The following is a 56,051-nucleotide window of genomic DNA, read 5'->3' as shown; positions in this document are numbered from 1 at the left end:
CCCGCGCAAGAACGGGGAGAGTGCCGACGGCCTGGCCGTCAAGGAGGGCTCCGGCACGGGCAACGTGGTGCGCGGCGCCCGGCTGTGGAACAACGTCGACGACGGGTTCGACGCCTGGGAGTTCGCCTCCCCGGTGACGATCGAGAACACGGTGGCGTACGGCAACGGATTCAACCGCTGGAACTTCCCCGACTTCGCGGGCGACGGCAACGGCTTCAAGCTCGGCGGCGGCAGCCCTGCCCCGGCGGTGGGCCACACCGTACGCAACAGTGTCTCCTTCAAGAACGCGAAGCACGGCTTGACCGACAACGGCAACCCCGGCTCTCTGGCCCTGAGCCGCAATTCCACGTACGGCAACGCCGGTACGGGTTTCGACGCCGACGTCTCGGGCGGGACCGCCCGGCTCACCGGCAACCTCTCCGTCGCGGACCAGCGCGCGGCAGCAGTCGGGGCGAAGACGGTCGCCAGCGGCAACTCCTGGAACATCGGCGGCACATGGAACGCCTCCTCGGTGCTGAGCACCGACCCGGGTCCGCTCACCGGCCCCCGGGCGGCGGACGGCTCGCTGCCGAAGGCGCCGGCGTTCCTCGTCCCACGGTCCGACGCCGCCGTAGGCGCCCGTTTCTGATCCGGCGCGTTTGAGACAGCCCGGCCGGACAAACGGTCCGGACTATTCGCTGGGGATGTGAACGAGCCATGACCACAAGTCAATTGACCATCACAGTTGATGACTCAAGCACGGCACTGACATACTCCCCGTGGCCGTCCCCGCGATTCCGGACAGCGAGTTTCCCGGTTTCACGAGCCCCCCCCACAGAGCCCGCACCCCCTCACCGTGTCCGGCGTCCCTCCACCCTGCTCGAAAGCCGGACGCGACACTTCCCCGACGGGGTCGAGTGCGGGGCACGAAGCAGCGAAGAAGGTGCGCCTGTGCCCGAATTCCCACCCCGGCGGGAAGACACTCCCACATTTCCGCTTCCGCACATCGAACACACACCGCCGTCTCGTATATCCGACCATCCCGAATTCCACTCACTGCGTCGCACGCAGCGCCGGTTCGGCATCCGGGCGACGATCCTCTCCGCCGGCGGATTCCTGCTGTATGTACTCCTGTCGAGTTTTGTTCCGGGGGTGATGAACCAGCCGCTGTTCGGCCACCTCACGATCGGACTCACCCTCGGCCTCGGGCAGTTCGTCATCATGGGCGTGACCGCCTGGTGCTATGTCCGGCACATGCGCGGCCGGGTCGATCCGCTCGCTCGCGGCCTCAGGTCCCGTCAGTACGAGAACGACAACCGCCACGCCCGTTCGGCCACGGCGCCGCAGCGGGCCGGCCAGCCCCTCCAGCACGGCACGAGGGGGTTCCGCACGTGGTGACGACCGCCGCCGCCATCGACGACAGCAGCCTGCAGCTGACCTTCGTCCTGTTTCTGACCGTGGTCGTGATCACCCTGTTCACGGCGCTGCTGACGGCCCCTCAGCGCGACGAGATCAGCGAGTTCTACCTCGGCAACCGCACCATGTCGCCGTTGCGCAACGGCCTGGCCATGTGCGGCGACTACCTGTCCGCCGCCACCCTGCTGGGCAGCACCGGACTGGTCGCCCTGACCGGCTACGACGGCCTGATGTACCTCGGCGGCACCACCGTCGCCTGGATGATGGTGCTGCTGCTGATCGCCGAACCCCTGCACCGCACAGGGAAGTTCACGCTGGGCGACACGGTGGCGCTGCGCCTGCCCCGGCAGCAGCGGCCGGTACGGGTCGCCCTCGCGGTCTGCATCCTGGCCATCACGACGCTCTACCTGGTGGCCCAACTCGTCGGCAGCGTCGCGCTGTTGACGCAGTTCACCGGAGCGCCGAGCGCCACCACCCGCACCCTGTGCGTGGCCGTGATCGGTACGTTCGTGATCCTCTACGCCTCCCTCGGCGGTATGCCCGGTGCCACGGTCATCCAGATCATCAAGGCCGTGATGCTGGTGGTGGGCGTGCTGTTCACCGCAGGCCTGGTGCTGCACCACTTCGACTGGAACCCCAACGCGCTGCTGGAGCGGGCGGCCGAACGCAGCGGCACGGGCCTGCAGTTCCTGGAACCGGGCCTGCGCTACGGCGGGACCGTCAGCAACAAGCTGGACTTCTTCAGCCTCGAACTGGCCATCGTCCTCGGCCTCGCCGCCCTCCCGCACGTGCTGATGCGGCTGCTCGCCCCGCGCAGGAGCGGCGTGCTGCGCTCCTCCGTCCTGTGGGCCGTCGGCCTGGTCGGCGCGGTCTGCTTCGGGGCCGGCATCCTCGGCCTCGGCGCCACCGCGCTCCTCGGCCGGGACACCATCGAGAACACGGACCGCACCGGCAACGCCTCCGTCCTGCTGCTAGCCCACGAACTGGGCGGCAGTGTGCTCACCGCGCTGCTGACCTGCCTGGCCTATCTGACCCTGCTCGCCGTGGCGGTGGGCCTCACCCTGGCCGCGGCCTCGTCCCTCGCGCACGACCTGTACAGCGAGGTGATCCGCAAGGGCCAGGCCAGTGAGACGGAGGAACTGACCGTGGCCCGGCTGTCCGGCGCGGTCATCGGCATCCTCGGCATCCTGCTGGCCCTCGTCGCCTGGGGGGCAATGCCGCGACGCTCGCGTTCCTCGCCTTCGCCATCGCGGCGTCCGCGATCCTGCCGACGATCATCTACACCCTCTTCTGGCGGCGCTTCACCGCGAAGGGAGCGCTGCTCAGCCTCTACGGCGGCCTGGCCACCTCCGTTCTGCTCGCCGTGTTCTCCCCCGTCGTCTCCTCCGCCCCGGCCTCCTTCTACCCCGACGTCGACTTCGCGTGGTTCCCGCTCCAGAACCCGGGCATCGTCTCCATCCCCGCGGGCTTCCTGCTGGGCTGGCTCGGCACGGTGACGGACAAGGGCCCGGCCGAGGATGCCGCCGCGCACGAGGAGTTCGAGGTGCGGATGCTGGTGGGCGCCGACGACTGACGCACACCAGGGGCACCGGCGGCCGGACACCGGGGACGCACATTGTTAATGGGATCCATTTTCATGTAGCGTCCTCGGTGCCCGTCCACCGAGGAGGAGTCCCCATGGCAGTCCCGAAGCGGAAGATGTCCCGCAGCAACACCCGCCACCGCCGCGCCCAGTGGAAGGCGACCACCCCGACACTGGTCCCGGTCACCGTCGACGGCGCCCGCCACCTCGTACCGCAGAACCTGGTCAAGGCCTACGAGCGCGGGCTGCTGCGTCCCGAGGGCTGACCTCCCGGCCGGGCGCCGGGAATGCCGGGGCCGCTCAGACGTTGAACCCCGTGTGAGTTCCCTGATCGCCTCCACCCGCTTCTCCGTCCTCGACCGCTCCCGCACCCGCGAGGGCCACACCCACCCCGAGGCGCTGCGGGACACCGTGCGGCTGGCCGGGGAGCTGGAGCGGCTCGGGTACCACCGGGTGTGGGTGTCGGAGCATCACGGCGTTCCCGGGGTCGCCGGGTCCGCGCCGACCGTGCTGGCCGCCGCCGTCGCCGCCGCGACCCGGACGATCCGGGTGGGTACCGGCGGGGTGATGCTGCCCAATCACCGGCCGCTGATCGTGGCCGAGCAGTTCGGGGTGCTGGAGTCGCTGTTCCCCGGGCGGATCGACATGGGCCTGGGCCGGTCCGTCGGCTTCACGGACGGGGTGCGCAGGGCCCTGGGCCGTGACAAGGACGACGCCGAGGACTTCGAGGCCCAGCTGCGGGAACTGCTCGGCTGGTTCCGGGGCGCCTCCCCCACCGGAGTCCATGCCCGGCCCTCCGAAGGACTGACCGTGCCGCCGTTCGTCCTGGCCATGGGCGAGGGCGCCGGGATCGCCGCCCGCGCGGGCCTGCCCATGGTCATCGGCGATCTCAGGAACCGGGAGAAGATGCGGCGCGGCATCGACCACTACCGCGACCACTTCCGCCCCTCCGCCTGGGCGCCGGAGCCGTACGTCGTCATCTCGGGCACGATCGCCGTGGCCGCCACTCCCGAGGAGGCCCGGCGGCTGCTCGTCCCGGAGGCCTGGGCGATGGCGTACTCCCGTACCCACGGCACCTTCCCTCCCCTGCCGCCCGCCGAGCGCGTCGAGGCGCTCACCATGACGGCCAAGGAGCGCGGCTTCTACGAGTCCGGGCTCACCGGCCATGTCGCCGGCACCGAGGAGCAGGTCGCCGACGAGCTGGAGACGGTACTGAAGGAGACCGGGGCGCAGGAGGTCCTGGTCACCACCAGCACGTACGACCGCGAGGCCCTGCTGGACTCCTACCGGCGGCTGGCCGCGATCACCTCCGGTTAGAGTCCTGCTCATGCACGCCCCCCACACCCCCCACGACCCTTACGTCCGTGTCCGCGGCGCCCGCGAGCACAACCTCCAGGGCGTCGACGTCGACATCCCCCGGGACGTGCTGGCCGTGTTCACCGGCGTGTCGGGCTCGGGGAAGTCGTCCCTGGCGTTCGGCACGATCTACGCGGAGGCCCAGCGGCGCTACTTCGAGTCGGTCGCCCCGTACGCGCGCCGGCTGATCCACCAGGTCGGCGCGCCGAAGGTCGGGGAGATCACCGGTCTGCCGCCGGCCGTCTCGCTCCAGCAGCGCCGCGCCGCCCCCACCTCGCGCTCCTCCGTCGGCACCGTCACCAACCTCTCGAACTCCCTGCGCATGCTGTTCTCCCGGGCCGGCACCTACCCGCCGGGCGCCGTGCGCCTCGACTCCGACGCGTTCTCGCCCAACACGGCGGCCGGGGCCTGCCCGGAGTGCCACGGGCTCGGGCAAGTGCACCGTACGAGTGAGGAGTTGCTGGTCCCCGACCCGTCGCTGTCGATCCGCGAGGGCGCGATCGCCGCGTGGCCGGGCGCCTGGCAGGGCAAGAACCTGCGGGACATCCTCGACGCGCTCGGCCACGACGTGGAGCGGCCGTGGCGGGAGCTGCCCGCCGCGGACCGGGAGTGGATCCTGTTCACGGACGAGCAGCCGGTGGTCACCGTGCACCCGGTGCGGGACGCGGACCGCATCCAGCGGCCGTACCAGGGCACGTACATGAGCGCCCGGCGGTACGTGATGAAGACCTTCTCGGACTCCAAGAGCCCGACCCTGCGGACGAAGGCCGAACGGTTCCTGGCCAGTGCGCCCTGCCCGGCCTGCGGCGGGAGCCGGCTGCGTCCCGAGTCGCTCGCCGTGACGTTCGGCGGCCGGACCATCGCCGAGCTGGCGGCGCTGCCGCTGGTGGAGCTGGCCGCCGGTCTCGACGCGACATCGGAGACCGCCCGGGTCCTCACCGCCGACCTGACGTCCCGGATCGCACCGGTCGTCGAGCTGGGCCTCGGCTACCTCAGCCTCGACCGGCCCACCCCCACCCTCTCCACCGGCGAACTGCAGCGCCTGCGCCTCGCCACTCAGCTGCGCTCGGGCCTGTTCGGCGTCGTCTACGTCCTCGACGAGCCGTCGGCCGGGCTGCACCCGGCGGACACCGAGGCGCTGCTCACGGTGCTGGAGCGGCTGAAGACGGCAGGGAACTCGGTGTTCGTGGTGGAGCACCACCTCGATGTCGTACGCGGCGCCGACTGGCTGGTGGACGTGGGCCCCGACGCGGGCGAGCACGGCGGGCGGGTGCTGCACAGCGGCCCGGTGGCGGAGCTGGCCGCCGTCGAGGAGTCGGCGACGGCACGCTACCTGTTCGACCGCTCCCCCGCTCCGGCCCGGGAGATCCGCGAACCGGGCGGCTGGCTGACAACCGGCCCGGTCACCCGGCACAACCTGCGCGGCGTGACCGCGGACTTCCCGCTCGGCGTGTTCACCGCGGTCACCGGGGTGTCCGGCTCCGGCAAGTCCACGCTCATCGGCGAGATCACCGAGGACGCGGCTGGCACGGCGGGGGTGGGCCGGCTGGTCTCGGTCGACCAGAAGCCGATCGGGCGCACCCCGCGCTCGAACCTCGCGACCTACACCGGACTCTTCGACGTGGTGCGCAAGGTGTTCGCGGCCACCGACGGGGCGCGCGAACGGGGCTTCGGAGTCGGCCGGTTCTCCTTCAACGTGGCGGGCGGACGCTGTGAGACCTGCCAGGGCGAGGGCTTCGTCAGCGTGGAGCTGCTGTTCCTGCCGAGCACGTACGCGCCCTGCCCGGACTGCGGCGGGGCCCGGTACAACCCCGAGACGCGGGAAGTGACGTACCGGGGGCGGGACATCGCGCAGGTGCTGGACCTGACGGTGGAGAGCGCGGCGGAGTTCTTCGCGGACACCCCGGCCGTGGCCCGCAGCCTCGGCACCCTGCTGGACGTGGGCCTCGGCTATCTGCGCCTCGGCCAGCCCGCGACCGAACTCTCCGGCGGCGAGGCGCAGCGCATCAAGCTGGCGAGCGAGTTGCAGCGCGGCCGGCGCGGCCACACGCTCTACCTCCTCGACGAGCCGACCACCGGTCTCCACCCGGCCGACGTGGACGTGCTGATGCGCCAGTTGCACGGCCTGGTCGACGCCGGGAACACCGTGATCGTCGTCGAGCACGACATGTCCGTCGTCGCGCGCGCGGACTGGGTGATCGACCTCGGCCCGGGCGGCGGCGACGCGGGCGGCCGGATCGTGGCGGCCGGCCCGCCCGCGGAGGTGGCCCGAGCACAGCCGAGCGCCACGGCACGCTATCTGGGCCGGGCGCTCGGCCGGGAGCGGCCGTAGCCCGTCAGCGGGCGGCGAGCAGACCGGCGACGAGGTCCCGGGGCAGTCCGTGGGTGTCGTGGAGGTAGTCGTAGTCCTCCTCGCTGAGCGGTCTCCGGTACTCGGGCCGGGACAGCAGACGGCTTCCCCGTTCGAGGAGCCTGCCGAACCGCTGTTCCTCGTCGAGGACGACCTCCCTGACGAGGTCCCGGCCGACGGACTGGCGGAAGTGGTCGACGGTGTGCTCGATCAGCTCCGGGGGCAGGTCGGCGAGAGTGCGGGAGGCATCGCCACGCCCGAGCGTGGTGAGGAGACGGCGGATCAGCCGGCGCAGGACGTAGCCGCGGCCGGTGTTCGACGGCCGTACACCGTCGCCGAGCACGACGATGCCGGCGCGCAGGTGGTCGCTGACCAGGCGGGTGGCCGGGCCGTCCAGGTCCCACAGCGAGGGCACGGTCCGCATCCACGGTTCGAAGAGGTCCGTGTCGTAGACCGACCGGCGCCCTTGCAGGACGGCGACGAGGCGTTCCAGGCCCATGCCCGTGTCGACTCCGGGCTGCCGCAGGGGGACGAGAGTGCCGTCGGCCTGACGCTCGTAGCGCATGTGGACGTGGTTCCAGAGTTCCGTCCAGCGGGCGTCGGTGCCCGGGCTGCCCTGGGGCGGGGTGCCGGGCTCGCCGGTCCAGACGAAGATCTCCGAGTCGGGGCCGCACGGGCCGGCCGGGCCGTTGGACCACCAGTTCTCCTCCCCGGCCCGTTCCACCGGCAGCCCCAGCTCCTCCCAGACGCGCAACGATTCGGTGTCGGGGCCGACCTGGTCGGATCCACCGAAGACCGTGACGTGCAGGCGTTCTCGCGGGATGCCGAATCCGTCGCGCAGTAGTTCGTACCCCCAGCGGAGGGACTGGGCGTGGTCGTAGTCGCCCAGTGACCAGGAGCCGAGCATCTCGAACACCGTCAGATGCGTGGTGTCGCCGATCTCGTCCAGGTCGGTGGTGCGCAGACAGCGCTGGAGGTTGACCAGCCGCCGCCCCTGGGGATGCGGGCGGCCCATCAGATACGGCGTGAGGGGCTGCATGCCGGCCGTCGTGAACAGCACCGGGTCCGAGGGCGGGGGCAGCAGCGTCCTGCCCGTGATCAGCCGGTGCCCGCGCTCACGGAAGAAGTCGTTGAACGTCTGTACGGTCCGGTCGGTGTCCATGGCGGTCTCCTTGAGGTCGGGGGGACCGGAGCGAACCGCGCGAGGGGGGCCGGAGGGTACGGAAGTACGGGGGTCCTGGCGGTCCGTTTCCGGCCGCCGGGAAGGTATGACGAGGTCAGGCGTCGGCAGCCGGTGAGCTGGTCGCTCGCGCGGCTGCGGCTTCGGTGCGCTTGATGACCTCCATGGATCCGACGGTAACAGCGGGCGCGGGGGCCGTCGCGGGGTTTTTCGTGGCGCCGTACGGCCGGGTCACCAGCGCGGCGTGGGTCCAGGGCGGCTCGGCGGGCCCGGTCGGCTGGGCGGCGCGGGCGAGCGAGCGCCGGTCGGGGTGGGCGCCCGGGGGTATGACGTCCTGGACGTCCACGTCGGCCACCAGTCCGCGTGCCGACACCACACGCCAGACCGAGGCCGGCAGCGTGTCGTCACCGACGAAGGCGGGCGCGGTGCTCGTGGGCCCGCCGGCGACCCGGTACCGCAGGTGCACCGGCTGGACGGCGGCCCCCGCGTCCAGGGCGGCCTGGAAGACGGCTCGGCGGAAGACCCCCTGGGAGCGGCCGCACCAGGTGCTGCCCTCGGGGAAGACCCCGACGGCCCGGCCGTCGCGCAGCACCTCGGCGATCCGGGCGACGGTGCCCGGCAGGGCCCGCAGCCGGTCCCTGTCGATGAACAGGACGCCGCCGCGCGCGACCAGGGGCCCGGCGACGGGCCACCGCCGCACCTCGGTCTTGGCCAGCATCCGGGCGGGGCGTACGGCGGCGAGCAGCGGGATGTCCAGCCAGGAGATGTGGTTGGCGACCAGCAGCAGGGGGCCGGTGGGGGCGGCGGCGCCGGTGATGCGGACCTGGACCCCTGCGGCCCGCACGATCCACCGGCACCACCGCCGGACCAGGGACGCCGGCAGCCGTGCGCCGAACGGCGTCAGCGCGATCCCGGCGAGGACGAGCAGGACAACCGCGGTGAGCCGCAGCACGGCCCACGGCACGGCCCTCGCCACCGGCTCGACACAGGTCCGGGGCGTACAGGGCGCGAGGGGCAGCCAGGCGCTCATCACGCCGGCACGAGGGAGAGGAAGTGCCGCAGGTAGCGCGAGTTGACCCGGCTCATCGGCAGCAGCACGTACAGGTCGGCGACGCCGAAGTCCGGGTCGTGGGCCGGTTCGCCGCACACCCAGGCGCCGAGGCGCAGGTAGCCGCGGAGCAGGGCGGGCAGTTCGACGCGGGCGGCGGGCGCGGGACCCGGGACCCACGGCAGCAGCGGCTGGACGCGGTACTCCAGCGGCGACAGGTGCTTGTCGCTCACCCGGTCCCAGGTGGCGGAGGCGAGGGCGCCGCCGTCGGCCAGCGGGATGGAGCAGCAGCCGGCGAGCCACTCGTGGCCGCGGTCGACCATGTAGCGGGCGATGCCGGCCCAGATGAGGCTGATGACCGCGCCGTCGCGGTGGTCGGGGTGCACGCAGGAGCGGCCGACCTCGACGAGTTCAGGCCGGATCCCGCCGAGGGACGTCAGATCGAACTCGCTCTCGGAGTACAGCCGCCCGGCGACCGCCGCGCGCTCCGGCGGCAGCAGCCGGTAGGTGCCGACGACCTGGCCGGTCGTCTCCTCACGGACGAGCAGGTGGTCGCAGTACGCGTCGAACGAGTCGACGTCGAGGCCCGGCTGCGGGCCGTTCAGCAGGGCGCCCAGCTCCCCCGCGAAGACGTCGTGCCGAAGCCGCTGCGCGGCACGCACGTCCTCTTCGTTCCGGGCGAGGGAGACGGTGTAGCGGGTGGGGGCCGTGGGCTGCGCGGGGCGGTCGACGGTCAGTACGCCGGTCATGGCTCTCTCCTGGTCACGGGCCGGAGGCGGCGAGCGGTGCCGCCGCCCACTGTTGTGCCCATGCCGCCTGACCACCGAGTAACCACTGCCAGGATCGCGGATGCCAGGAGATTGAATGCCAGAAGTGCGTGCCCCTCAGGGGCGCGGGGAACTGCGCGCCCGGCCACAGAAGCCCGCACCCGGAATCTACCGCTTGCCCACCCTCCGAGTGGCCCGCAGCCACTCCTTGTTCATGCTGGTGATGGACATGAGGGGAATTCCCTTGGGACAGGCGGTGGCGCACTCCCCGGTGAGGGTGCAGCCGCCGAAGCCCTCCTCGTCCATCTGCTCCACCATGTCCAGCACCCGCGTCTCCCGCTCGGGCGCCCCCTGCGGCAGCACATTCAGATGGTTGACCTTGGCGGACGTGAACAGCATCGCCGCCCCGTTGGGACAGGCCGCCACACACGCCCCGCAGCCGATGCACTCCGCGTGCTCGAACGCGAGGTCGGCGTCCGGCTTCGGCACCGGCGTGGCATGCGCCTCCGGGGCCGCACCCGTCGGCGCGGTGATGTAGCCGCCGGCCTGGATGATCCGGTCGAAGGCGGACCGGTCCACGACCAGGTCCTTGATGACCGGGAAGGCGGACGCCCGCCACGGCTCGATGTCGATCGTGTCGCCGTCCTCGAAGGACCGCATGTGCAACTGGCAGGTCGTGGTGCGTTCCGGCCCGTGCGCGTCCCCGTTGATCACGAGCGAACAGGCACCGCAGATGCCCTCGCGGCAGTCGTGGTCGAAGGCCACGGGGTCCTCACCCCGCAGGATGAGCTCCTCGTTGAGCGTGTCGAGCATCTCGAGGAAGGACATGTCGGGCGAGATGTCGTCCACCTCGTACGTGGACATCGTGCCGTCGGCGTCGGCGTTCCGCTGCCGCCAGACGCGCAGGGTGAGCTTCATGCGTAGCTCCGCTGAGTGGGGTGGACGTACTCGAAGGCCAGGTCTTCCCTGTGCAGGGCCGGAGCCTCGCCGGTGCCGGTGAACTCCCAGGCGGCCGCGTACCCGAACTCCTCGTCCTTGCGGGCGGCCTCGCCGTCGGGCGTCTGGGACTCCTCGCGGAAGTGGCCGCCGCAGGACTCGGCGCGGTGCAGCGCGTCGAGGCACATCAGCTCGGCCAGCTCCAGGTAGTCGACGACGCGGTTGGCCTTCTCCAGCGACTGGTTGAACTCCTCGCCGGTGCCGGGCACCTTGACGCGCCGCCAGAACTCCTCGCGGATCTGCGGGATGCGCTCCAGTGCCTTGCGCAGTCCGGCATCGGTGCGGGCCATGCCGCAGAACTCCCACATGAGTTCGCCGACCTCGCGGTGGAAGGAGTCGGGGGTGCGGTCGCCGTCGACGGACAGCAGCAGGTGGAGCCGGTCCTGGGTCTCGGCGAGCACCTCCTGGACGTCAGGGTGTTCGTCGGTCACCGCGTCGTGGTGCGGGTTGCGGGCCAGGTAGTCGTTGATGGTCGCCGGGAGGACGAAGTAGCCGTCGGCCAGGCCCTGCATCAGCGCGGAGGCGCCGAGCCGGTTGGCCCCGTGGTCGGAGAAGTTGGCCTCGCCGATCGCGAACAGTCCGGGGACGGTGGTCTGGAGGTCGTAGTCCACCCACAGGCCGCCCATCGTGTAGTGCACGGCGGGGTAGATCCGCATCGGCACCCGGTACGGATCCTCGTCGGTGATCCGCTGGTACATGTCGAAGAGGTTGCCGTACCTGGCCTCGACGGCCTTGCGGCCCATCCGGGCGATCGCGTCGGCGAAGTCCAGGTAGACGCCCTGGCCGCCGGGCCCGACGCCCCTGCCCTCGTCGCAGACGTTCTTCGCGGCACGGGAGGCGATGTCACGCGGCACGAGGTTGCCGAAGGACGGATAGATGCGCTCCAGGTAGTAGTCGCGCTCGTCCTCGGGGATCTCGGCCGGTGGCCGCTGGTCGCCCTTCGCCCTCGGCACCCAGATACGCCCGTCGTTGCGCAGCGACTCGCTCATCAGCGTCAGCTTGGACTGGTGGTCGCCGGTGCGCGGGATGCAGGTGGGGTGGATCTGGGTGAAGCAGGGGTTGGCGAAGAGGGCGCCGCGCCGGTGGGCCCGCCAGACGGCGGTGGCGTTGGAGTTCATGGCGTTCGTCGACAGGTAGAAGACGTTGCCGTAGCCGCCGGAGGCCAGCACGACGGCATCGGCGAAGTACGTGTCGATCCTGCCCGTGATCAGGTCGCGGGCCACGATCCCGCGCGCCCGCCCGTCGACCACGATCAGGTCGAGCATCTCGGTCCGCGGACGCATCTCGATGTTGCCCGCCGCGATCTGCCGGCTGAGGGCCTGGTAGGCGCCGAGGAGGAGCTGCTGGCCCGTCTGGCCGCGGGCGTAGAACGTGCGGGAGACCTGTACCCCGCCGAAGGACCGGGTGTCGAGCAGCCCGCCGTACTCGCGGGCGAAGGGCACGCCCTGGGCCACGCACTGGTCGATGATCTCGACGGAGATCTGCGCGAGCCGGTGGACGTTGGACTCGCGCGCCCGGAAGTCGCCGCCCTTGACGGTGTCGTAGAACAGCCGGTGGATGGAGTCGCCGTCGTTGCGGTAGTTCTTCGCGGCGTTGATGCCGCCCTGCGCGGCGATGGAGTGGGCGCGGCGCGGGGAGTCCTGGTAGCAGAACTGGACGACGTGGTAGCCCTGTTCGGCGAGGGTGGCCCCGGCGGAGCCGCCGGCGAGGCCGGTGCCGACGACGATGACGGTGTGTTTGCGCCGGTTGGCGGGGTTGACGAGTCTGGCTTCGAACCGGCGCTTGTCCCAGCGCTCGTGGATCGGACCGGACGGGGCCTTGGTGTCGACGACCGGCTCACCGGTCGCGTAGTCGGCGTAGGAAGTCATCTTCAGCTCACCACTCCGGTCATGACGCCCACGGGTACGGCGATGAATCCGGCCGTGAGCAGCAGCGCGAGTACGTTGGCGACGGTCTTCAGGGCACGGTCGCGGCTGCGGCTGCCGGCGCCGAGGGTCTGGGCGGCGCTCCAGAAGCCGTGCCGGATGTGCAGGCCGAGCGCGAGCATCGCGACGATGTAGACGACGTTGCCGTACCAGGTGGAGAACGTGTCCACGACGTTCTGGTACGGACGGCCCTCCTGGAAGCCGCCGGGGTGCACGGTGCCGGTCGTCAGGTCCAGGACGTGCCAGACGATGAACAGCCCGAGGATGATGCCGCCCCAGCGCATGGTGCGCGTGGCGTAGGAGGCCCGCGGCTTCTTGTGCACGTACTTGCTCGGGCGCGCCTTGATGTCGCGGCGGCTGAGCTGGTACGCCGAGGTGGCGTGGGCGACGACGGCGACGAGGAGCACGACACGGATCAGCCAGAGTGTCCACTCGTAGTGCATGAACGGCTCACCGACGGTGCGCAGCCAGTGGCCGTAGGCGTTGAACTCGCCCGCGCCGAAGTAGATCTTCAGATTCCCGATCATGTGGGCGACCAGGTACAGCAGCATGATCAGCCCGCTGACCGCCATCACGGTCTTCTTGCCGAGGGTGGAGTCCCACACGGTGCGTGCCATGGACGGCCGTTTGTCCGTCCGCGTTGCCAGAGCCATGTCCAGCACGCTACGGACGCGCGGCCGATCGGTCCAAGACATGGTCCGGCTTGATTCCATAGGCCGGGGCTATCGTACGGGTATGCAGTTCCAGCAGCTCCAGTACTTCGTGGCCGTCGCCGAGACCCGGCACTTCACCCGGGCCGCCGATCTGGTCCATGTCGCGCAGCCGTCGTTGTCGCAGCAGATCAAGGCGCTGGAACGGGAGCTGGGAGCGGATCTGTTCCGGCGCGCCCGCGGCAACATCACACTCACGGACGCCGGAGAGGCGCTGCTGCCCCTGGCCCGGCGGATCCTGGCCGACGCGGACACGGCCCGGCACGAGGTGCAGGAGCTGGCGCAGCTGCGGCGGGGGCGGGTGCGGCTGGGGGCGACGCCGAGTGTGTGCACGGGTCTGCTGCCGGATGTGCTGCGCGCCTTCCATGATCGCTACCCGGGGATCCGGCTGCTGATCGAGGAGAGCGGCTCTCATGATCTGGTGCGGGAGCTGGCGCGTGGCGCCCTGGATCTGGCGCTGGTCGTGCTGCCTCTGCCGACGCCGTCGCCGGCGCTGACCACGGTGGAGCTGCTGCGGGAGGATCTTGTGGTCGTCTCGTCCCCTGATGCACCGAGGCCCGGGCAGGGCAAGCGGACCGTGCACGTCGCGGACCTGGAGGGTGAGCGCCTGGTGATGTTCCGGCACGGGTACGACCTGCGGGAGCTGACCGTGGCGGCGTGCCGGGCCGAGGGGTTCGAGCCCGACTTCGCCGTGGAGGGCGGGGAGATGGACGCCGTGCTGGGGTTTGTGCGGGCCGGGCTGGGGGTTGCCGTGGTGCCGCGGATGGTGGCGGCCAGGGCCGGGCGCGGGCTGCGGGTCACTCCGCTGGCCCGGCCCGGGCTGTATCGCACGATTGCGCTGGCTCACCGTAGTGATGTGGCTCCGCCTCGGGCCGCTCGGGAGTTGCAGCGGATGCTGCTTGAGCGGTGAGGCGGTCTGGCCCGGAGTGCCTTTCGGGGTGAGCGCCGTGGGGGTGTGCGGGAGCGTCGTGGTTGTTCGCGCAGTTCCCCGCGCCCCCAAAACGGGCAGTTCCCGCGCCCCTGGGGCGCTGCTCCCTAGCCCGTTGCGTCCACCAGGGCCAGTTGGTGCAGGCGCTCCGGGGGGCCCGGGCGGGCGTAGTACCAGCCCTGGGCCGTGTCGCAGCCCATCATGCGGAGTTGCTCGGCCTGGGCGCCTGTTTCCACGCCCTCGACCGTGACCGCGAGGTCCAGGCTGTGGGCCAGGGAGACGATTCCCTCGACGATCTTGAGGTCGACGGGGTCGGCCGGGAACTGCTGCATGCTCTGGGTGAAGGAGCGGTCCAGCTTCAGGATGCTGACCGGCAGTCGGCGCAGGTTGGCGAGGTTGGAGTAGCCCGTGCCGAAGTCGTCCAGGGCGATGTCGACGCCCATCTCCGCCAGCCGGCGCAACGGCTTCAGCAGATCGTCGTCCGCCCCGATCAGCGCGGACTCGGTGACCTCCAGGCAGAGCGCGTCCGGTTCGATGCCGGTGCGTTCCAGGATGTCGACGGTGTCCTGGACCAGACCGGGGTGGGTCAGCTGGCAGGGCGAGAGGTTGACGTTGATCCGCAGCGGGCCCACGGCCTCAGCGCCGCCCTGCAGTTCCCGCCACTCGCGGGCCTGCCGTACGGACTGTTCCAGGACCCAGCGGCCCAGCGGCACGATCAGCCCGGTGTGCTCGGCGAGCGGGATGAAGCGGTCCGGGCCGAGCACGCCGTGCTGCGGGTGCAGCCAGCGCACCAGGGCCTCGGCTCCCCGGACGCTGCCGTCGCCGAGGTGGACCAGCGGCTGGTACTCGATGAAGAACTCGCCCCGCTCCAGCGCGGTCGGCAGGGCGGTGGTCAGTCCGTGCCGGGTGATGGCGCGGGCGTCGGCCTCGGGGTCGGCGAGTTCGTAGCGGTTGCCGCCCGCCGACTTGGCCCGGTACATGGTGATGTCGGCGCTGCGCAGCACCTCCGCCGGGCTGCGCTCCCCGGCCGGGCCCTCGACGATGCCGATGCTGCCGCGCACGGTCAGCTCCCGGCCGTCGACGCTGACCGGCGCGAGCAGCGCGTTCATGATGCGGTCGGCGAGTTCGTCGACCTCGTGCTCGGTGTCGGCGCCGGTGGTCAGTGCCACGAACTCGTCGCCGCCGAGCCGCGCGACCATCTCGCCGGGCGCGGTGGCGCAGGACTGCAGCCGGTCGGCGATCTCCACCAGCAGCCGGTCGCCGGCCGCGTGGCCGAGGCTGTCGTTGATGGTCTTGAAGCCGTCGAGGTCGAGGTAGCAGAGCCCGAACCGCTGGCCTTCCCCGGCGCCCAGTGCCTTCTCCAGGCGCTCGAAGAAGAAGGTGCGGTTCGGCAGTCCGGTCAGCGCGTCGTGCGTGGCCTCGTAGCGCAGCCTCAGGTTGAGCAGCCGCCGCTCGGTGGTGTCCTCCATGAGGGCGAGCTGGTACTGCGGTTCGCCGTCGGCGTCGCGCAGCAGGGAGACCGTCAGATTGGTCCACAGGACCGTTCCGTCGGGGCGGTAGAACGCCTTCTCCAGGTGGTAGTGCTCGCGCTCGCCGCGTACGAGTTCGTCGTAGAGCCGCCAGGTCTGGGGCGCGTCGTCGGGGTGGGTCCACTCTCTGACGTTGCGGCTGCGCAAGGCGTGCTCGGAGATCCCGAACATACGCAGCAGCGCGCCGTTGACCTGCAGGATGTTGCCCTCCAGGTCGGCCATGCCAATGCCTATGGCCGCGCCCTCGAAGACCGCCCGGAACCGGGCCTCGCTCGCGTGCAGGGCCTGCGCCACCACGCCCTGCGCCTGGAGGGCGGCCTCGGCGATGGCCTCCTGCTCGGCCAGCGTCCGCTCGCGCAGCGCCCGGGCGAAGCCGGCGGACATCGCGTGCTGCAGTCGGGCGCAGCGCGCCCGCAGGTCCTCCTGGTCGCCGTCGCCGCCGCAGTACAGGACCAGGTAGGCGTCCACGCAGTCCAGCGTGTGGCTGAGCGCCTCGGGGTCGGTGCAGTGCGCGTCCACGAGGGCGGCGCCCACGGCCTTGCCCTCGTCGGAGTCGAAGGCCCGGGCCCGCAGCGCCTCGCTCAGCCGGCGGGCCAGCGGCAGCAGTTGCTCCTCGAACTCCTGGCGGGTCGACGACGTCGAGGTCACCGGGAAGACCGCCCGGCTCCAGATCGTCGCGAATCTGCGCAGTCTGTCCTCCGGCCCGTCCGGTTCCGCGATCACGCCGTACGCCCCACGCCCGCGAAGCCGGAGAACGCGTACGGATCCTCGTCCTCCGGTGTGGTGTCGGGCCGCCAGCGTGGCATCGCCACCAGTCCGGGTTCCACCATGTCGTACCCCTCGAAGAACCGCGCGATCTCCTCGCGCGAGCGCATGATCAGCGGGTTGCGGATCTCCTCGTACACGTCCACCGCGCCCCCGGCCCGCTCCGGCGGCAGCGGGATCCCCTCGTAGGAGGCGTGGGTGAGCACGAGCAGGCTGCCGGGCGCGAGCGCCTCCCGCAGCTCGGTCACCGCTCCGTACGGGTCGTCCTCGTCTTCCACGAAGTGAAGTATGGCAACGAGGAGCAGGGCCACTGGCTGATTCAGGTCGATCAGCCGCTCCACCTCGGGGCTGCTCAGGATGTCCTGGGGCTTGCGGAGATCCGCGGCGACGACTCCCGCGCCGTCGTTGCCCTCCAGGACCGCCTGGCTGTGTGCCACGGCCACCGGGTCGTGGTCGACGTACACCACGCGCGCGCCGGGGCGGGCGGCCTGGGCCACCTCGTGCACATTGCCGAAGGTGGGGATTCCGGAGCCGATGTCCAGGAACTGGGTGATGCCCTGGTCGGCCGCGTAGCGCACGGCGCGGCGCATGAACGCGCGGTTCGCCTGCATGATCTTGGGCAGTCCCGGCAGGAACTCCATGGCCCTGCGGGCCGCTTCCCGGTCGACCTCGAAGTTGTGCGATCCGCCCAGATAGAAGTCGTACATCCGGGAAACGCTGGGCACCGAGATGTCGATGCTCCGTGGGGCCCAGGCGGGACGCTCCATCTATCTCTCCAAGGCGTAGGCGATCCGGTGTTCGAGCAGAGGCTACTGATCGCCCGCCAATGGAGCGACCCGAAACGGAAATTGACCATCCGTTCCCGGTCACTGCCTGCGGCACGTGCCGAATTGATACCCGCCCGCATGCCCTTCGAACATATGACGAACAGTGTTCGAGGCATTCCGGAGAGTTCCGGTCCGGAAGGGGAAGAGTGCTGCGAATTCGATGAGTTCAGGTGAAGCACGGCAAAACGGTCCGCCCCTCCGTGAGTCACGGAGGGGCGGACCGGGTCGGCTCCGTCGGGTGACGCGAGGGTCAACCCTGGGGAGGTTTCTCTGCTATTCCGACGCGCCGACCAGCTTTCCGTCGGGGCGCACGGCGAACCAGGTGCCGCCGACACCCTGGCCGTTGGTGTCGCCCGCGGCCTTGTCGCCGGCGAAGGTGTAGATCGGCGAGCAGTTGATCGTCTGCTGCTTGCCCTTGCCGTCGGTCCGGTCGAAGATCATGTAGCCCTTCTCCTGGATGCCCTTGGTGTCGGCGAAGTCGACGGGCTCCACGAGCGGCCACTTCTTCAGGCACTCGCCGGTGCAGTTGGAGACCGGCTTGGGCCAGGCCTTGTCCTTCTTGAACCGGTAGACGGTCATGCCGTTCTTGTCGACGACGATCTCGCCGAGCTTGGGGTCCTCACGGGTGGACAGGCCGGCCTCCACCACGCCTTCGCCGCCGCCTGCGGCGCCCGCACCGCCCGCACCGCCCTCCTGCGCCTTCTTGCCGTCGGGGGCCAGCGCGTACCACTTGCCGCCCACACCCTGGCCCTTGACGTCACCGGCGTTGACGTCCTTGGCGTAGCGGTAGGCCGGCCAGCCGCCGACGGTCAGCTGCTTGGTGCCGTCGGCCCGGGTGACCGAGCCGAGCAGCGCCTTGTCGATGCCCTCGCCGGCCTCGGCGTCGTCCGCGGGGACCGGCGGCCAGGTCTTGGCGCAGTCGCCGTCGCAGTTCGACTTGGGCGGCTGCTCGGTGTCCTGGTCGAACCGGTACAGGGTGAGTCCGAGGCTGTCGGTCACCACCTTGCCGATCTCGTCGGCGGTGGAGACGGACAGCTTGCCCGCGGGGTTGGACGGGCTGGAAGCGCTCGGCACGGCGGCCGGGCTGCTCGCGGTGCCGCCCGCACCGGCGGTCCCGGAGCCGGCGCCGATGCTTCCGTAGTCCCCGGGCGCCGCCGTGGCACCCACGTTCTGACTGGCCGCCGGAGGGCTGTCCTGACCGCACGCCGTCGTCAGCGCCAGGACCGCCGCGGCGCTCGCCACGAGTGAGGCGCTCCGCCAGGAGGTCTTCATCGTCAACTCCCCATAATCGCAAGGGTGTTGCAGCGCCCTGCTGCGCCGCCGCACGGCCATGAATACGCACGGGAGCAGCGATTGTGTTCAACGGCCGGCCAAATTTCTTTCCGGAACCTGTGAGGAGCGCCGCCCGCGACCCGTGACGGGCGGCGGCCTTCGTCGCACAGACACGCGTGTCGAGCACACCGCGGGCGAGCGCCGGTCAAACCGACGGCACCCGGATATCCCTCTTTCGGGGCAATCCCCTTGCGCTCCGGCACGTCCCGGCGGAACAAGGCTCATGATCTTCGTCGTGTATGGACCCCTCTCGATTCAACCCGCCGTCGCCGTACGGGCCTTGGCGGTGGCGGCGCTGACCTGGGCGCTCGTCGGCGCACCGGGTTCAGAGGCGGTGGCCACCGCCTGCGCGTACGCCTCGACAGGGCCGGACGGCACGAAGGCGGTGGCGTACGCCGGGAGCAAGACCTGGCCGACCAAGCCGCCGTGCCCGACCCCCACACCGACGCCCACGCCCACTCCGACCCCGACGCCCACGCCGCCGAAGCCGACTCCGAGTCCGTCGCCGGACCCGACACCGACTCCGAGTCCGACGCCGACCCCGAGTCCGACGCCGAGTCCGAGTCCGAGTCCGAGTCGAACTCCGTCCCCGGACCCGACGTCACCGCCGCCGAGGCCGGCGCCCGAGCCGACCCGCAGGCCCGTGCCACTGCCGCCCTCTTCCCCGGCACCGGCACCGGCTCCCGCACCAGAACCGTCGGCCACACCGACGCCGCGTCCGTCCGCTTCCCCCGTGCACTACCCGCGGTATCGCGCCGCGCCGCCCCGGCCACGGCGGACGGGCAACGCGATGTCGCCGCTCACCTTCGTCCTGCTCGTCACGGTTCCCGCGGTGGTCGCCGTCGCCGCGCTGCGCGCGCGCTGATCCCTGAAGCCCTGGAGGTACCTCTTGCCGGAATGGCTTGTTCTCACCCTCGCGATGCTGGCCGCCTGCGCCGTGGTGGTCATCATCACCCTCGTACGCCACCGCACGGCGTCCGACGACGAGGACCCCAGTGAGACCCCGGACGTCATCGAGTACATGACGATGTGGATCGGCGTGGTGTACGCCATCGTCCTGGGCCTTGCGATCGCCGGTGTCTGGGAGGGGCGCAGCGCGGCCCAGGACCACGTCCAGGCCGAGGCCACGGCGCTGCACGAGATCTCGGAGCGGGTCCGGGTCTACCCGCCCGACGTACGCGACCGGATCCGGGGCGACATCGAGGCCTATGTGGGACACGTCGTCACCACCGAGTGGGACACCATGGCCGACGAGGGCCGGGTCACCGAGCGCGGCCACCGGCTCTTCGAGCGCGTCCGCCAGGACGTCACCGACTACGAGCCGAAGACGGACTTCCAGGCCCAGGCCTATCAGCCGCTCCTCGACCAGGTGACCGCGGCCAACCAGGCCCGGATCGCCCGGGCGGAGTCGACCGGGGAGACCATGCCGGGCGTGGTGTGGTTCGGGCTGATCGCGGGAGCCGTCGTCACCATCGGGATGATCTTCGCCCTGCAGATCCGCAGAACGACACGTGAAATGGTCCTCGCCGGGCTGTTCTCGGCGCTGATCGCCTTCCTGCTGTTCCTGATCTGGGACTTCGACTCGCCGTACAGCAGAGGCGTGACCGCGTCGGCGGACCCGTTCCTCAACCTCTTCCCGGGCGCCGGGGACTGACGGCGCCCGCACCACGGATCCGGGCCGGGGGCGCGCGACACGCCGTGGCCGTCCCCCGGCCGCCGTAGCGCGGTTCCCCCGGGCGGCCCACACGCATGCCCCATTCGCGCTACTGCGATCGCGCCACGGCGCACCCCTTCCTAGCGTTTCGGGCATCGAGGTGCATGTCTGACGTGAGCGGAACAGGTCCGCGGCTGCTCCTCGGGGACCCGGAGGTCACCATGCGCGCGATACGCGTCGCTTCGGCCGTACTGCTGGGCGCCGGCGCCCTCGCCTCCTGCATGCCGACCGCCTACGCGGCGGTACGGACCGATTTCGGCTTCGCTGTCGAGCCCTCCACCGTCGCGGCGGGCGAAAGGGTCACGCTGCGGGTGGTCCGCAACGCGGCGTGCCGGGGAGAGGCGGTGGTCTCCTCGCCGGTCTTCGACCTGGTGGCCATCCCGCCCAGGGAGTCGTCGGCGCGGGCCGTGGTCGACTGGGACGCCAAGCCCGGCGCCGTGTACGACGTGGAGTTCATCTGTGACGAGTCGAGCGGCACCGCGCGCCTGACCATCGCCGGCGGCCGTCCGACCCATCACCCCACGCACCAGCCGACGCACCACTCCCCGCACCACCCGGGGGAGCACCACCGCCACCCGTCGAAGGGCGCGCACGCGGGAGAGGGCGGCACCCTCGCGGGCTTCGACCTCAAGGAGATCGGCCTCGGCGCCGCGCTGATCGCCGGCGCGCTGGGGACGACGTACCACCTCGCACGCCGCCGCACCGACGAGGAGACCGGCTGACCGGCCCGGCGCGGATGCCGCCCGCGGGTCCTGGCTTCGCCCCGGGCCCTCAACGGATCCGGGGCGAAGAGGTCAGACGCGCCGCTCGGCCCGGCGGCGCATCCAGAACACGCCGCCGCCGACGGCCGCCGCCGTCACGAGGCCGCCGCCGATGGCCAGGTCGGTCGGTGTCGCACCGGTGGTGCTGCTGCCGCCGATGCCGCCGCGGACACCGCCGATGACGGTGAAGGCCTGCGGCTTGGTCAGGGTCCGGCTGTCGCACCTGACCGTGATGTCGTACGGACCCGGGCGGGCGTTGCTGTTGATCGTGGCGGTGCCCCTCGCCGTCTCGTTGGCGCCGCGGATGGGCGAGAGCCTGGTCGGCGAGAACGCGCTGGAGGTCGCGATGCCGCCGTTGCGGCAGCCGTCGACCGTGATGGTCAGCTGACCGCCGCGGGCGATCACGCTGGGCAGGGCGACGATGTTGCTCGGTCTGTCCCACGCGACGGCCGCGGGGGCGGAGAGCCCGAGGGCTGCGACCGCCGCGCCGGCGACCGCCAGGGCACGAGTGTTACGCATGTGAACCTCCGCGGAAGACGCCCCGGGACCCGTCCCCGGTCGATCGGCGAGAAAGCGCCTCCCAGAAAGACAGTCAGTTGCCTTGCCCGGAGTCGCATTTCGGGAATGGTCCGTCCTGGTGAGAGCGGATAGCGCGGGAAATCCACGCAATCGGATATCACCGCAGGTCACGGACCGTCAGAAATTTCCTCGGGGCGGCAACTCGGATGGCGCACCTGAAAGGGCCGGGCCATCCCTTGCGGGCCGGGGCCACCCGTTCGCCCCCGCCCCGTCGCCGGTTTCGTGCACGGCACTTAGCGTTCTGGTATGCGCGAAAGACACGGCGACGGCCGCGTCGAGAGGGGATGGCGAATGTCTGCGTCCGAGCTGGCCCTGGCGGAAGAGGAGGCGCGGCCGAAGAAGCGCGCCCCTTGGGGTGTGATAGCGCTGGTTCTGCTGACCGGCCTCGCCCTCATCCGGAACGGTTCGGGTGAGTTCGACGAGGGTCCGCCGCAACCGGCCACGGCGGCCTCGACGGACAGCAGGGTGCCCGGCGCCGCCTTCGCCGGGACCGTGCAGCCCCTGCCCTACTCCCTCCCGGACCGGGTCAGGATCCCGGCGATCCAGGTCGACACACCGATCATTCCCGTGGGCCTGGACGCGGACGGCTGGGTCGGCGCGCCCCCGCCGGAGGACCCGAACCTGGCGGGCTGGTTCACCGGGGCGGTCACCCCCGGGGAGAAGGGCACGGCGGTCGTCGTCGGCCATGTCGACAACCAGTTGGGCCCTGCCGTGTTCTACGCGCTCGGCGCCCTGAAGAAGGGAAACCGTGTCGAGGTCGCCCGGCAGGACGGAAAGACCGTCGTGTTCGAGATCTACGGCATCGAGGTGTTCGAGAAGAACAACTTCCCGGGCGACCGTGTGTACGCGTCCAAGGGCGCGGCGGAACTGCGGGTCATCACCTGCGGCGGCGGTTTCTCCCAGCAGAACGGCTACGCGGGCAATGTCGTGGCCTTCGCCCGCGCGGTCGAGGTGCGCTGAGCTTTCCCGGCCGGGCGGGCGAAAGCCTGACGGTGCCTTTCACTCGTAATGCCGCCGGGGGACGGAGATCTGGTAGCCGGCGTCCAGCAGTTCGGGCAGATAGCGTCGCAGGGCCCGGACGCTCTGCGAGCGGTCGCCCCCGGCGTCGTGGGAGAGCACCACGACGCCGGGGGCGGCGCCGTTCTCCACCCGGCGGATGATGGACCGGGTGCCGGGGGTGGTCCAGTCGAGGGTGTCGACCGTCCAGGCGAGGGGTTCCATGCCGAGTTCGGCGCCGAGCCGGAACGTGGTGCGGTTCCAGGCGCCGTAGGGGGCCCGGAACCACTCGGGGCGCTCCCCGTAGGCATCCTCGATGACGTCGCAGGTGCGTTCCATCTCGGCGCGGATCTCCCCGCGGGTGAGGCGGGTGAGCAGCGGGTGGGACCAGGTGTGGTTCCCGACGGCATGGCCCTCTTCGGCCATCCGGGCCAGCAGTTCCCTGTTGTCGGCGGCCATCCCGCCGCACACGAAGAACATCGCGCGCACGTCGTACTTGGCGAGGATGTCGAGGACCGCCGGGGTGTAGCGGGGGTCGGGGCCGTCGTCGAAGGTCAGCACCATGTGGCGGCCGCGTCCGGAGAAGCGCAGCAGCGGTGCGCGGCGGACCAGGGTCCGGCGGGGCGCGGCGTGCGGCGGGCCGTATCCGGTGAGGGGCTGGAGCCGGTACGCGGAGGAGCTGAGCGGGCGGCGGGCCTGGGGCCCGGCGGCCGGGACGGTCCCGGCGGGGTCGCCCCCGGTGATCCCCGCGACCACACCGGCCGTGGCGGCGGCGCCCGCGGCGCCGATGCCGGCGAGCAACACCCGGCGACGGGTGAGCAACTGATCCTTCTTCATGACTCATGAGTCGCCCGGCGGGAGACCGGCGCACCTGAGCAACACCGGTGCGGCGGCGCGGTTTCACCCGGACGGCTCACGCAGACGGGTCAGCGGCGGCGCACCAGGGGGAACGGCAGGGTCTCCCGGATCGTCAGGCCGGTGAGGAACATGACCAGCCGGTCGACACCGATGCCGAGGCCGCCGGTGGGCGGCATGGCGTATTCGAGGGCGTCGAGGAAGTCCTCGTCGAGTTCCATCGCCTCGGGATCGCCGCCCGCGGCGAGCAGGGACTGGGCGGTGAGACGGCGGCGCTGCTCGACGGGGTCGGTCAGCTCCGAGTAGGCGGTGCCCAGTTCGGTGCCGAAGGCGACGAGGTCCCAGCGTTCGGCGAGGCGCGGGTCGGTGCGGTGCTGCCGGGTGAGCGGGGAGACGTCGGTCGGGAAGTCCTTGTAGAAGGTGGGCAGCTGGGTCCGTTCCTCGACGAGCCGCTCGTACATCTCCAGGACGACGTCGCCGGGGCCGTCGTCGGCGGTGTACGGCACGCCCACGCGGTCGCACAGCCGGAGCAGCTCGGGCAGGTCGGTACCGGGGTGGATGTCCTCTCCGAGGGCCTCGCTGATGGCGCCGTGGACGGTCTTGACGGGCCACTGCCCGGAGATGTCGTACTCCTTGCCGTCCTTGTGGGCCACGGGGGCGCCGAAGGCGGCGGTCGCGGCGCCCTGGACGAGTTCGCGGACGAGGTCGAGCATCACGTCGTAGTCGGCGAAGGCCTGGTAGGCCTCCAGCATCGTGAACTCGGGGTTGTGCTTGTAGGAGACGCCCTCGTTGCGGAAGGTGCGGCCCAGTTCGAAGACCTTCTCCAGGCCGCCGACGCACAGCCGCTTGAGGTACAGCTCGGGGGCGATGCGCAGATACAGGTCGAGGTCGTAGGCGTTGATGTGGGTGGTGAAGGGGCGGGCGTTGGCGCCGCCGTGGATCTGCTGGAGCATCGGCGTCTCGACCTCGAGGTAGCCGCGTTCCAGGAGGCCCTGACGCAGGGCCTGGACGGCGGTGGAGCGGGCGCGGATCACCTCGCGGGCGTCGGGGCTGGCGACCAGGTCGAGATAGCGGCGGCGGACCTTGGCCTCGGGGTCGGCGAGACCCCGGCGCTTGTCGGGCAGGGGGCGCAGGCACTTGCCGGTGAGCTGCCACTCGGTGACGAACACGGTCGGCTCGCCCCGGTCGCTGACGCCCGCCCGGCCGGTGGCGGTGATGTGGTCGCCGATGTCGGTGTCGGCGGTGAACCGGTCGAGGGCGTCGCCGGAGCGGTCGCGGGTGAGGGCGAGCTGGTGGTCGCCCGACCAGTCGCGCAGGACGACGAAGACGATGCCGCCGAAGTCGCGGACCAGCATGACCCGGCCGGCGACGGTGACCTGTTCGCCCTTGGCGACCTCGGCGAGGGTGTGGGTGCGGGCCGGGATGCCCACGGGGTAGGGGTCGGTGCCGGCGGCGCGCAGCCGGTCGAGCTTGCGGTGCCGGACCCGGACCTGGTCGGACAGGCCAGAGAGGGGGTCGGCGGGCCCGGTCCCGTCCCCTCCGGCGAGGCCGAGCGCCGCCAACGACGGCAGCCCCTCGGTGGTGACGGGCCGCTGTCCGCCCTTCGGGTGCCCTCTTCCCCACAACTTGCGCATGGACGGTACGGAGACGAAGCCCTCGGCGATGCCGGAGGCGAGACCGACCTTGGCGAGGGAGGCGGCCTCGGCGTAGCAGAGGAAACGGGGGTACCACTCGGGGCGGTACTTGGCGTTGGACCGGTACAGGGCCTCCAGTTGCCACCACTTGGAGAAGAACAGCAGCAGGCGGCGCCAGAGGCGGAGCACCGGTCCGGCGCCGATGCGGGCGCCCTCCTCGAACACGGAGCGGAACACGGCGAAGTTCAGCGAGACCTTGCGCACGCCGAGTTTCGGTGCGGCGTGGCACAGTTCGGCGACCATGAACTCCATGACGCCGTTGGGGGCGGTGCGGTCACGGCGCATCAGGTCGAGGGAGACGCCGTCCTTGCCCCAGGGCACGAAGGACTGGATCGCGAGGAGCCGGCCGTCCTTGTCGTGGGCCTCGACGAGGAGGCAGTCGCCGTCGGCCGGGTCGCCGAGCCGGTCCAGGGCCATGGAGAAGCCGCGTTCGGTCTCGGTGTCGCGCCAGGCGTCGGCCCGTTCGACGATCTGCCGCATCTCCTCCTCGCTCAGGGTGGAGTGGCGGCGGACGCGGCAGCCGGCGCCGGTGCGGCGGACCCGGTTGACGGCCTGGCGGGTGACGCGCATGTCGCGGCCGTCGAGGTCGAAGTCGAGGACGTGCAGGATCGCCTCGTCGCCGAGCTGGAGCGCGCCGAGTCCGGCGCGCACGAAGGCCCTGGCGCCCTCTTCGGAGGCGCCCATCACGGCCGGAATCCAGGCGTAGCGGCGTGCCACGTCCTGCCAGACGGCGATCGCGTGCGGCCAGGCCTCCCGGTCGCCGACCGGGTCGCCGCTGGCCAGGCAGACCCCGGCCTCGACGCGGTAGGTGACGGCGGCCTTGCCGCTGGGGGAGAAGACGACGGCCTTGTCGCGGCGGGTGGCGAAGTAGCCGAGGGAGTCCTGGTCGCCGTAGCGGCCGAGGAGGGCGCGGATGCGGGCCTCCTCGTCGTCGTGCAGGGCGGCTTCCAGGCGCTGGGAGCGGAAGAGGGTGGCGGCGGCGTTCAGCAGGGCGAGCGCGCCGAACAGGCCGAGCAGGAAGTACAGGGCGTGCGGCGGGCGGCCGTCGAAGCTGCCCGCGGGCACCAGGCCGCCCAGGACCCGGTTCGCGGCCCAGGCAAGTCGCTGGTTGCCGGGCAGGGTGCCGGGGAAGGCCGCGACCAGGGCCCAGCCGGCCAGGATCGCCACGACGAGACCGGCCACCAGGACGGCGAGGGCGCGGCGTACGGCGGCGCGGCGGGAGGCGGCGTAGAACTCCCCGCGGGCGACGATCAGCAGGGCGAGGGCGAGGCCGCACACCACGAAGGACGGGACGGACTCGGCGAACTGGCCGACGGCCATGCCGAGGATGTCGGACAGGACCAGCAGGCCCAGGTAGACGACGACCAGCCACCAGGCGATCTTCTTGCGGGCGCCGGTCGCGGCGGCGAGCAGGAACAGGAAGACCGCGTAGGCGAGGTTGGCGCTGACGGGGACGAGCAGCAGGTCCAGGAAGCGGACGAGCGGGCGCAGTCCGGTGCGCAGCGGCGGGATGAGCGCCAGCAGGGCGCAGAGCAGGCCGAGGACTGCGAAGAAGACCGCGAAGCCCTCGGGTACCCGGCCCAGGAGGCCGTGGCCCCGGCCGCGGGGCCGGCGTATCGGGCCCCCGGTGTCCTTCTCGGCCGTCCCTGCGTCCGCGATGGCACTCATGCTTTCGACTCTAGGAACACCCGCCTCTTCTCGCCCGTCGAGCGCTCCCGGCCGATGGCCGCGGCGGGGGGCTCCGATAGCCTCGCGGCGTGACGGAACAGCACGCCCATCAGTTCGAGCGGGGCACGGACGGGCCGAAGGTGATCCTCGTCGGAGTGGACGGCTCCGACTCCTCCCTGCGGGCCGCGGCCTACGCCTCCGGCCTGGCCCGGCGGCAGCACGCGCTGCTCGCCGTGGTGTACGTGCAGCCGGTGCTGGCTGCGGGGGCGGCGCTCGGGGCGCCGGTGGCGGAGACGACCGACGAGATAGCCGAGGACCTGGTCGCGCAGATCCGGGACGCGGCCGAGCGGCTCAAGGGGATCTTCGAGGTCCGCTGGGAGTTCCACACGTTCCCGGGCGACCCGTACAACGGCCTGGTGCAGGCGGCCGACGAACTCAAGGCGGACGCCGTGGTCGTGGGCGCGTCCGAGCAGGCGGGGCACCGGATCGTCGGCTCGGTGGCGGTGCGGCTGGTGAAGGCCGGGCGGTGGCCGGTGACGGTGGTGCCGTAGCGGGACCTGCCGGGGGCGCGGTGTTCGCGGTCTACTCCCCCATCTCCAGTCCGTCCTTGGCCGCGCCCCTGCCGAGGACGATGTCCCGGATGCGGTCGCGGACGGCCTGGCCGTCGGCGCCCTGGGCGATGGCGCGGTTGAGGTTCACGACCCGGCCTGCGTCGACGTCGAACAGCTGCGGGACGAACTCGGCCTTCGTCACCTCCCAGCGGCCGCCCGGCCGGGCGGGCGGAGCGAAGGTGAAGCGGCCGAGGGTGGACTGGTTGCCGCGCGGGTCCTTGGCGCCCTGGTGGTTGGTCATCTCGCCGGCGATCTGGTCGCCCATGCCGTAGATCACCCAGGTGCCGTTGACCTTCTCGTACGCCTGCGGGACGTGCGCGTGGGTGCCGAGGATCAGGTCGATGTCGGGGCGTCCGGCGCTGCGTGCGGCGGTGAGGTTCCGGGACAGGGTCAGCTGCTGGTCGTCGGGCGCGTCCTGCCACTCGGTGCCCCAGTGCAGGGAGACGACGACCACGTCGGCGCCCGCCCGGCGCGCGGCCCGGGCGTCCGCGAGGACGGTGCCCTCGTCGATGAGGTTCACGGCCCAGGGCTGTCCGGCCGGCAGCGGGATGCCGTTGGTGTCGTAGGTGTAGGCGAGGTGGGCGATCTTCGCCGAGCCCGCCTGGAGGACGGTCACCGTGCGCGCCTCCTCCTCGGCGCGTGCCGAGCCGGCGTGCCGTACGCCCGCGCGGTCGAGGGCGTCGAGGGTGCGCCGGATGCCGCCGGCGCCGTCGTCCAGGGTGTGGTTGGAGGCGGTGGAGCAGCCGTCGTAGCCGGTGGCGGCGAGGGCCTGGGCCACCTCGGGCGGGGACTTGAAGGTGGGGTAGCCGGTGTAGGCGCCCTTCTCGCCGTAGACGGTCTCCATGTGGCACAGGGCCACATCCGCGCGGGAGACGACGGAGCGGATCCCCGCGAGCATCGGCCGGAAGTCGTAGCCGGTGCCGCCGGCGTCGAAGCGGGCCCGGTCGATGATCGAGCTGTGCGGGAGGACGTCGCCGGAGGCGACCAGCGTGAAGCCGCGGGGCGCGGCGGCGGACGGTGCCGGGCGTCCGGGTCCGCGCGACTCGTGGAGGCCGCGGGCCTGGCAGGCCGCTCCCGCGGCGAGGACGACGGTCAGGGCCAGGGCCATCTGCCGGCTGCGTGCGATCATGCCATTCACCCCACTGTGGGCGTTGTGGTCGTATTTACGCACCATCAGGAAAGAAGGCTCATCCCGCCCCACGCGGCTCCGACACGCTCATTAGCCCGTCCGGAACACACCGGTCCGGGCGCGGTGACCGTTCGTCGAACCGTTCGTCGACGCGATCGACCGTCCGCCGCACGGGCGGGTACGTGCCCTGTCCCCCGGCTGCGCCCTGCTGTGGCATACGGCCATGACGGCCGGATCCACTCTCACGAACGGGACGACCGCCGAGCACGAGCTCGCCGCACTGCAGCGGGAGCACGGCCGGCCCCTCTTCGCGCTCCTGCTCCGGCTCTGCGACGGGGACCGGCAGCGCGCGGAGGACCTGGTGCAGGAGACGCTCGTACGCGCCTGGCAGCACCCCGAGGCCCTGCGCGCCGACGACTTCGAGTCCGTACGGCCCTGGCTGATGACCGTCGGGCGGCGGCTCGCGATCGACGCCCGGCGGGCCCGGCAGGCCCGTCCGGCCGAGGTCGGCGACGCGGTGCTGGAGAACGCGCGGGTCATCTCCGACCACGCCGAGCGGGCCGCGGCGACGCTCGACGTCCGCCAGGCTGTGAAGACACTCACTCCCGAGCACCGTGAAGTCCTGGTGCTCGTGTACTTCCAGGGGGCGAGTGTGGCGGAAGCCGCGGCGACCCTCGGGATCCCGCCCGGTACCGTGAAGTCCCGCGCGTACTACGCGCTGCGCGCCCTGCGCCGGGTGCTTCCCGGATACGCCGCCGACCTGCGCTGAAACCAATGGCCGGGTCAAGCCTCCGTAAAGCGCCTTGCTGAACACCCCGGTTGAGTAATCGGCTGTTCTCATCCGTGTTCCGGAGAGGGCCGACAGTGCCCCCGGGGCCCGGTGTCGGGCTACGCGCACGTACCGGAGGAGGCAGGAAGGGATGCTGCACAGAGGTGAAGAGAGCACGGACGGTGCCGACGGTGAACTGACCGTCCCCATGGCGTGGTTGTACGCCGAGTACATCGCCGACGAGCTGCTGCGGACCGGCGATCTGATGCCGCCGACGTCCTTCGAGTTCCGGGCGGGGCGGGACGCCCTGGCGCTGACCATCTTCCTCTCGGACACCGACGGGGAGCTGTCCGGCATCCGGGTCGTCACCCAGCTGGAGACCTGGCTGTCACTGACCGCGTACGACCAGCCGTGGCAGGAGTGGGTGCGCGAGCGGCTGGCCGAGCTGGCCGTCGTGGCCGCGGAGTCGGGGCGGCCCGCGCCGGACCTGGACCTGGCGGACGAGGCCTGGCGCTGGCTGCAGGAGACGGAGCTGCTCGCGCCCGATCTGAACGCGGTGCCGGGCGGTGCTCCGGTGGTCGGGGAGGACGAGGGGCCGAAGGTCTGGACGCCCGCCTGGCAGCTCGGACTGCCGCTGGGACACCTCGCGATCCATCTTTTTTAGATTTCTGCGTCCTCGGACCAATCCGCCGGGCGGAGGGCTCCGAATCCGTAGGTTGCGATTGTGTCACCGGCTTGAGTGATTCCGCCGCCTGGTCCGTACCGGTGGGAGCAAGGAGTAACCCCACCCGCACCCAACGGCACGAGGATTCGGCATGAGGTCCCTGGAAAGGCATCGCGACGTCGGCGCCTACGCGCTCGGCGTGCTGGACGAGGCGGAAGCATTCCGCTTCGAGGACCACCTCATGGAGTGCCCTCGGTGCGCTGCAGAGGTGACGGAATTCGGCGTGACCACACGGCAGTTGATGCTGTACCGGCGGGCGACACCACGGTTCGTGAACCCGATGGCGCAGCCCGGGCCGCGGATGCTGGACCGGCTGTTGGCCGAGGTGGCGACGAAGCGCCGGGCCGGACGCAGACGCCTGCTGTTCGCCCTGGCCGCCTCGGTGGTGTTCGCGGTGTCCGTACCCGCCGTCGCGATGATGGCCGAGGGCGGCGGCGAGGAGGCGGGGCCCGTGACGGTCGCGGCGACCGACGCGCGCTCGGGCGTCTGGGCGCAGGTCACGGTCGAGGACAAGGCCTCGGGCAGCCAGGTCGAGCTGAAGGTCAAGGACGCGGCCGGTCCCCGCCCCTGCCACCTGGTCATCGTCGGCCGCGACGGCTCCGAGGAGACGGCCACCAGCTGGCACGGCCCCGGGCACGACACGCACCCCAACACGATGATGGCCAGTTCCTCCAAGCACCCGGACGAGACCGCCCGCTACGAGGTCCGCTCGGCGTCCGGGGAGGTCCTCGTGAAGCTTCAGCCGAGCTAGCGGCTGTCGTCCGTCCGCCTCTGTCGCCGGGCACCCCGCGTGGCCCGGTGTGAGACTGCTGGTTGGCGCACCCGGGAGGCTGCCGGGTGTCCGCGGTCCCGACGAGGGGAGACGAGGTGGCGGCGTCAGAGGACGGCGACGGCCGCCTGGAGGAGTACCTCGCCGATCCGCGGAACAGGGCGCTGGACCTGACCACCGCGGTGGCCCGCTGCACCGAGGCCCTGGGGCTCCAGCACTCCGCGGTGTACCTCGCCGACATCCAGCAGCGCCGGCTCGTGCCGCTCACCGCCGCGGCCTCGCCCCTGCCCGTCGACGACTCGCTCGCCGGCTGGACCTACCGCACCCAGTCCCTGCGCGTGGAGGAGTCCGCGTCGGGAGGGATGACGGCCTGGGTCCCCCTCGTGGACGGCGCGGAACGCCTCGGCGTCCTCGCCGTGCACTCAGCCGCGCTGACCCCGGCCGTGCTGCGCCGCGGCAAGGCCCTGGCCGCGCTCCTCGCCATGATGATCACCTCCGCCCGGGCGTACCAGGACTCCTTCGTCCGGCGTACCCGCACCAAACCGATGCGGCTGCCCGCCGAGATGCTGCGGGCCTTCCTGCCGCCGCGCACGATCGGCACCCGGCACGTCGTGTCCACGGCCGTGCTGGAGCCGGCCTACGAGCTCGGCGGCGACGCCTTCGACCACTCCCTCACCGAGACGGCCCTGCACGCCACGGTCCTCGACGCCATGGGACACGATCTGGCCTCCGGTCTCACCACGGCCGTGTCCCTGGCCGCGAGCCGCAACGCCCGGCGGGCCGGGGCGGACCTGCCCGATCTGGTGCGGAGCGTGGACGACGCGCTGGCGCAGTGGCTCCCCGACCAGTTCTGTACGGGGATCCTGGCCCAGCTGGACCTGGCCTCCGGGGTGCTGCGGTGGTGCAACTGCGGGCATCCCACCCCGCTGCTCATCCGGGACAGACGGCCGGACGTCGACGCCATGCGGCGCGAGCCGGAACCGCCGATGGGCCTGCCGTACCGGCTGGCGGGGCTGAAGCGGCGGACGCACGAGATCGCGCTCAAGCCCGGCGACCGGGTCCTGATGTACAGCGACGGGGTCACCGAGGCCCGGGCCGTCGACGGCGTGGAGTTCGGTCTCGAGCAGTTCGCCGACTACATCATCCGGGCGACGGCCGCGGGCGAGCTGGCGTCCGAGACGCTGCGGCGGCTCATCCACTCCATCCTCGACTCGTCCGGCAGCCGGCTACGGGACGACGCGACCATCCTCATGTTCGAGTGGTCACCCCCGGCCCGTTGACGGCGCGTCACTTCAGCAGCCGGGACATCCTGCGGTCCGCCAGTGGTTTGCCGCCCGTCTGGCAGGTCGGGCAGTACTGGAGCGAGGAGTCGCTGAAGGACACCTCCCGCACGGTGTCGCCGCACACCGGGCAGGGCTCGCCGGTGCGGCCGTGGACGCGCAGGCCGCTCTTCTTCTCGGCCTTCAGCCGCCCGGCCGCCGCGCCCCGGGAGCGTTCGACCGCCCCGGTGAGCGTGTCGCGCAGGGCCTCGTACAGACGGTGGGTCTCCTCCGCGCTCAGGGACGCGGCCAGTTTGAAGGGCGACATCCTCGCCGCGTGCAGGATCTCGTCGCTGTAGGCGTTGCCCACGCCCGCGATCAGGCTCTGGTCGCGCAACGCGCCCTTGAGCCGGCGCCGTTCACCGGCCAGGAGTTCCGCGAAGCGCCGCTCGTCGAAGTCGCCGGCGAGGGGGTCCGGGCCGAGCCGGGCGACGCCCGGGACCTCCCGCGGGTCCCCCACGACGTACACGGCGAGCCGCTTCTGGGTGCCGGCCTCGGTCAGGTCGAAGCCGGAGCCGGTCTCCAGGGCCACGCGCAGCGCGAGGGGTCCCTTGCCCGGGCGGGGCGGGCCGTCGGGCAGACGGTCCTTCCAGTGCAGCCAGCCCGCGCGGGCCAGGTGCGTCACGAAGTGCGGGCCGTCCGCGGTCGCGACGTCGAGGAACTTGCCGTACCGGCGTACGGCGGCGACCTCGTGCCCCTCCAGCGCGGACAGGGGCGGGTCGTACGTCTTCAGCACGCTGATCGCGACGGGCAGCACCCGGACGATCTCGTGGCCGACGAGGTGCTCGGCCAGGAAGTCCTTGAGCGCCTCGACCTCGGGGAGTTCCGGCATGGTTCCAGAGTGCCACGCGGGGTCAGTCCCGGTCGGGCACCTGGAACTCGCACCACACGGCCTTGCCGCCGCCGCGTGCCTCCACGCCCCACGCGTCGGCGAGCAGGTCCACCAGGAGCAGGCCCCGTCCGGAGACGCCCGACTCGCCCGCCTCGCGGCGGCGCGGCAGGGCGCTGGAGGAGTCCTCGACCTCGACGCGCAGCCGGGGCCCGGAGCCGGTGAGGGCCCGCAGGGTGACGATCGCGGAGCCCTCGGTGTGCATCAGGGCGTTGGTGATCAGCTCGTCGGCGACCAGTTCGATCTCGTCGGCGCGGTCCCGGGCGCCCCAGACGCCGACCGCGGTGCGGATCATGTGCCGGGCCTCGGCCAGGGCCGCCGGGTCGCCGGGGGCCACGTGCCGCTGGAGCCGGCGCCCGGACTGGGGGCCGTCGGGGCCGCGCCGGCGCAGCAGGAGCAGTGCCACGTCGTCGTCGCCGCAGCGCTCGGCGGCCACGTCGATGAGCCGGTCGGCGAGGTCGCGTACGTCGTCGGGGCCGGTGGCGACGAGCGCGGTGAGGGTGCGCATGCCGTCGTCGAGGTCGGTGCCGGGCTGCTCCACCAGGCCGTCGGTGCACAGCAGCAGGGTGTCGCCGGGGTCGAGCTCCACGGTGCCCACCGGGTAGTCGAGGCGGCCGAACTCGGCGGACAGGCCGAGCGGCAGTCCGCCCGGGACGGTGACGCGGCGGCAGGAGCCGCCGGGGTGGCGTACGAGCGGGTCGAGGTGGCCGGCCCGGACCACCTGGACCACGCCCGTGGACAGGTCGGCCTCGGCGTAGAGGCAGGTCGCGGAGCGGTCGGTGTCGAGTTCGTGCAGGAAGACGGAGGCGCGGGCCATGACGGTGGCCGGGGTGTGCCCCTCGGCGGCGTAGGCGCGCAGCACGATGCGCAGCTGGCCCATGACGGCGGCCGCGTGCGTGTCGTGGCCCTGGACGTCGCCGATGACGGCACCGACCCGGCCGCCGGGCAGCGGGATGAGGTCGTACCAGTCGCCGCCGATGTCCCGGCCCACGGTGCCGCCCGCGCTGGCGGCGCGGTAGCGGACGGCGACGTCGGCCCCGGGCACGCTCGGGATGGTCCGGGGCAGCATGGCCTGCTGGAGGCCCTGCGCGAGGTCCATCTCCTGCTCGTAGAACATGGCCCGCTGCAGGCTCTGCGCGATGCTGCTGCCGAGGGCGACGAGGATGTTGCGCTCCTCGGGTGTGAAGCCGTGCCGGTCGCTGTAGAGCAGGCCCATCGCGCCGATGGGCTGGGCCTGGACGATGAGCGGCAGATAGGCGGCCGAGGTGATGTTCAGGCCGGTGATGTGCGGCCACAGGATCGGGTAGCGCTCGGCGAACTCCTCCGGCGATTCGATGAAGCAGGGGCTGAGGGTCCGCACGGCCTCGCTCATCGGGTAGGGCTCGTCGATCCGGGTGACGCGGGTGCCGGGCACGAAGCTGTCCGAGGGCCCCTCGGCGACGAGGCGGATACGCCCGGCCTCGACCAGGCCCATGACCAGGCTGGTGGCGCCCAGGTGGGTGAGGCCGTGGGTGTCCTTCAGGACGTCGATGACGTCCTGGACGGTGCGGGCGTGGGCGAGGGCGGCCGTGGTGAGTGCGACGACGCTGGTCTGCTCCCGGCGGGCCTCGTCCCGGGCGGCCTGGTCGAGGCGGGCCTCGCTCTCGCCGAGTTCCTGGGTGGCGTCCCGGACGATGCCGATGATGCGGCGGGGCCGTCCGGTGTCGTCGCGCCGGATGTAGCCCTGGGTGTGGGTCCAGCGCAGGGTGCCGTCGCGGCGGCGCATGCGGAAGTAGGCGCCGTAGTTCTCGCTGCCGTCCTTCAGGGCCTGGGAGACCACGGTGTCCAGGCGCCGGGCCTCGCCGGGCGGGACGCGCTTGGAGAGGGTCGCGGGGCGGTCGTCGTACTCGTCGAGGCGCACGTCGAAGACGTCATGGGCCTGGGCGTCCATCTGCATCAGGCCGGTGTCCAGATCCCAGTCGAAACTGCCCATCCGGTTGAGCGCGAGGATCGGATCCGGGTGGGCGGGCCAGTCGTCCGGGAGTGACAGGGCGCTCCCTCCCCGATCAGCCATGGGCCCACCTTGCCAGGAATCATCCGATTCTTCGACCGATGTGCCGGGTGTACGGGCCGCCGGACCGGACCGGCCGTCAGTCGTCATCGGGGATCAGACCGGCTCCGTCGGGCAGGTCGGGACTGTCCGGCACGGTGTCGGGGCCGACCTCCTCGGAGCCGCCGGGGTCCAGCGGAGCCGGTTCGTCAGGAAGCGGGGCGGCCTCGTCGGGCGGTGCATCGGGCGGTGGAACCTCGTCCGCCGGGAAGCCCGTGTCCCGGGGAGCCGTACTGTCCACGCCCGAGGAGAGGCCGGGCTCAGGCGGAGCGACCCGGGGCTCGCGCGAAGTGGCTTCGGGTTCGACCGGGGGGAAGGACGAGGGCGCGCGCGACGCCGGGGGCCGCTTCGCCCAGAGCGGTGGCGGCAGGGCCCGGTCGTGGCGTACGTCGTGGCCGGTCGGCCGTTCGATCCAGGTGCGGGCGGCGACGTCGATGATCGTGAAGTCGGTGATCACCTGCGGGGCCGGGGTCACGACGATCACCTGGCCGGGCCGGTAGCCGGGCCAGGGGATGCCCTGGGCACGCGGTGTGCCCCGCATCGCCACCGGCGGACGCAGCGGGTTGCCGCAGGCGCAGCGGACGCGCGGCACACCCCGGTCGTCGACCAGGACGGCGGTGCCCGTCTGGAGGACGGACTGGTAGCCGCCCGCCCGGCCGGCCCGGAAGCCGTGGTTGGTGACGCGGGTGTCGGCGCGCAGCACGAGGGGGGTCAGCCGGCGCACGTAGTCCGGGACGGACGCCGGGGAGACGCCCGCGACCCATGCGAAGGCGCGGATCCTGGCCCGGTCGCGGGTGAGGTGGCCGATCTGCCGCGCGATGTCGCAGCTGCCGGTCCGCTCGATGCCGCCGTACAGGCCGGGCGTCCCGCCGGAGAGCGAGCGCGGGCCGGCCGAGACCCGGGCCGCGCCGGCCGGGCCGGACGCCCCCGGCGTTCGCGGGGCGGGGGACGGGGTAGCCGTCGTGGTGGCCGTGGAGTCCGTGAAGGGGTCCGGTCCCTGAGCCGCGGCCGGCTGAAGGAGGAGTTCTCCGCCGGCGCCCGCGTCGTCACCGTCGCGGTCGCCGTCGGTGCCGCAGCCCGAGAGGAGGAGCGCCGTCGAGAGCACACAGGCCATGACGAAGGTCCCGGTGTGTGTCCGCACCGTCCGCACCCAGTCCTCCTGCCTCGTTTCCGGCCATTCGTCCCTATTGTTTGCTTCACTCACTTGGGTTACGCAACCGGAGCGGCGCCACACGGAGCGTGACACTGGGGTCCGGCGCTGCATCGGGAGGAGCGCACGGCCGTGGACTGGTTCACCGCATCCGACTACTGGCTGAGCCGGCTGGTCTTCCAGCGGGCGCTGGCCGCCGTGTACCTGGTCGCGTTCCTGACGGCGGCGCTCCAGTTCCGCGCGCTGATCGGGCGGCGCGGGCTGCTGCCGGTGCCGGAGTTCGTCGAGCGGGTGCCGTTCAAGCGGGCGCCGAGCCTGTTTCAGCTGCACTACTCGGACCGCTTCTTCGCGCTCTGCGCCTGGGCGGGCTGCGCCATGTCGGCGGCGCTGCTGGCCGGGCTCGACTCGCTGCTGCCGCTGTGGGGCGGCATGCTGCTGTGGCTGGTGCCGTGGGTGCTGTACCTGTCGATCGTGAATGTCGGGCAGACCTGGTACTCGTTCGGCTGGGAGTCGCTGCTGCTGGAGGTCGGCTTCCTCGCCGTGTTCCTCGGCAACGACGAGGTGGCGCCGCCGGTGGTCGTGCTGTTCCTGCTGCGGTGGATCCTGTTCCGTGTGGAGTTCGGCGCGGGGCTCATCAAGATGCGCGGCGACGCGTGCTGGCGGAAGCTGACGTGCCTGGACCACCATCACGAGACCCAGCCGATGCCGGGCCCGCTGAGCTGGTTCTTCCACCATCTGCCCAGGCCCCTGCACCGGGTCGAGGTGGCCGCGAACCACGTCACCCAACTCGTGGTGCCGTTGCTGCTGTTCACCCCGCAGCCCATCGCGACGGCCGCCGCCGCTCTGATGATCGTCACCCAGCTGTGGCTGGTGCTGTCGGGCAACTTCTCCTGGCTGAACTGGATCACGATCGTGCTGGCCCTGTCGGCGGTACGGTTCCCGGCCGATCCACCGGACGTGCCCGGTGCCCCGCTCTGGTACGTGGTCGTGGTGCTCGCGGTGGCCGCGCTGCTCGTGGGCCTCAGCTATCAGCCGGTCCGCAACATGCTCTCCCGCCGCCAGGTGATGAACCGCTCCTTCGACCCGGTCCATCTGGTCAACACCTACGGGGCGTTCGGCAGTGTGAGCCGGGTCCGCTACGAGGTGGTGGTCGAGGGCACCGCGGACGACGTGCCGCGTACGGACTCGGAGTGGCGGGAGTACGAGTTCAAGGGCAAGCCGGGCGATCCGCGGCGCTGGCCGCGCCAGTTCGCGCCCTACCATCTGCGGCTGGACTGGATGATGTGGTTCGCGGCCCTCTCCCCCGCCTACGCCGGTTCCTGGTTCGGCACGCTGGTGGAGCGGCTGCTGGAGAACGACCGGGCCACGCTGAAACTGCTGCGCCGCTCGCCGTTCCCGCCGGACGAGCCCCCGCGGTACGTGCGCGCCCGCCTGTTCCGCTACCGCTACACGACATGGCACGAGCTGCGGGAGACGGGCGCGTGCTGGGAACGGACGTACGTACGGGAGTACCTGCCGCCGACGCGGCTGGCGGAGACGGCTCAGAGGCCGTAGACGCGGGTGGCGGTGGTCGCGAGGATCTGCTCGTGATCGGGCTGGGAGGTGAGGCGGCGTACGAGGTCGAGGGTGTCGCCGTACGTGGTGGCGAGCGTGCACACCGGCCAGTCCGAGCCGTACATCAGCCGGTCCGGCCCGAAGGCCTCCAGTGCCAGGTCGGCATACGGGAGCAGGTCCTCGACGGTCCAGGAGGCGAGGTCGGCCTCGGTGACCAGGCCGGACAGCTTGGCGACCGTGTTGGGCAGGGCGGCGAGGGCGCGCAGGCCGGATAGCCAGGGTTCGAGATCGCCGGAGGCGATGGGCGGTTTGCCCAGGTGGTCGAGGACGAAGGTGAGGCCGGGCAGGTCAGCTGCGGCCCGCGCGCAGGCCGGGAGCTGATGGGGAAGGACGACGAGATCGTAGACCAGCCCGGCGTCGGCGACGGCGGCCAGTCCCCGGCGTACGTCAGGGCGCAGCAGCCATTGCGGGTCGGGTTCGCCCTGGACCTGGTGGCGGATGCCCTTGAGGTGGCGGCCGCCGGGGAGTTCCCGCAACCGGGCGAGTTCCTCGGCGACGTCGGGACGGGTGAGGTCGGTCCAGCCGACGACGCCCGCGATGAGGTCGTGCTCGTCGGCCAGGGCCAGGAACTCCGGGGTCTCCTCGGGCACGGTGACCGTCTGGACGAGGATGGTGCGGCCCACTCCGGCCGCTCTCGCCTGCGGTTCGAGGTCTTTCATCGTGAAGTCGCGGCGCAGGGGCGCGAGTTCGGGGCCGGTGATCCAGTCCTGGTCCCGGACGGACAGGTCCCACACATGGTGGTGGGCGTCGACCACGGTCATCACGGCAGCTCCCAGACGACCGGCAGGCCGGCGTCGGCGCCCTCGCCGGAGTAGTCGTGCACGACGTCCAGCAGCTCGGCCATGCGGGCCTGCCAGGCGACGTTGACCGGGAGTTTCTCCAGTTCGGCGAGGAGACGGGCGTAGTCCTCGCACTCCAGGACGTGGAACAGGTCGGTGCCGCTGCGCCAGATCGTCCAGGAGGTGGCCCCGGCGGCGCGGATGGCATCGGTGAGTTCCTCCGGGACCTCGCGGTGGGCGGCGTCGTACGCGGCGACGCGGTCGGCGCGGACCTTGGTGTGCAGGGCGACTCTCATGACGGCTCCTCGTCGGGTACGGGGGCGTCGGCGGGCAGCAGCCCCTCGGCGCGCAGGTCGTGCCAGAACGCACCGGGCACGCGCGCGGCGAACTGGTGGGCGCAGTCGCGGACCTCGTGCGCCGAGCGGGCCCCGACGAGGACGCTGGCGATGGCCGGATGGGCGGCACAGAAGGCCAGGGCGGCGGCGCGCAGCGTGGTGCCGTGGCGGTCGGCGACGGACTTCAGCCGCAGGGCGCGTTCGACCAGCTCGGAAGGGGCGACGGTGTAGTTGTACGTCGCGCCGGGCCGCGGGTTCGCCAGCAGGCCGGAGTTGAAGGCGCCGCCGATGACGACGGACGTGCCGCGTTCCCGGGCCGCCGGCAACAGGTCGGTGAGGGCGCTCTGGTCGAGCAGGGTGTAGCGGCCGGCGCACAGCACCACGTCGACGTCGGTGTCGCGGACGAAACGGGTGAGCATCTCCGCCTGGTTCATACCGGCGCCGATCGCGCCGACCACGCCCTCGCCGCGAAGCTTCTCCAGGGCGGGATAGCCCTCCCGGAATGCCGCTTCGGCGTGCTCGTCGGGGTCGTGGAGGTAGACGACGTCGACGCGGTCGAGGCCGAGCCGTTCCAGGCTGGCCTCCAGGGTGCGTCGTACGCCGTCGGCGCTGAAGTCCCATACGCGGCGGTGGGTGGCCGGTACGGCGAACCCGTGGGCCAGGTCGTCGCCGGTGCCGTCCGAGGGCTCCAGGCGGCGGCCCACCTTGGTGGAGATCGTGTACTGGCTCCGGGGGCGGTCGCGCAGGGCGGCGCCGAGGCGGCGTTCGGAGAGGCCGAGGCCGTAGTGCGGGGCGGTGTCGAAGTAGCGGATGCCCCGCTGCCAGGCGGCCTCCACGGCGTCGTGCGCCTGCGCCTCGCCGACCTCGGAGTACAGGTTGGCGATCGCGGCGGCGCCGAAGGACAGGGCGCTGACCTCGACGCCGCTGCCGCCGAGCCGGTTCACCGGGCCACCGGGCGCAGCCGCAGGCCCTGCATGCCGCCGTCGACGGCGAGGGCGGTGCCCGTGGTGGCGCCGGAGAGAGGGCCGGCCAGGTAGGCGATGGCGCCCGCGACCTCGGCCGCCGAGACCAGGCGGCCGGTGGGCTGGCGGGCCTCCAGGGCGGCGCGTTCGGCGGCCGGTTCGGGCGCGGCGTCGAGGAGGCGGCCGACCCAGGGCGTGTCGACCGTGCCCGGGTTGACGCAGTTGACGCGGATGCCCTCGCGGACGTGGTCGGCGGCCATGGCGAGGGTGAGCGAGTACACGGCGCCCTTGGTGGCGCTGTACAGGGCGCGCTGCGGCAGGCCCGCGGTGGCGGCGATGGAGCAGGTGTTGACGATCGCGGCGTGCGCGGAGGCGCGCAGGTGGGGAAGGCAGGCGCGGGTGGTGCGGACCATGCCGAGGACGTTGACGTCGTAGACGCGGTGCCATTCGTCGTCGGGGTTGTCCTCGACGGTGCCCTGGGCGCCGATGCCCGCGTTGTTGACCAGGACGTCCAGGCCGCCGAGGTCCGCGACCGCGGCCGCCACCGCCTCGCGCACGGACGCGTCGTCGGTGACGTCCGCGCGATAGGCGAGCAGCGGCTTGTCGACCGGCGACGGGTCCAGGTCGAGGACGGCGACCCGGGCGCCGCGCTCGGCCAGCAGGTCGGCGGTGGCCCGGCCGATGCCGGAGGCGCCGCCCGTCACCAGGGCTGTGATGCCCTCGAAGTCGCTCATACGGCCTGGCCCTTCTTCCGCTCGTCGAGGTCGGCGGCCCAGAACTCGCCGCCCGGGTAGGTGAACCGCGCCAGTGACTCGGGCCGCATGGCGGCCGAGAAGCCCGGCGCGGTGGGTGCCCTGTAGTGAGCCTCGCGGATCACCACCGGGTCGAGGAAGTGGTCGTGCAGATGGTCGACGTATTCGATGACCCGGTCCTCGGTGGTGCCGGACAGGGCCACGTAGTCGAACATCGACAGGTGCTGGACGAGTTCGCACAGGCCCACGCCACCCGCGTGCGGGCAGACCGGCACACCGAACTTGGACGCGAGCAGCAGGATCGCGAGGTTCTCGGGGACGCCGCCGACGCGGGCCGCGTCGATCTGGACGACGTCGAGCGCGCCGGCCTGGAGGAGCTGCTTGAAGACGATCCGGTTGTGCACGTGCTCGCCCGTGGCGACCTTCACCGGAGCGACGGCCCGGCGCACCGCCGCGTGGCCGAGGATGTCGTCGGGGCTGGTGGGCTCCTCGATCCAGTACGGGTCGAACTCGGCGAGGGCCTTGGTCCAGCGGATCGCCTCGTCGACGTCCCAGCGCTGGTTGGCGTCGACGGCCATGCGGACGTCCGGGCCGATGACGGACCGGGCGACGCGGCAGCGGCGGATGTCGTCGTCGAGGTCGGCGCCGACCTTGAGCTTGATCTGCCGGAAGCCGTCGGCGACGGCCTGGGATGCCAGCCGGGTGAGTTTCTCGTCGTCGTAGCCGAGCCAGCCGGGTGAGGTGGTGTAGGCGGGGTAGCCGTGCTCCAGCAGCCGGGCCGTGCGCTCCTCGGCGCCCTGTCGGCCCCGGCGCAGCAGGGTCAGGGCCTCCTCGGGGGTGAGGGCGTCGGTGAGGTAGCGGAAGTCGATCTGGCGGACCAGCCAGGCGGGCTCGGCCTCGGCGAGCAGCCGCCACAGCGGCAGTCCTGCGCGCTTGGCGGCCAGGTCCCACACGGCGTTGACGACCGCGCCGATCGCCATGTGCATCACGCCCTTCTCGGGCCCGAGCCAGCGCAGCTGGCTGTCGCCGATCAGGTCGCGGTTCAGGAGGGACGGGTCGGCGCACAGGTCGTCGGCCGAGCGGCCGATCAGGTGCCCGCGCAGCGCGTCGATCGCGGCGACCTGCACCTCGTTGCCCCGCCCGATGGTGAAGGCGAATCCGTGCCCCTCGTGCCCGTCGGCCGCGTCCGTGCGCAGGACGACGTAGGCCGCCGAGTAGTCGGGGTCCGGGTTCATCGCGTCCGAGCCGTCGAGCTCGCGCGAGGTGGGGAAGCGGATGTCGTGGGTGTCGACCGCGATGATGCGGGCGGGCGTCGGGGACACGGGAGGCCTTTCGGTTGCAGGGGGCGGGGCGTCAGTCCTGGGCCCGGCCGGTGGTGACCCGGGCGATCATGAGGGCGACCAGGATGATCCCGCCGTAGATGGCCTGGATCCAGAACGACGGCACCTGCGCCAGGGTGAGCAGGTTCTGCACGACACCCAGAAGGAGTACGCCGGTCAGGGCGCCGAACATGGTGCCCTTGCCGCCGTCGAGGGCGATGCCGCCGATCACCGCGGCCGCGAACACCGTGAAGATCATGTTCTGGCCCTGGTTGGCGCTGATCGCGCCGACGTATCCGGTCTGCATGATGCCGCCGACCGCGGCGAGGACACCCGCGACGACGAACACGCCGAGCATGACGCGCTCCACCCGGATGCCCGCCGCCCGGGCCGCGTCCGCGTTACCCCCGATGGCGTACAGGGCACGCCCGACCCGGTGGTACTTCAGGATCAGCCCGGCGACCGCGAAGGCGATCGCGGCGAGCCACACCGACAGCGGGGCGGAGAGGAAGGTGGTGGTCGCCAGCGAGTAGAAGCTGTCGGGCATCCCGAACAGCGTCTTGCCCTTGGTCGCGCCGACCAGCAGGCCGCGGAGCACGATCAGCATCGCCAGCGTCACGATGAACGCGTTGAGCTTGAACTTCACGACCAGGACGCCGTTGAAGGCGCCGACGGCCGCGCCCGCGACGAGGATCGCCAGCAGGGCGAGGGCGGCGGGGAGTTCGGCGCCCCAGCCGGACTGGGCCACGGGCAGGACGAGCAGCGCGCCCACGGCGGGCGCGATACCGACGACCGATTCGAGGGACAGGTCGAACTTGCCGGTGATCAGCACGAGCGACTCGGCGAGCACGACCATCGCGAGGGCGGCGGAGGCGCCGAGGATGGAGACGATGTTGCGCTCGGTGAGGAACGAGTCGTTGACCACCGCTCCGAGCACCAGGAGCAGCAACAGGGCGGGGACGAGGGCGAGTTCGCGGGCCCGGCGGAGCAGGACGGCCTTGGCGGCGCGCGGGTCGGTGGCTCGCGCGGGCGCGAGCGGCGGGGCCGCCTTGGTGTCAGCCATGGTCCACTCCTTCGATGGAGGCGATGAGCTCGTGGTCGCGCCAGCCCGCCGGGTGCTCGGCGACGACACGGCCGTGGAAGAGGACGAGGACCCGGTCGCAGCGCCTGAGGTCGTCGAGTTCGTCGGAGACGACGAGTACGGCGGTGCCGTCCTCGCGGGCGGTGTCGACACGGGCGAGCAGGGACTCCTTGGACTTCACGTCGACGCCCGCGGTCGGGTTGACGAGGACCAGGAGCCGGGGGTCCGAGGCGAGGGCCCGGGCCATGACGACTTTCTGCGCGTTGCCGCCGGACAGGTCTGAGACGGGCTGCTCGGGGCCCGCCGCGTGGATGTCGAGGCGTTCGATCAGCGCGGTGGCGACATCGCGCCTGCTGTCGGTGCCGACGAAGCCGAAACGGCCGAGCCGGTCCAGGACGCTGAGGGTGGCGTTGTCGCCGATGGACATGCCGAACACCAGGCCCTGCTCGTGCCGGTCGCGGGGCACGAAGCCGACGCCGGCCTCCAAGGCCTTGCGGACGTCGCCGAACGGCAGCGGCTGCCCGTCCAGCCGGACCGTCCCGCTCGTGGGGGTGTGCAGCCCCGTGAAGGACTCGGCGAGCTCGATCTTTCCGCTGGCGCTGGAGCCGGCGAGTCCGACGACCTCGCCGCGCCGGACGGTGAGGCCGACGTCCTCGTACGCGGCCGAGGTGAGGCCGTCGACGTCGAGCAGGACGGGGCCCGACGCTCCCTGGCCCCTTTGCCGCTCGGCCTGTTCGGCGATCGTCTCCCCCGCCATGGCCTCCACCAGGGCCTGGCGGGGAAGGTCGGCGACCGGTGCCGTGGTGATCCAGCGGGCGTCGCGCAGGACCGTGACGGTCTGGCAGACCTCGTACACCTCCTGGAGGTGGTGCGAGATGAACAGGAAGGTGACGCCCGAGTCCTGAAGGGCGCGCATGCGTGTGAAGAGCCGCTCGATCTCCCTGTTGTCGAGCTGCGCGGTGGGTTCGTCGAGGATGATGAAGCGGGCGCCGAAGCTCAGCGCCCGGGCGATCTCCACCATCTGCCGGTCCTCGACCTTGAGGTCGGCGGTGCGGGCCTCCGGGTCGACGCGCACGTCCCAGGTGTCGAGAAGTGCGGCTGCCTCGGACTTCAGGCGGCGCCAGCTGATGAACCCGCGCCGGAGCGGCTGACGGTTGATGAACAGGTTCTCGGCGACGGTCAGTTCGGGGACGACCGTCGGGTGCTGGTAGACGCAGGCGACCTTGCGGCGCCAGGCGTCCCGGTCGGTGAGCGGGGGCGCGGGGTCGCCGTCGAAGCGGACGGTGCCCTCGTCGGGGGCTTCCAGGCCGGTGAGGATCCTGACCAGCGTCGACTTGCCGGCGCCGTTGCGTCCGACGAGGGCGTGGGACTCACCCGGCAGGACGGACAGCCGCCCGTCGGCGAGGGCGGTGGTGGGGCCGTACCGCTTGACGACGTCCCGTGCTTGAACGAGTGGCGTCGTCATTTGACCGTGTTGCCCCAGAGCTTGGGGTCGTCGACGTTGTCCTTGGTGACCAGCGGCGCGGGCAGCTGGTCCTCCAGGATGCCGCTGGGCAGCTTCACGATCGTCGAGTCGTGGTCGGTCGGGCCGGGCTTGAACGTCTTCCCCTGCATCGCCGCCTTGATGTAGTACATGCCGTACTTGGCGTAGGCGTCGGCGGGCTGGGAGACGGTCGCGTCGATCTCGCCCTTGCGGATCGCGTCGAACTCCTGCGGGATGCCGTCGTTCGAGACGATGGTGATGTGGCCCGACTGCCCGGCCTTCTTCAGCATTCCCTTGGACTTGAGGGTCTGGAGGGTGGGCGCGAGATAGACGCCCCCCGCCTGCATGTAGATGCCCTTGATGTCGGGGTTGGCGTTGAGGAGGGTGTCGAGCTTCGAGGCCGCCGCGTCGGACTCCCACTTGGCGGGGATCTCCAGGACCTTGAGCTTCGGGAAGTTCTTCTTCACGCAGGCGCGGAACGCCTCGGAGCGGTCGCGGCCGTTGACCGAGGCGAGGTCGCCCATGATCTGCACGACCTTGCCGGAGGTGATGTGCTCACCGAGGTACTGGCAGGCCTTCTCGCCGTACGCCACGTTGTTCGCGCGGACCACCATCGCGACCTTGCCCTTGTCGGGCGCCACGTCCACGGCGACGACCGGCACGCCCTTGCGCTCGGCCTGGTCGAGGCCCGCCTCGATGGCGGCGCTGTCCAGCGGGGCGACGACCAGGCCTTCGACGCCCTGGTTGAGCTGGTTGTTGATGTCGGTGATCTGCTGCGAGGGGTCGCTGTTGGAGTTGACGGTCTTCATCGCGTCCACGCCCTCGGACTTCGCCATCCTGGGCACGTAGTCGTTGTACGACTGCCAGAACGGCGAGGTCAGCAGGGGCAGGACGACCCCGACCTTGCCGCTGCCGTCGCCGCCGCCGGCACCGGAGGCGCCGGTGTCCTTGGTACTGCCGCACGCGGCGAGCACCAGGGAGGCACCGGCTGCCAGCGCCACCGCGCCGACGGTCCGGGACCTGTTCCGCTTCCGCACTGTGCTTCCGGACATCTGAGGGAGCTCCCATCGACCGGTGATCGAGCAGATGACCGCATACTTATCAGACCACTCCCCCGCCGGAACACCCTTCTACGGCATATTTTCCCGCTCCGAGCTCATAGTGGTCCGACCACCTCACTGGTTAGACTGCGCCGGAGCCTGTGATCGGAGGAACGGCGTGGACGACGAGACGGCCCCGCAGAAGGGCACCGTGACGCAGCGCGCCATCGAGCGGATCAAGGCGATGATCGGCGAGGGCCGGCTGGAGCCGGGCCAGCGGCTGCCGACCGAGCGTGACCTGGCCGCCCAGCTCGGCATCTCCCGCAGCTCGATGCGGGAGGCGATCCGCGCGCTCACGGTGCTGGGCGTGCTGGAGGCCCGGCACGGGTCGGGGATCTACGTCACCCAGCTGGAGGCCGGGGACCTGCTGGAGACGTTCGGTGTCGTGGCGGACCTCTCACGCGGCCCGCGTCTGGTGGAGCTTCTGGAGATCCGGCGGATCCTGGAGTCGACGGCGACCGCGCTGGCCGCCGCCCGGATCAGCGACGACCAGCTGGCCGAGGTCGGGAAGCACCTGGCGGCGATGAACGCCACGGACGATCCGGAGGAGATCCTCGCCCACGACCTGGCCTTCCACCGGGAGATCGCGGCGGCCGCGGGCAACGAGACCATGGCGGCGATCCTGGAGGGCCTGTCCTCGCGGACGTTCCGCGCCCGCGTCTGGCGCGGCTACCAGGAGGAGGGCGCCTTCGAACGCACCCGCCGCGAACACGCCGCGATCCACCGCGCCCTGGCCGCCCACGACCCGGAGGCGGCCCGCGCGGCGGCGGCCGCGCACGTGGGCGAGGTGGAGGAGTGGCTACGAGCGCAGCTCGGGCCCTAGGAGGGTCCCAGGGCCCGTTGCTCCGCGGCTACTTGAACTGACCGGCCCGATAGCCGCCCGCCGGCTGCTCCAGCATGACGTTCAGCCGGTTGGCGGTGTTCATGAAGCCGATCAGCGTCACGAGGGCGGCGAGCTGCTCCTCGTCATAGTGCTTGGCGGCCCGCTCCCAGACCTCGTCCGGGACGCCACCGGCCCCGTCCGCGATGCGGGTCCCCTGCTCGGCCATTTCCAGCGCGGCCCGCTCGGCCTCGGTGAACACCGTGGCCTCCCGCCAGGCCGCGACCAGATGGAGCCGTACGGCGCTCTCGCCCGCTGCGGTCGCCTCCTTGGTGTGCATGTCGATGCAGACCGCGCACCCGTTGATCTGGCTCACGCGGAGCGAGACCAGTTCCCGGGTGGCGGCCGGCAGCGGCGATTCCACGACCAGCCGCCCCAGGGCGGTGAACTGCTTGATGACCTTGCCGGCGCCGGGGAGGGCGAAGACGTCCAGACGCGCGCTCATGGTGAGCTCCTCTGTCGTTTGTCGATGCGTACACCCCTATGAGTCAGCGGCTCACCACGATGTGACATCGACAGACGTGACCCGCGTCACCGGCTATCCGCGCCGAAGCCGCAGCGTCACCAGCTCGAACGGGCGCAACCGCACCGCGATCCGCCCGTCCTGGACTTCCGGTGCCGTCGCCTCGGCCAGCGGCCGTTCCAGCAGGTCCGTGACCGAGACGGCCGCGACCTCGAACCCGGCCGTGAGCGTGGCGCGCGTCCGGCCGCCCAAGGCCTCGTGGAACCGGACGACGACGTCCCCGCTGCCGTCGTCCGCCAGCTTCACCGCCGTGACGACCACCGCGTCCCGGTCGGCCGTCACCAGCGGCGCCACCTCTTCGGCACCGGTGAGCCGCCGCTCCGGCACATTGATCCGCCAGCCCTCGCGCACCGCGTCGGCGATGCCCGCGCCCGGCACCAGCGCGTGCCGGAAGCGGTGGACGCCCTGGTCGGTCTCCGGGTCGGGGAAACGCGGGGCGCGCAGCAGGGAGACGCGGACGGTGGTGGTCATACCGCCGTCGCCGTCGGTGCGGACCGTGCGGGTCACGTCGTGGCCGTACGTCGAGTCGTTGACGAGCGCGACGCCCCAGCCGGGCTCCTCCAGGTGGACGAAGCGGTGGTTGCACGCCTCGAACTTGGCGGCCTCCCAGGAGGTGTTGGTGTGGGTGGGCCGGTGGAAGTGCCCGAACTGGGTCTCGGACGCGTACCGCTCGGCGTGCACGTCGAGCGGGAAGGCGAGCTTGAGGAACTTCTCCGTCTCGTGCCAGTCGACCTCCGTGTCCACCGTCAGCCGCCGCTCGCCCGGCGCGAGGGACAGCAGCTGGGTGACGCGGGAGGCGCCAAAGGTCCGTACGATCCGCACGCCGTCCCCGTCCGGGGCGACCTCGTCCGCGTCGGTGAGGTCGGTGACCGTGTTGCGGTAGAACTCGTCGACGTCCCAGGCGTCCCACATGTTCGGGAAGTCGGGGTGGAGCTGGAGGAGGTTCGCGGCCCGGCCCGGGGCGACGGTCTCGCGGTCGGCTTCGATGTCGTACACGGACGTGACGAGTCCCCGGGCGTCGATCTCGACCCGGAGCAGGCCGTTCCCCAGGACGAACCCGCCCTCGGCGCGTGGGGACAGCTCCGCCGGGCTCGGCGAAGACGCGGCACCGGCACCACCGGCGGGGATCCCGGCCCTGCTGTGGGGTGCCGAGTTGAACACGAGGTTCCGGGTGCCCTCCCCCGCGAGTGCGTGCTGCGCCGCGTCGATGATCCCGGTCAGCTCCTCGGCGACCCTCTCGTACGTCCGCCGGGCCTCGCGGTGCACCCAGGCGATGGACGACCCGGGCAGGATGTCGTGGAACTGGTGCAGCAGCACCGTCTTCCAGATCCGGTCCAGGTCCTCGTACGGGTAGGGGAACCCGGTGCGTACGGCCGCCGTGGCCGCCCACAGTTCGGCCTCCCGGAGCAGGTGCTCGCTGCGGCGGTTGCCCTGCTTGGTCTTGGCCTGGCTGGTGAGGGTGGCGCGGTGGAGTTCGAGGTAGAGCTCGCCGACCCAGACGGGCGGTTCGGGGTACTCGGCCTCAGCCTTGGCGAAGAATTCCGCCGGGGTCTCCCAGGTCACCGTCGCCGCGCCTTCGAGGTCGCGCAGGCGGGCCGCCTTGGCGACCATCTCGCGGGTCGTGCCGCCTCCTCCGTCGCCCCAGCCGGTAGGGGCAAGGGAGTGGCGGGCGACGCCCTTGTCCTTGAAGTTGCGGGCCGCGTGGGCGATCTCGCCGCCCTTCATGGAGCAGTTGTAGGTGTCGACGGGCGGGAAGTGCGTGAAGATCCGCGTGCCGTCGATGCCCTCCCACCGGAAGGTGTGGTGGGGGAACTTGTTCGTCTGGGACCAGCTGATCTTCTGCGTCAGCAGGTACTTGGAGCCCGCCGCCTTGATGATCTGCGGCAGTCCGGCGGCGAAGCCGAAGGTGTCGGGCAGCCAGGCCTCGTCGTTCTCGATGCCGAACTCGTCGAGGAAGAACCGCTTGCCGTGCACGAACTGCCGGGCCATCGCCTCCGAGCCCGGCATGTTGGTGTCCGACTCCACCCACATGCCGCCGGCCGGCACGAACCTCCCGTCGGCCACGGCCTTCTTCACCCGGGCCCACACCTCGGGCCGGTGGTCGCGCACCCACGCCCACTGCTGCGCCTGCGACATGGCGAAGACGAACTCCGGCTCGTCGTCGAGCAGCGCGGTCATGTTGGACGTCGTCCGGGCCACCTTGCGTACGGTCTCGCGCAGCGGCCACAGCCACGCCGAGTCGATGTGCGCGTGGCCCACGGCGCTGATGCGGTGGGCGGAGGGAGCGGCGGGCGTGGCGAGCACGCCGGTGAGGCGGGAACGGGCCCGGTCCGCCGTGCCGCCGATGTCCTGGAGGTCGAGGGCGTCGAGCGCCTGGTCGACCGCCCGGAGGATCTCCCAGCGGCGGGCCGACTCCACCGGCAGCTCGGCCATCAGCTCGCCGAGCACCTCCAGATCGATCACGAGCTGCCACACGGTCTCGTCGAGGACGGCGAGGTCCATGCGGGCGAGGGTGTACTGCGGCTCGGTCCCGGCGGTCTCCTTGTCACCCAGCTGGGTGGGCTGGAAGGGGTGGTAGTCGAGGATGACGGGGTTGGAGGCGGCCTCGATGTGCAGGCGCACGTGCTCTCCGCCCTCGACGGGGGCGCCGACGCGCACCCACTGGTTGCGCGGGTTGAGGCCCTTCACCGGCGTGCCGTCGGGCCGGTAGACCAGGCCCTCGCACTGGAAGCCGGGCATGTTCTCGTCGAAGCCCAGGTCGAGGATCGCCTCTACGGTCTTCCCGGCCCACTCCTCGGGGACGGTGCCGGTGACACGGAACCAGCTGGTGCCCCAGGGAGCACCCCACCGGGCGCCCGCCTCGATCGGCTCGGGCTCGGCCGCCAGTCCCTCGGCGACCGGCACCGGTTCGCCGGGCGCGTGCCACACCGCCACCTCCAGCGGCACGGACTCGGGGTACACGGCGGGGCGGACACGCTCGTCGAGGACACGCTTGAGGCGGGCTTCGACGAGGCTGCGGTCGTCATGCATGTGGGCTGCTCCCTAGGGGTCGTTACCAGGGGTGGGTCGGGGAATCGGGCGCCGACGAGGCCGAGCGGGTGCCTCCTGGTGGGCGGGGAAGTACCTGGTCGGGAGTGACGGCCTCGGTGATGCCGCGCGCGGCCAGGTGTTCCCGGTCGGCGGCGTGCACGTCGAGGACGGTGGTGGGGCGGGCTCCGTCGGCGACCAGCCGGAAGAAGGCGTCGAAGACGGGACCGCCGGGGGCGCAGAGCGAGCGGGCGGCGGGGTCGGCGGGGACGACCAGCGCCGTCGTACGGGCCGCGGGCGCCTGCGACGGCTCGCGCGCCGCCCGTTCCAGCACCCGGGCCAGGTCCTTCGGCTCGCGGTCGTTGGTCAGCAGGCCGAGTCCGTACTCCAGTTCCGGGAAGTCGGCCAGGTCGCGGGACACGTCGTGGGAGCACCACCAGGTGATACCCCACAGGCCCGGGCAGTCCAGGGCGTTGGCGACGGTGGCCTCGGTGAAGGCGGCGGCGTGCTCGGCCGGGACCAGGGGCGCGGGCGCGCCGACCTCCTGGAGCCAGACCGGCCGGTGCGGGTCGTCGGCCCAGGCCTTGCTCAGCTCGACGAGGTACGCGGCGTGGTGCTCGGCGGGGACGGAGGTACGGCCGTGGCGCTGGGCCGTGCCGTTGAAGACCCAGGAGTGCACGGCCGTGACGGCGCCGTGCCGGGCGGCCTGGCCCGGGGTGAAGGGCTGGTCGTCCTGGTACCAGGTCGCGTCGTACTCGGCGTGCAGGTGCAGCCGGCCCGGGGCGCCCTCCTCGCAGGCGGCGAGCATGCGCGTGAGCCAGGTGTCGATCTCGTCGGACGTGGCCCGGTCGGGGTCCGGATGGGGGCCGGACGAGAACTGGTTGACCTCGTTGCCGAGGGTCATGCCGATGAAGTTGGGCCGGTCGGCGAGGGCGGCGGCGAGGGTGCGCAGGAGGTTCTCCTGGCCGTCGAGCACGTCCGGGTCGGTGAAGAGGTTGCGCCGGTGCCAGGTCCGGGTCCAGGCGGGCAGGAAGTCGAAGCTGCTCAGATGCCCCTGAAGGCCGTCCACGTTGACGTCGAGGCCGCGTTCGGCGGCGGCGTCGGCCAGCGCGACGAGCTGTTCGACGGCCCGGGGCCGGATCAGCGTGCGGTTGGGCTGGAAGTACGGCCACAGCGGGAAGATCCGGATGTGGTCGAGGCCGAGTGCGGCGATCGAGTCGAGGTCGGCGCGGACGGAGTCGAGGTCGAAGTCCAGCCAGTGGTGGAACCACCCTTCGCTGGGGGTGTAGTTGACGCCGAAGCGCACGGCAGAAGGCATGCGGGTCCTTGTGACGGAGGTACGGGGTCAGCCCTTCACCGCGCCCTCGCCCACACCGCGGAAGAAGTACCGCTGGAGACAGGCGAAGAGGGCGATCAGCGGGGCGACGGCGATGATCGTGCCCGCGGCGACGAGGCGCTCGTCGTTGGCGAAGGTGCCGTGCAGATAGTTGAGGCCGATGGTCAGCGTGAACCTGGACGGGTCGCTCAGCACGATGAGCGGCCACAGGAAGTCGTCCCAGGCGCCCATGAAGGCGAAGATCGCGACGACCGCGAGGGTCCCCTTGACCGACGGCAGGGCGATGCGCAGGAACCTCTGCCAGACGTTGGCGCCGTCGACGAAGGCCGCTTCCTCGATCTCGTAGGGCAGGTTGAGGAAGGCGTTGCGCATCAGCAGGACGTTCATCGCGCCGATGCAGCCCGGCAGGACCACGCCGATCAGGGTGTTGTTGAGGCCGAGCTCCCGCATGGTGGTGAACTGGGCGATGATGATGCCCTCGACGGGCACGAGCATCGCCAGGATGAAGGCCAGGGTGGCGACGCGGCGGCCGCGGTAGCGGAGCCGGGCCAGGGCGTAGCCGGCGAGGGCCGAGCCGACGCAGTTGGTGACGACGTTGGCGGTGGCGACCTTCAGGGAGTTGAGGGCGTAGTCCCAGACGGGGATGGTGTCGGCGACCCGCTCGTAGTTGTGCAGGGTCGGATCGCCCGGCAGGAACGCCGGCGGGGAGCTGTAGATGTCCTCCGTCGGGCCCTTCAGAGACGTGGACAGCTGCCACAGGAACGGGCCGATGGTCAGGGCCAGCACGGCGAGCAGCAGGACGTAACGCAGGGCGAGTTCCCACACCCGGACGCGGCGGCCGTGCTCGTCGGTGATCCGGGGTTCACGGGCGGCGGCGGGCGCCTTCTCGGTGGGAGGGGTCTTCTCCAGGACGCTCACGACTCCTCCTTCCGGTCGGCGCGCAGCACCAGCAGCATCAGGGCGACGGTGACGACGAAGACGACGACGGAGATCGCGGAAGCGTAGCCGACGCGGCCGGTCAGTCCGGTGCCGGTGCGCTGGACGAGCATGACGAGGGTGGTGTCCTCACCCGCCGGTCCGCCGCTCGGGCCCGCCAGCAGGTACACCTCGGAGAACACCTTGAACGCGGCGACCGAGGAGAGCGCGCCGACCAGCACCATGGTGGAGCGGACGGCGGGCACGGTGACGGTCATGAAACGGCGCACCGCGCCCGCCCCGTCGACGGCGGCGGCCTCGTGCAGCTCGCGCGGCACGTTCCCCAGCGCGGCCAGATAGATGATCATGTAGTAGCCGAGGCCCTTCCACACCGTGACGGCCATGGCGCTCAGCAGAAGCAGCCACTGGCCGCTGAGGAAGCCGACCCGGCCGGCACCGGCCGTCTCCAGCACCGCGTTGACGAGTCCGCGGTCGTCCAGCAGCCACACCCAGATCAGCCCGACCACGACGATCGAGGCGACGACCGGGGTGTAGAAGGCGGACCGGAAGAAGGTGATGCCGGGGATGTTCTTCTGCACGAGCAGGGCCAGCAGCAGCGGCAGGACGACGAGCGGGGGCACGACCCCGAGGACGTAGAGCGTGCTGTTGCGCAGGCCGGTCCAGAACATGTCGTCCTGGAGCAGTTCCCGGAAGTTGGCGAGCCCCACGAACTGCCCGGGGATCAGGGTGCGGCGGTCGGTGAAGGCGTTGGCCAGCGTGGAGAGGAACGGGTACAGGATGAAGGCGCCGGTGACGAGCAGCCCGGGTGCGGCGAACAGCCAGGGACTGGTGGGCAGTTGACGCCGAACCCGGGAAATGCCGGAGAGAGCCATCGGACGTCAGCCCTGCTGCCGCAGGAGCCGGTCGCACTCCTTGACAGCGTTGTCGAGAGCTTCCTTGGGGCTCTGCTTGCCCTGCAGCGCCTTGGCGACCTCGTTGCGCAGCGCGATCTTCATCTGCTCACTGAACAGCACCGGCGTGTAGTTGACGGCCGTCTTCAGGGACTTGGCGGCGGCGACCCGCACCCGTGTCTCATCGGTCCCGTCCTCCTTGGTGAAGTACGGGTCGTCCAGCGAGCCGGCGGTGCTCGGGAAGATGGCGACCTTCTTGGCGAAGGACATCTGGTGCGCCGCGTCCGTGACGAAGTGCGCGAAGGCGACGGCGGCGGGCTTCCGCTTCGACTGGGAGTTGACCATCACGCCCATCACATACATGTTGACGTGCCCGGTGCTGGTGATCTGGTCGGTGATGCCGATGTTCTTGTACAGGCTGGGCGCCTGCTTCTTGAAGTTGCCGAGGTCCAGCGCGCTGCCGGGGTTCATGGCGACGGCGCCGGTGAGGAACTTCTTGCCGGACGACTCCGGGGTGGCGGTCAGCGCCTGGGGATCGAGGGCCTTCGCGTCGTACAGCTCCTTGTACTCGGTGAGGAGCTCTACGCCCTTGTCGGCGTTGAAGGAGAAGGCGGTGCCCTCCTTGTTCATCAACTGGACGCCGTAGCGGCCGAAGTCCTCGATGGTGGGCACGTTGGCGAGGGTGGCGACCTTGCCGCCGCTCTTGTCCGCCATCCTCAGGCCGGCGGAGAAGAGTTCGCCGTACGTCTTCGGCGGCTGGTCCGGGTCGAGCCCGGCCTCCTTGAACAGGGTCTTGTTGTAGAAGAGCGGGCCGGTGTTGAGGTACCAGGGGAAGGCGTAGGTGCCGGTCATGCCCGGTATCCGATGGCCCGCCCAGGCGCCCGGCAGATACTCCTTCTCGTACTGCGGGGCGGCCTTGTCCAGGTCGAGGGCGAGGCCCGCCTTGGCGAGCGGGGCGACCAGGTCCGGGGAGACGTTGACGACGTCGGGGAGCGTGCCCCCGGCCGCGTCGGCGCTGATCTTGTCGGCGTAGCCCTCGGCGGGCTGGTCGACCCACTTCACCTCGGTGCCGGGGTACTTCTTCTCGAACTCGGCGATCAGGCCCTCGAAGTACGGCTTGAAGTTGGCGCGCAGATTCCACGTCTGGAACGTGATGTCGCCCTCGACCTTCCCCGAGGCGTCGCTCGAACCGCCTCCGCCGCCCCCGGAACCGCAGGCGCTCAGTGGCAGGAGGACAGCGACGGCAGCGGCGGCGAAGGCTCTGCGGGAGATGCGCACGGTGACCGGCTCCTTCGAAGGCAGGGCGGGAGAGGGCGGCGGAAATGGCGCCGGGCCAGACCTTGCATCGTTCTCTTCGGGGAAGTCAATGGATTCTGCTCAGCTAAAGTCTTTAGTTGCACATAACCGCAGGTCAGCCGAGAGTCGGGCGCCTTCTTGTATTCGATCACTAATGCGCTTTAGGGTAGAGACACTCAAGCGCATTAGTGCACAGCGCTCGTCGAATGGAGAAGCAAGCGTGACGGGAAAGCGCTCACCGGCGCGCCGGCCGACGATGAAGGACATCGCCCGGCGGGCCGGCGTCTCCGAGAGCGCGGTCTCCTTCGCGCTCAACGGCAGGCCCGGGGTCTCCGAGGTGACCCGGGACCGGGTGCGCCGGGTCGCCGAGCAACTGGGCTGGCGGCCCAGCACGGCGGCGCGCGCCCTGTCCGGGGAGGGCGCGGCGACGGTCGGCTTCGTCCTGGCGCGTCCGGCGGGCACGCTGGGCGTGGACTCGTTCTTCCTGCAACTGGTCTCGGGTATCCAGGAGGTGCTGGCCGAGCGTCATCTCGGTCTGCTGTTCCAGATCGCCGAGGACATCGACGACGAGTGCGCGGTGTACCGGCGGTGGTGGGCCGAGCACCGGGTGGACGGCGTGCTGGTCGTCGACCCGCGCACCGACGACCCCCGGCCCGGGCTGCTCGACGAACTCGGGCTGCCCGCCGTGGTGATCGGCGGTGCCCCGGACGAACGACACCCGGGTCTTTCGACGGTGTGGGCGGACGACGCGGGCGCGATGGCCGCGGTGGTGGACGGGCTGTACGCGCTCGGCCACCGGCGGATCGCGCACATCGCCGGACTGCCCGGGCTGGCCCACACCGAGCGCCGCATCCGGACCCTGCGCGCGGAGGCCGGGCGCCGGGGCCTGTCGGAGGTGCAGTCGGTGCCGACCGACTACTCGGACGAGGCGGGCGCGGCCGTCACCCGCCGGGTCCTGGACGGCCCCGCCGCCCCGACGGCCCTGATCTACGACAACGACGTGATGGCGGTCGCCGGAGTCGCCGCCGCCACCGAGCTGGGCTACGCGGTGCCGGCCGACGTGTCGGTGGTGGCCTGGGAGGACTCCGCCCTGTGCCGCCTGGTCAAGCCATGGCTGTCCGCGCTGTCCCGCGACAGCGTCGAGTTCGGCCGCACGGCCGCCCGCGAACTGACCGCCCTGCTCGACGGCGGCCCGGCCCGGGCGGTACGGGTGCCGGTGCCGCTGCTGATCGAGCGGGACAGTACGGGGGTGGGGGGGGGGGGGGGGGGGCGCCCCGCGCCAGGCCGCACCGGCCTTCCCCTCCTGGCCCCGCGGAGTCACCACCGACCGTA

48 protein-coding genes and 2 pseudogenes (1 of these 50 cut by a window edge) are annotated in these 56,051 nt (G+C 71.6%); 19 read left to right on the top strand and 31 right to left on the bottom strand.

From position 1 onward, the window contains the following. The 6 genes and pseudogenes from ACZ6I3_RS06980 to ACZ6I3_RS06955 form a co-directional block, all read left to right on the top strand. A protein-coding gene (locus ACZ6I3_RS06980; protein WP_469412386.1) for a right-handed parallel beta-helix repeat-containing protein crosses the window boundary here: on the top strand, positions 1–628 show its 3' portion. 581 nt of this gene lie to the left of the window's left edge; 628 of the gene's 1,209 nt are visible here — the last part of the coding sequence; its start codon lies beyond the left edge, outside the window; its stop codon occupies positions 626–628. Positions 629–696: 68 nt separating this feature from the next. Then, positions 697–1,377: a DUF485 domain-containing protein gene (locus ACZ6I3_RS06975; protein WP_469412384.1), complete on the top strand. Its 681-nt coding sequence runs from the start codon at positions 697–699 to the stop codon at positions 1,375–1,377. Continuing rightward, positions 1,374–2,968: pseudogene (locus ACZ6I3_RS06970) on the top strand (solute symporter family protein). Before ACZ6I3_RS06975 ends, ACZ6I3_RS06970 begins: the two are co-directional and overlap by 4 nt. A 104-nt stretch (positions 2,969–3,072) precedes the next feature. Beyond that, a complete protein-coding gene (gene rpmF, locus ACZ6I3_RS06965) occupies positions 3,073–3,243 on the top strand; it encodes a 50S ribosomal protein L32 (RefSeq protein WP_469412383.1) in 171 nt (56 codons plus the stop codon). A gap of 52 nt (positions 3,244–3,295) precedes the next feature. Next, complete coding sequence (locus ACZ6I3_RS06960; protein ID WP_469412381.1) at positions 3,296–4,294, top strand: LLM class flavin-dependent oxidoreductase; 999 nt, start codon at positions 3,296–3,298, stop codon at positions 4,292–4,294. A gap of 10 nt (positions 4,295–4,304) precedes the next feature. After that, complete coding sequence (locus ACZ6I3_RS06955; protein WP_469412379.1) at positions 4,305–6,665, top strand: ATP-binding cassette domain-containing protein; 2,361 nt, start codon at positions 4,305–4,307, stop codon at positions 6,663–6,665. 4 nt (positions 6,666–6,669) lie between these two features. On the opposite strand, the gene ACZ6I3_RS06950 is transcribed toward ACZ6I3_RS06955, so the two are convergent. The 6 genes from ACZ6I3_RS06950 to ACZ6I3_RS06925 form a co-directional block, all read right to left on the bottom strand. Further along, positions 6,670–7,845, bottom strand: a complete 1,176-nt coding sequence (locus tag ACZ6I3_RS06950) for an alanine--tRNA ligase-related protein (protein WP_469412377.1) — start codon at positions 7,843–7,845, stop codon at positions 6,670–6,672. Positions 7,846–7,960: 115 nt separating this feature from the next. Further along, positions 7,961–8,893 (bottom strand): lysophospholipid acyltransferase family protein, encoded by a 933-nt coding sequence (locus ACZ6I3_RS06945; RefSeq protein ID WP_469412500.1) that lies wholly within the window; start codon positions 8,891–8,893, stop codon positions 7,961–7,963. Further along, complete coding sequence (locus ACZ6I3_RS06940; protein ID WP_469412376.1) at positions 8,893–9,660, bottom strand: GNAT family N-acetyltransferase; 768 nt, start codon at positions 9,658–9,660, stop codon at positions 8,893–8,895. The genes ACZ6I3_RS06945 and ACZ6I3_RS06940 overlap by 1 nt, the downstream gene beginning before the upstream one ends. Before the next feature lie 186 nt (positions 9,661–9,846). Then, positions 9,847–10,596 (bottom strand): succinate dehydrogenase/fumarate reductase iron-sulfur subunit, encoded by a 750-nt coding sequence (locus ACZ6I3_RS06935; protein ID WP_469412374.1) that lies wholly within the window; start codon positions 10,594–10,596, stop codon positions 9,847–9,849. After that, on the bottom strand, positions 10,593–12,542 hold the full coding sequence (locus ACZ6I3_RS06930; protein WP_469412372.1) for a fumarate reductase/succinate dehydrogenase flavoprotein subunit: 1,950 nt from the start codon (positions 12,540–12,542) through the stop codon (positions 10,593–10,595). Before ACZ6I3_RS06930 ends, ACZ6I3_RS06935 begins: the two co-directional genes overlap by 4 nt. Before the next feature lie 2 nt (positions 12,543–12,544). Beyond that, the gene (locus ACZ6I3_RS06925) at positions 12,545–13,216 is read right to left on the bottom strand and encodes a succinate dehydrogenase (protein ID WP_469412497.1); all 672 of its coding nucleotides are present in this window, start codon (positions 13,214–13,216) and stop codon (positions 12,545–12,547) included. A gap of 118 nt (positions 13,217–13,334) precedes the next feature. Between ACZ6I3_RS06925 and ACZ6I3_RS06920 the strand changes: the two genes are divergently transcribed. Next, the gene (locus ACZ6I3_RS06920; protein WP_469412370.1) at positions 13,335–14,219 is read left to right on the top strand and encodes a LysR family transcriptional regulator; all 885 of its coding nucleotides are present in this window, start codon (positions 13,335–13,337) and stop codon (positions 14,217–14,219) included. Between the two features lie 125 nt (positions 14,220–14,344). Here the strand turns inward: ACZ6I3_RS06920 and ACZ6I3_RS06915 are convergent, their stop codons facing one another. The 4 genes from ACZ6I3_RS06915 to ACZ6I3_RS06900 all read right to left on the bottom strand — a co-directional run bounded on the left by ACZ6I3_RS06915 (position 14,345) and on the right by ACZ6I3_RS06900 (position 19,395). Continuing rightward, positions 14,345–16,489 carry a putative bifunctional diguanylate cyclase/phosphodiesterase gene (locus ACZ6I3_RS06915; protein WP_469412368.1) on the bottom strand — a complete coding sequence of 715 codons (2,145 nt, stop codon included), beginning with the start codon at positions 16,487–16,489 and terminating at the stop codon, positions 14,345–14,347. Then, entirely contained in the window at positions 16,486–17,298 is an 813-nt protein-coding gene (locus ACZ6I3_RS06910; protein WP_469412366.1) for an SAM-dependent methyltransferase, read from the bottom strand. Before ACZ6I3_RS06910 ends, ACZ6I3_RS06915 begins: the two co-directional genes overlap by 4 nt. Positions 17,299–17,631: 333 nt before the next feature. After that, a complete protein-coding gene (locus ACZ6I3_RS06905) occupies positions 17,632–18,630 on the bottom strand; it encodes an SCO0930 family lipoprotein (protein WP_469412364.1) in 999 nt (332 codons plus the stop codon). 315 nt (positions 18,631–18,945) lie between these two features. Then, entirely contained in the window at positions 18,946–19,395 is a 450-nt protein-coding gene (locus ACZ6I3_RS06900; RefSeq protein ID WP_469412362.1) for a hypothetical protein, read from the bottom strand. 28 nt (positions 19,396–19,423) lie between these two features. On the opposite strand from ACZ6I3_RS06900, the gene ACZ6I3_RS06895 reads away from it, so the two are divergent. The 3 genes from ACZ6I3_RS06895 (at position 19,424) to ACZ6I3_RS06885 (ending at position 21,126) form a co-directional block, all read left to right on the top strand. Next, the gene (locus tag ACZ6I3_RS06895) at positions 19,424–19,555 is read left to right on the top strand and encodes a hypothetical protein (RefSeq protein ID WP_267913587.1); all 132 of its coding nucleotides are present in this window, start codon (positions 19,424–19,426) and stop codon (positions 19,553–19,555) included. 24 nt (positions 19,556–19,579) lie between these two features. Next, positions 19,580–20,344, top strand: a complete 765-nt coding sequence (locus tag ACZ6I3_RS06890) for a bestrophin-like domain (protein WP_469412360.1) — start codon at positions 19,580–19,582, stop codon at positions 20,342–20,344. A 221-nt stretch (positions 20,345–20,565) separates the two neighbouring features. After that, positions 20,566–21,126, top strand: coding sequence for a hypothetical protein (locus tag ACZ6I3_RS06885; protein ID WP_468186150.1), 561 nt, complete (start codon positions 20,566–20,568; stop codon positions 21,124–21,126). 72 nt (positions 21,127–21,198) lie between these two features. Here ACZ6I3_RS06885 and ACZ6I3_RS06880 read toward each other — a convergent pair whose 3' ends face one another. Continuing rightward, positions 21,199–21,684, bottom strand: coding sequence for a hypothetical protein (locus tag ACZ6I3_RS06880; protein ID WP_469412358.1), 486 nt, complete (start codon positions 21,682–21,684; stop codon positions 21,199–21,201). 351 nt (positions 21,685–22,035) lie between these two features. Here ACZ6I3_RS06880 and ACZ6I3_RS06875 point away from each other — a divergent pair, with 351 nt between their 5' ends. After that, entirely contained in the window at positions 22,036–22,704 is a 669-nt protein-coding gene (locus ACZ6I3_RS06875) for a class F sortase (protein ID WP_469412356.1), read from the top strand. 39 nt (positions 22,705–22,743) lie between these two features. Here ACZ6I3_RS06875 and ACZ6I3_RS06870 read toward each other — a convergent pair whose 3' ends face one another. Both ACZ6I3_RS06870 and lysX read right to left on the bottom strand, forming a co-directional pair. Beyond that, positions 22,744–23,577 carry a polysaccharide deacetylase family protein gene (locus tag ACZ6I3_RS06870; protein ID WP_469412354.1) on the bottom strand — a complete coding sequence of 278 codons (834 nt, stop codon included), beginning with the start codon at positions 23,575–23,577 and terminating at the stop codon, positions 22,744–22,746. An 89-nt stretch (positions 23,578–23,666) separates the two neighbouring features. Further along, on the bottom strand, positions 23,667–26,957 hold the full coding sequence (gene lysX / locus ACZ6I3_RS06865; protein ID WP_469412352.1) for a bifunctional lysylphosphatidylglycerol synthetase/lysine--tRNA ligase LysX: 3,291 nt from the start codon (positions 26,955–26,957) through the stop codon (positions 23,667–23,669). Positions 26,958–27,046: 89 nt separating this feature from the next. On the opposite strand from lysX, the gene ACZ6I3_RS06860 reads away from it, so the two are divergent. After that, positions 27,047–27,508, top strand: a complete 462-nt coding sequence (locus ACZ6I3_RS06860) for a universal stress protein (RefSeq protein WP_189722485.1) — start codon at positions 27,047–27,049, stop codon at positions 27,506–27,508. A 31-nt stretch (positions 27,509–27,539) separates the two neighbouring features. On the opposite strand, the gene ACZ6I3_RS06855 is transcribed toward ACZ6I3_RS06860, so the two are convergent. Continuing rightward, a complete protein-coding gene (locus ACZ6I3_RS06855; RefSeq protein ID WP_469412349.1) occupies positions 27,540–28,697 on the bottom strand; it encodes a CapA family protein in 1,158 nt (385 codons plus the stop codon). A gap of 223 nt (positions 28,698–28,920) precedes the next feature. Between ACZ6I3_RS06855 and ACZ6I3_RS06850 the strand changes: the two genes are divergently transcribed. The 4 genes from ACZ6I3_RS06850 to ACZ6I3_RS06835 all read left to right on the top strand — a co-directional run bounded on the left by ACZ6I3_RS06850 (position 28,921) and on the right by ACZ6I3_RS06835 (position 32,239). Further along, complete coding sequence (locus ACZ6I3_RS06850) at positions 28,921–29,466, top strand: sigma-70 family RNA polymerase sigma factor (RefSeq protein WP_391107334.1); 546 nt, start codon at positions 28,921–28,923, stop codon at positions 29,464–29,466. Positions 29,467–29,617: 151 nt separating this feature from the next. Continuing rightward, a complete protein-coding gene (locus tag ACZ6I3_RS06845; protein WP_469412348.1) occupies positions 29,618–30,130 on the top strand; it encodes a hypothetical protein in 513 nt (170 codons plus the stop codon). Positions 30,131–30,281: 151 nt separating this feature from the next. Then, the gene (locus tag ACZ6I3_RS06840; protein WP_469412347.1) at positions 30,282–30,941 is read left to right on the top strand and encodes a zf-HC2 domain-containing protein; all 660 of its coding nucleotides are present in this window, start codon (positions 30,282–30,284) and stop codon (positions 30,939–30,941) included. A 116-nt stretch (positions 30,942–31,057) separates the two neighbouring features. Then, positions 31,058–32,239, top strand: coding sequence for a PP2C family protein-serine/threonine phosphatase (locus ACZ6I3_RS06835; RefSeq protein ID WP_469412344.1), 1,182 nt, complete (start codon positions 31,058–31,060; stop codon positions 32,237–32,239). Positions 32,240–32,246: 7 nt separating this feature from the next. Here the strand turns inward: ACZ6I3_RS06835 and ACZ6I3_RS06830 are convergent, their stop codons facing one another. From ACZ6I3_RS06830 to ACZ6I3_RS06820, 3 genes are all read right to left on the bottom strand, one after another. Next, positions 32,247–33,110: an Fpg/Nei family DNA glycosylase gene (locus tag ACZ6I3_RS06830; RefSeq protein WP_469412343.1), complete on the bottom strand. Its 864-nt coding sequence runs from the start codon at positions 33,108–33,110 to the stop codon at positions 32,247–32,249. A gap of 22 nt (positions 33,111–33,132) precedes the next feature. After that, on the bottom strand, positions 33,133–35,220 hold the full coding sequence (locus tag ACZ6I3_RS06825) for a SpoIIE family protein phosphatase (protein ID WP_469412342.1): 2,088 nt from the start codon (positions 35,218–35,220) through the stop codon (positions 33,133–33,135). Positions 35,221–35,296: 76 nt separating this feature from the next. Further along, positions 35,297–36,406, bottom strand: coding sequence for a DUF6777 domain-containing protein (locus ACZ6I3_RS06820; RefSeq protein ID WP_469412340.1), 1,110 nt, complete (start codon positions 36,404–36,406; stop codon positions 35,297–35,299). 132 nt (positions 36,407–36,538) lie between these two features. Here ACZ6I3_RS06820 and ACZ6I3_RS06815 point away from each other — a divergent pair, with 132 nt between their 5' ends. After that, a complete protein-coding gene (locus ACZ6I3_RS06815; RefSeq protein ID WP_469412338.1) occupies positions 36,539–37,960 on the top strand; it encodes a lipase maturation factor family protein in 1,422 nt (473 codons plus the stop codon). Here ACZ6I3_RS06815 and ACZ6I3_RS06810 read toward each other — a convergent pair. The 8 genes from ACZ6I3_RS06810 to ACZ6I3_RS06775 are packed head-to-tail and all read right to left on the bottom strand — an operon-like array spanning position 37,948 to position 45,783. Then, positions 37,948–38,781 carry an amidohydrolase family protein gene (locus ACZ6I3_RS06810; RefSeq protein ID WP_469412336.1) on the bottom strand — a complete coding sequence of 278 codons (834 nt, stop codon included), beginning with the start codon at positions 38,779–38,781 and terminating at the stop codon, positions 37,948–37,950. The genes ACZ6I3_RS06815 and ACZ6I3_RS06810 overlap by 13 nt on opposite strands. Then, complete coding sequence (locus ACZ6I3_RS06805; protein ID WP_469412335.1) at positions 38,781–39,095, bottom strand: L-rhamnose mutarotase; 315 nt, start codon at positions 39,093–39,095, stop codon at positions 38,781–38,783. The genes ACZ6I3_RS06810 and ACZ6I3_RS06805 overlap by 1 nt, the downstream gene beginning before the upstream one ends. Next, entirely contained in the window at positions 39,092–40,078 is a 987-nt protein-coding gene (locus ACZ6I3_RS06800) for an aldo/keto reductase (RefSeq protein ID WP_469412333.1), read from the bottom strand. The genes ACZ6I3_RS06805 and ACZ6I3_RS06800 overlap by 4 nt, the downstream gene beginning before the upstream one ends. After that, the gene (locus ACZ6I3_RS06795) at positions 40,075–40,830 is read right to left on the bottom strand and encodes an SDR family NAD(P)-dependent oxidoreductase (RefSeq protein ID WP_469412331.1); all 756 of its coding nucleotides are present in this window, start codon (positions 40,828–40,830) and stop codon (positions 40,075–40,077) included. The genes ACZ6I3_RS06800 and ACZ6I3_RS06795 overlap by 4 nt, the downstream gene beginning before the upstream one ends. Further along, complete coding sequence (locus tag ACZ6I3_RS06790; protein WP_469412329.1) at positions 40,827–42,170, bottom strand: L-fuconate dehydratase; 1,344 nt, start codon at positions 42,168–42,170, stop codon at positions 40,827–40,829. Before ACZ6I3_RS06790 ends, ACZ6I3_RS06795 begins: the two co-directional genes overlap by 4 nt. 31 nt (positions 42,171–42,201) lie before the next feature. Then, positions 42,202–43,230 carry an ABC transporter permease gene (locus ACZ6I3_RS06785; RefSeq protein ID WP_469412327.1) on the bottom strand — a complete coding sequence of 343 codons (1,029 nt, stop codon included), beginning with the start codon at positions 43,228–43,230 and terminating at the stop codon, positions 42,202–42,204. Beyond that, the gene (locus tag ACZ6I3_RS06780; RefSeq protein WP_469412325.1) at positions 43,223–44,713 is read right to left on the bottom strand and encodes a sugar ABC transporter ATP-binding protein; all 1,491 of its coding nucleotides are present in this window, start codon (positions 44,711–44,713) and stop codon (positions 43,223–43,225) included. The genes ACZ6I3_RS06785 and ACZ6I3_RS06780 overlap by 8 nt, the downstream gene beginning before the upstream one ends. Continuing rightward, positions 44,710–45,783, bottom strand: a complete 1,074-nt coding sequence (locus ACZ6I3_RS06775) for a sugar ABC transporter substrate-binding protein (protein WP_469412323.1) — start codon at positions 45,781–45,783, stop codon at positions 44,710–44,712. The genes ACZ6I3_RS06780 and ACZ6I3_RS06775 overlap by 4 nt, the downstream gene beginning before the upstream one ends. Positions 45,784–45,949: 166 nt before the next feature. Between ACZ6I3_RS06775 and ACZ6I3_RS06770 the strand changes: the two genes are divergently transcribed. Next, the gene (locus ACZ6I3_RS06770) at positions 45,950–46,654 is read left to right on the top strand and encodes a FadR/GntR family transcriptional regulator (protein WP_469412321.1); all 705 of its coding nucleotides are present in this window, start codon (positions 45,950–45,952) and stop codon (positions 46,652–46,654) included. A gap of 28 nt (positions 46,655–46,682) precedes the next feature. Here the strand turns inward: ACZ6I3_RS06770 and ACZ6I3_RS06765 are convergent, their stop codons facing one another. The 6 genes from ACZ6I3_RS06765 to ACZ6I3_RS06740 form a co-directional block, all read right to left on the bottom strand. Further along, the gene (locus tag ACZ6I3_RS06765) at positions 46,683–47,156 is read right to left on the bottom strand and encodes a carboxymuconolactone decarboxylase family protein (protein ID WP_469412319.1); all 474 of its coding nucleotides are present in this window, start codon (positions 47,154–47,156) and stop codon (positions 46,683–46,685) included. Positions 47,157–47,249: 93 nt separating this feature from the next. Further along, positions 47,250–50,264 carry an alpha-mannosidase gene (locus tag ACZ6I3_RS06760; RefSeq protein ID WP_469412317.1) on the bottom strand — a complete coding sequence of 1,005 codons (3,015 nt, stop codon included), beginning with the start codon at positions 50,262–50,264 and terminating at the stop codon, positions 47,250–47,252. Positions 50,265–50,286: 22 nt separating this feature from the next. Continuing rightward, the gene (locus ACZ6I3_RS06755) at positions 50,287–51,567 is read right to left on the bottom strand and encodes a glycoside hydrolase 5 family protein (RefSeq protein ID WP_469412496.1); all 1,281 of its coding nucleotides are present in this window, start codon (positions 51,565–51,567) and stop codon (positions 50,287–50,289) included. Positions 51,568–51,606: 39 nt separating this feature from the next. Further along, on the bottom strand, positions 51,607–52,515 hold the full coding sequence (locus tag ACZ6I3_RS06750; RefSeq protein WP_469412315.1) for a carbohydrate ABC transporter permease: 909 nt from the start codon (positions 52,513–52,515) through the stop codon (positions 51,607–51,609). Further along, positions 52,512–53,405 (bottom strand): carbohydrate ABC transporter permease, encoded by an 894-nt coding sequence (locus tag ACZ6I3_RS06745; protein WP_469412313.1) that lies wholly within the window; start codon positions 53,403–53,405, stop codon positions 52,512–52,514. The genes ACZ6I3_RS06750 and ACZ6I3_RS06745 overlap by 4 nt, the downstream gene beginning before the upstream one ends. Positions 53,406–53,411: 6 nt before the next feature. Continuing rightward, positions 53,412–54,701, bottom strand: coding sequence for an ABC transporter substrate-binding protein (locus ACZ6I3_RS06740; RefSeq protein ID WP_469412312.1), 1,290 nt, complete (start codon positions 54,699–54,701; stop codon positions 53,412–53,414). Positions 54,702–54,975: 274 nt separating this feature from the next. Between ACZ6I3_RS06740 and ACZ6I3_RS06735 the strand changes: the two are divergent. Beyond that, positions 54,976–55,968: pseudogene (locus ACZ6I3_RS06735) on the top strand (LacI family DNA-binding transcriptional regulator); the annotation flags it as partial. Positions 55,969–56,051: the final 83 nt, after the last annotated feature.

This window comes from Streptomyces sp. NPDC041940 (assembly GCF_055589465.1).
This window is presented reverse-complemented; position numbering and strand designations above follow the sequence as displayed.

Bases quoted from the DNA above. Each gene is read 5' to 3' on its own strand.
- ACZ6I3_RS06975 (WP_469412384.1), top strand. From the start codon at position 697: ATGACCACAAGTCAATTGACCATCACAGTTGATGACTCAAGCACGGCA.
- rpmF (WP_469412383.1), top strand. From the start codon at position 3,073: ATGGCAGTCCCGAAGCGGAAGATGTCCCGCAGCAACACCCGCCACCGC.
- ACZ6I3_RS06955 (WP_469412379.1), top strand. From the start codon at position 4,305: ATGCACGCCCCCCACACCCCCCACGACCCTTACGTCCGTGTCCGCGGC.
- ACZ6I3_RS06950 (WP_469412377.1), bottom strand. From the start codon at position 7,845: ATGGACACCGACCGGACCGTACAGACGTTCAACGACTTCTTCCGTGAG.
- ACZ6I3_RS06945 (WP_469412500.1), bottom strand. From the start codon at position 8,893: ATGAGCGCCTGGCTGCCCCTCGCGCCCTGTACGCCCCGGACCTGTGTC.
- ACZ6I3_RS06940 (WP_469412376.1), bottom strand. From the start codon at position 9,660: ATGACCGGCGTACTGACCGTCGACCGCCCCGCGCAGCCCACGGCCCCC.
- ACZ6I3_RS06935 (WP_469412374.1), bottom strand. From the start codon at position 10,596: ATGAAGCTCACCCTGCGCGTCTGGCGGCAGCGGAACGCCGACGCCGAC.
- ACZ6I3_RS06930 (WP_469412372.1), bottom strand. From the start codon at position 12,542: ATGACTTCCTACGCCGACTACGCGACCGGTGAGCCGGTCGTCGACACC.
- ACZ6I3_RS06925 (WP_469412497.1), bottom strand. From the start codon at position 13,216: ATGGCACGCACCGTGTGGGACTCCACCCTCGGCAAGAAGACCGTGATG.
- ACZ6I3_RS06920 (WP_469412370.1), top strand. From the start codon at position 13,335: ATGCAGTTCCAGCAGCTCCAGTACTTCGTGGCCGTCGCCGAGACCCGG.
- ACZ6I3_RS06910 (WP_469412366.1), bottom strand. From the start codon at position 17,298: ATGGAGCGTCCCGCCTGGGCCCCACGGAGCATCGACATCTCGGTGCCC.
- ACZ6I3_RS06905 (WP_469412364.1), bottom strand. From the start codon at position 18,630: ATGAAGACCTCCTGGCGGAGCGCCTCACTCGTGGCGAGCGCCGCGGCG.
- ACZ6I3_RS06885 (WP_468186150.1), top strand. From the start codon at position 20,566: ATGCGCGCGATACGCGTCGCTTCGGCCGTACTGCTGGGCGCCGGCGCC.
- ACZ6I3_RS06880 (WP_469412358.1), bottom strand. From the start codon at position 21,684: ATGCGTAACACTCGTGCCCTGGCGGTCGCCGGCGCGGCGGTCGCAGCC.
- ACZ6I3_RS06875 (WP_469412356.1), top strand. From the start codon at position 22,036: ATGTCTGCGTCCGAGCTGGCCCTGGCGGAAGAGGAGGCGCGGCCGAAG.
- ACZ6I3_RS06870 (WP_469412354.1), bottom strand. From the start codon at position 23,577: ATGAAGAAGGATCAGTTGCTCACCCGTCGCCGGGTGTTGCTCGCCGGC.
- lysX (WP_469412352.1), bottom strand. From the start codon at position 26,957: ATGAGTGCCATCGCGGACGCAGGGACGGCCGAGAAGGACACCGGGGGC.
- ACZ6I3_RS06855 (WP_469412349.1), bottom strand. From the start codon at position 28,697: ATGATCGCACGCAGCCGGCAGATGGCCCTGGCCCTGACCGTCGTCCTC.
- ACZ6I3_RS06850 (WP_391107334.1), top strand. From the start codon at position 28,921: ATGACGGCCGGATCCACTCTCACGAACGGGACGACCGCCGAGCACGAG.
- ACZ6I3_RS06845 (WP_469412348.1), top strand. From the start codon at position 29,618: ATGCTGCACAGAGGTGAAGAGAGCACGGACGGTGCCGACGGTGAACTG.
- ACZ6I3_RS06840 (WP_469412347.1), top strand. From the start codon at position 30,282: ATGAGGTCCCTGGAAAGGCATCGCGACGTCGGCGCCTACGCGCTCGGC.
- ACZ6I3_RS06830 (WP_469412343.1), bottom strand. From the start codon at position 33,110: ATGCCGGAACTCCCCGAGGTCGAGGCGCTCAAGGACTTCCTGGCCGAG.
- ACZ6I3_RS06825 (WP_469412342.1), bottom strand. From the start codon at position 35,220: ATGGCTGATCGGGGAGGGAGCGCCCTGTCACTCCCGGACGACTGGCCC.
- ACZ6I3_RS06810 (WP_469412336.1), bottom strand. From the start codon at position 38,781: ATGACCGTGGTCGACGCCCACCACCATGTGTGGGACCTGTCCGTCCGG.
- ACZ6I3_RS06805 (WP_469412335.1), bottom strand. From the start codon at position 39,095: ATGAGAGTCGCCCTGCACACCAAGGTCCGCGCCGACCGCGTCGCCGCG.
- ACZ6I3_RS06795 (WP_469412331.1), bottom strand. From the start codon at position 40,830: ATGAGCGACTTCGAGGGCATCACAGCCCTGGTGACGGGCGGCGCCTCC.
- ACZ6I3_RS06785 (WP_469412327.1), bottom strand. From the start codon at position 43,230: ATGGCTGACACCAAGGCGGCCCCGCCGCTCGCGCCCGCGCGAGCCACC.
- ACZ6I3_RS06780 (WP_469412325.1), bottom strand. From the start codon at position 44,713: ATGACGACGCCACTCGTTCAAGCACGGGACGTCGTCAAGCGGTACGGC.
- ACZ6I3_RS06775 (WP_469412323.1), bottom strand. From the start codon at position 45,783: ATGTCCGGAAGCACAGTGCGGAAGCGGAACAGGTCCCGGACCGTCGGC.
- ACZ6I3_RS06765 (WP_469412319.1), bottom strand. From the start codon at position 47,156: ATGAGCGCGCGTCTGGACGTCTTCGCCCTCCCCGGCGCCGGCAAGGTC.
- ACZ6I3_RS06760 (WP_469412317.1), bottom strand. From the start codon at position 50,264: ATGCATGACGACCGCAGCCTCGTCGAAGCCCGCCTCAAGCGTGTCCTC.
- ACZ6I3_RS06745 (WP_469412313.1), bottom strand. From the start codon at position 53,405: ATGGCTCTCTCCGGCATTTCCCGGGTTCGGCGTCAACTGCCCACCAGT.